47 protein-coding genes and 1 pseudogene are annotated in these 57,249 nt (G+C 69.9%); 32 read left to right on the forward strand and 16 right to left on the reverse strand.

All coding sequences use genetic code 11. From position 1 onward, the window contains the following. Positions 1–410: pseudogene (locus D7X30_RS35605) on the reverse strand (S9 family peptidase); the annotation flags it as partial. Positions 411–592: 182 nt separating this feature from the next. Continuing rightward, positions 593–2,773: a S9 family peptidase gene (locus tag D7X30_RS35610; RefSeq protein ID WP_120567421.1), complete on the reverse strand. Its 2,181-nt coding sequence runs from the start codon at positions 2,771–2,773 to the stop codon at positions 593–595. Positions 2,774–2,861: 88 nt separating this feature from the next. Here D7X30_RS35610 and D7X30_RS35615 point away from each other — a divergent pair, with 88 nt between their 5' ends. After that, complete coding sequence (locus D7X30_RS35615; protein ID WP_120567422.1) at positions 2,862–3,641, forward strand: UPF0489 family protein; 780 nt, start codon at positions 2,862–2,864, stop codon at positions 3,639–3,641. 16 nt (positions 3,642–3,657) lie between these two features. Here D7X30_RS35615 and D7X30_RS35620 read toward each other — a convergent pair whose 3' ends face one another. Next, the gene (locus D7X30_RS35620) at positions 3,658–5,592 is read right to left on the reverse strand and encodes a BamA/TamA family outer membrane protein (protein ID WP_120567423.1); all 1,935 of its coding nucleotides are present in this window, start codon (positions 5,590–5,592) and stop codon (positions 3,658–3,660) included. Positions 5,593–5,634: 42 nt separating this feature from the next. Continuing rightward, positions 5,635–6,504: a cobalamin-binding protein gene (locus D7X30_RS35625; protein WP_120567424.1), complete on the reverse strand. Its 870-nt coding sequence runs from the start codon at positions 6,502–6,504 to the stop codon at positions 5,635–5,637. Between the two features lie 288 nt (positions 6,505–6,792). Between D7X30_RS35625 and D7X30_RS35630 the strand changes: the two genes are divergently transcribed. The 4 genes from D7X30_RS35630 (at position 6,793) to D7X30_RS35645 (ending at position 12,781) form a co-directional block, all read left to right on the forward strand. After that, positions 6,793–8,409 (forward strand): serine/threonine-protein kinase, encoded by a 1,617-nt coding sequence (locus tag D7X30_RS35630; protein WP_120567425.1) that lies wholly within the window; start codon positions 6,793–6,795, stop codon positions 8,407–8,409. Beyond that, positions 8,406–10,958 carry a TonB-dependent receptor domain-containing protein gene (locus D7X30_RS35635; protein WP_199724639.1) on the forward strand — a complete coding sequence of 851 codons (2,553 nt, stop codon included), beginning with the start codon at positions 8,406–8,408 and terminating at the stop codon, positions 10,956–10,958. Before D7X30_RS35630 ends, D7X30_RS35635 begins: the two co-directional genes overlap by 4 nt. Then, positions 10,955–12,178 (forward strand): hypothetical protein, encoded by a 1,224-nt coding sequence (locus D7X30_RS35640; protein ID WP_120567426.1) that lies wholly within the window; start codon positions 10,955–10,957, stop codon positions 12,176–12,178. Before D7X30_RS35635 ends, D7X30_RS35640 begins: the two co-directional genes overlap by 4 nt. Before the next feature lie 120 nt (positions 12,179–12,298). Continuing rightward, a complete protein-coding gene (locus D7X30_RS35645; RefSeq protein ID WP_120567427.1) occupies positions 12,299–12,781 on the forward strand; it encodes a response regulator in 483 nt (160 codons plus the stop codon). Between the two features lie 13 nt (positions 12,782–12,794). Here the strand turns inward: D7X30_RS35645 and D7X30_RS35650 are convergent, their stop codons facing one another. From D7X30_RS35650 to D7X30_RS35665, 4 genes are read right to left on the reverse strand one after another with little or no spacing between them, the layout of a single operon-like run. Continuing rightward, positions 12,795–13,412: a sulfite oxidase heme-binding subunit YedZ gene (locus D7X30_RS35650; RefSeq protein ID WP_120567428.1), complete on the reverse strand. Its 618-nt coding sequence runs from the start codon at positions 13,410–13,412 to the stop codon at positions 12,795–12,797. Positions 13,413–13,415: 3 nt separating this feature from the next. After that, positions 13,416–14,405 (reverse strand): protein-methionine-sulfoxide reductase catalytic subunit MsrP, encoded by a 990-nt coding sequence (gene msrP / locus D7X30_RS35655; protein WP_120567429.1) that lies wholly within the window; start codon positions 14,403–14,405, stop codon positions 13,416–13,418. Positions 14,406–14,439: 34 nt separating this feature from the next. After that, entirely contained in the window at positions 14,440–15,183 is a 744-nt protein-coding gene (locus D7X30_RS35660; protein WP_233592001.1) for a fatty acid desaturase, read from the reverse strand. Between the two features lie 57 nt (positions 15,184–15,240). Next, positions 15,241–16,959: a hypothetical protein gene (locus tag D7X30_RS35665; RefSeq protein WP_120567431.1), complete on the reverse strand. Its 1,719-nt coding sequence runs from the start codon at positions 16,957–16,959 to the stop codon at positions 15,241–15,243. Between the two features lie 132 nt (positions 16,960–17,091). Between D7X30_RS35665 and htpG the strand changes: the two genes are divergently transcribed. Beyond that, entirely contained in the window at positions 17,092–19,035 is a 1,944-nt protein-coding gene (htpG, locus tag D7X30_RS35670) for a molecular chaperone HtpG (RefSeq protein WP_120567475.1), read from the forward strand. 72 nt (positions 19,036–19,107) lie between these two features. Here the strand turns inward: htpG and D7X30_RS35675 are convergent, their stop codons facing one another. The 4 genes from D7X30_RS35675 to D7X30_RS35690 all read right to left on the reverse strand — a co-directional run bounded on the left by D7X30_RS35675 (position 19,108) and on the right by D7X30_RS35690 (position 24,808). Further along, on the reverse strand, positions 19,108–20,142 hold the full coding sequence (locus D7X30_RS35675; RefSeq protein WP_120567432.1) for a 2-dehydropantoate 2-reductase: 1,035 nt from the start codon (positions 20,140–20,142) through the stop codon (positions 19,108–19,110). Positions 20,143–20,166: 24 nt separating this feature from the next. Then, the gene (locus tag D7X30_RS35680; RefSeq protein WP_233592002.1) at positions 20,167–20,820 is read right to left on the reverse strand and encodes a CPBP family intramembrane glutamic endopeptidase; all 654 of its coding nucleotides are present in this window, start codon (positions 20,818–20,820) and stop codon (positions 20,167–20,169) included. Positions 20,821–20,897: 77 nt separating this feature from the next. Then, complete coding sequence (locus D7X30_RS35685) at positions 20,898–23,267, reverse strand: S8 family peptidase (protein WP_158619445.1); 2,370 nt, start codon at positions 23,265–23,267, stop codon at positions 20,898–20,900. 290 nt (positions 23,268–23,557) lie between these two features. Then, on the reverse strand, positions 23,558–24,808 hold the full coding sequence (locus D7X30_RS35690; RefSeq protein ID WP_120567435.1) for an NAD(P)/FAD-dependent oxidoreductase: 1,251 nt from the start codon (positions 24,806–24,808) through the stop codon (positions 23,558–23,560). A 185-nt stretch (positions 24,809–24,993) separates the two neighbouring features. Between D7X30_RS35690 and aroF the strand changes: the two genes are divergently transcribed. The 8 genes from aroF to D7X30_RS35730 are packed head-to-tail and all read left to right on the forward strand — an operon-like array spanning position 24,994 to position 31,733. Beyond that, positions 24,994–26,019, forward strand: a complete 1,026-nt coding sequence (gene aroF, locus D7X30_RS35695; RefSeq protein ID WP_120567436.1) for a 3-deoxy-7-phosphoheptulonate synthase — start codon at positions 24,994–24,996, stop codon at positions 26,017–26,019. A gap of 3 nt (positions 26,020–26,022) precedes the next feature. Next, positions 26,023–27,039, forward strand: a complete 1,017-nt coding sequence (gene trpD / locus D7X30_RS35700) for an anthranilate phosphoribosyltransferase (RefSeq protein WP_120567437.1) — start codon at positions 26,023–26,025, stop codon at positions 27,037–27,039. Further along, a complete protein-coding gene (locus D7X30_RS35705) occupies positions 27,036–27,854 on the forward strand; it encodes an indole-3-glycerol phosphate synthase TrpC (protein ID WP_120567438.1) in 819 nt (272 codons plus the stop codon). The genes trpD and D7X30_RS35705 overlap by 4 nt, the downstream gene beginning before the upstream one ends. After that, positions 27,851–28,483 (forward strand): phosphoribosylanthranilate isomerase, encoded by a 633-nt coding sequence (locus D7X30_RS35710; protein WP_120567439.1) that lies wholly within the window; start codon positions 27,851–27,853, stop codon positions 28,481–28,483. Before D7X30_RS35705 ends, D7X30_RS35710 begins: the two co-directional genes overlap by 4 nt. A gap of 11 nt (positions 28,484–28,494) precedes the next feature. Then, positions 28,495–29,700 (forward strand): tryptophan synthase subunit beta, encoded by a 1,206-nt coding sequence (trpB, locus tag D7X30_RS35715; protein ID WP_120567440.1) that lies wholly within the window; start codon positions 28,495–28,497, stop codon positions 29,698–29,700. Then, a complete protein-coding gene (gene trpA / locus D7X30_RS35720) occupies positions 29,697–30,488 on the forward strand; it encodes a tryptophan synthase subunit alpha (RefSeq protein ID WP_120567441.1) in 792 nt (263 codons plus the stop codon). Before trpB ends, trpA begins: the two co-directional genes overlap by 4 nt. Before the next feature lie 45 nt (positions 30,489–30,533). Next, a complete protein-coding gene (locus D7X30_RS35725) occupies positions 30,534–31,085 on the forward strand; it encodes a GNAT family N-acetyltransferase (protein ID WP_120567442.1) in 552 nt (183 codons plus the stop codon). A 51-nt stretch (positions 31,086–31,136) separates the two neighbouring features. Further along, a complete protein-coding gene (locus D7X30_RS35730) occupies positions 31,137–31,733 on the forward strand; it encodes a histidine phosphatase family protein (RefSeq protein WP_120567443.1) in 597 nt (198 codons plus the stop codon). 6 nt (positions 31,734–31,739) lie between these two features. Here the strand turns inward: D7X30_RS35730 and D7X30_RS35735 are convergent, their stop codons facing one another. From D7X30_RS35735 to D7X30_RS35745, 3 genes are all read right to left on the reverse strand, one after another. Continuing rightward, complete coding sequence (locus D7X30_RS35735) at positions 31,740–32,303, reverse strand: aminodeoxychorismate/anthranilate synthase component II (RefSeq protein WP_120567444.1); 564 nt, start codon at positions 32,301–32,303, stop codon at positions 31,740–31,742. Beyond that, on the reverse strand, positions 32,300–33,796 hold the full coding sequence (locus tag D7X30_RS35740) for an anthranilate synthase component I family protein (protein WP_120567445.1): 1,497 nt from the start codon (positions 33,794–33,796) through the stop codon (positions 32,300–32,302). The genes D7X30_RS35735 and D7X30_RS35740 overlap by 4 nt, the downstream gene beginning before the upstream one ends. Before the next feature lie 72 nt (positions 33,797–33,868). Next, positions 33,869–34,783 carry an SH3 domain-containing protein gene (locus D7X30_RS35745; protein ID WP_233592003.1) on the reverse strand — a complete coding sequence of 305 codons (915 nt, stop codon included), beginning with the start codon at positions 34,781–34,783 and terminating at the stop codon, positions 33,869–33,871. A 201-nt stretch (positions 34,784–34,984) separates the two neighbouring features. Between D7X30_RS35745 and D7X30_RS35750 the strand changes: the two genes are divergently transcribed. The 16 genes from D7X30_RS35750 (at position 34,985) to D7X30_RS35825 (ending at position 54,155) form a co-directional block, all read left to right on the forward strand. Continuing rightward, positions 34,985–36,007: a ligase-associated DNA damage response exonuclease gene (locus tag D7X30_RS35750; protein WP_120567446.1), complete on the forward strand. Its 1,023-nt coding sequence runs from the start codon at positions 34,985–34,987 to the stop codon at positions 36,005–36,007. Positions 36,008–36,010: 3 nt separating this feature from the next. Further along, positions 36,011–37,609, forward strand: a complete 1,599-nt coding sequence (locus D7X30_RS35755; RefSeq protein WP_120567447.1) for an ATP-dependent DNA ligase — start codon at positions 36,011–36,013, stop codon at positions 37,607–37,609. Then, a complete protein-coding gene (locus D7X30_RS35760) occupies positions 37,596–40,157 on the forward strand; it encodes a ligase-associated DNA damage response DEXH box helicase (protein ID WP_120567448.1) in 2,562 nt (853 codons plus the stop codon). Before D7X30_RS35755 ends, D7X30_RS35760 begins: the two co-directional genes overlap by 14 nt. After that, positions 40,127–40,780 carry a ligase-associated DNA damage response endonuclease PdeM gene (pdeM, locus tag D7X30_RS35765; RefSeq protein ID WP_120567449.1) on the forward strand — a complete coding sequence of 218 codons (654 nt, stop codon included), beginning with the start codon at positions 40,127–40,129 and terminating at the stop codon, positions 40,778–40,780. Before D7X30_RS35760 ends, pdeM begins: the two co-directional genes overlap by 31 nt. A 548-nt stretch (positions 40,781–41,328) precedes the next feature. Next, entirely contained in the window at positions 41,329–41,991 is a 663-nt protein-coding gene (locus D7X30_RS35770; RefSeq protein ID WP_120567450.1) for a cytochrome c3 family protein, read from the forward strand. Next, complete coding sequence (locus tag D7X30_RS35775) at positions 41,988–45,206, forward strand: TAT-variant-translocated molybdopterin oxidoreductase (RefSeq protein WP_120567477.1); 3,219 nt, start codon at positions 41,988–41,990, stop codon at positions 45,204–45,206. Before D7X30_RS35770 ends, D7X30_RS35775 begins: the two co-directional genes overlap by 4 nt. Positions 45,207–45,211: 5 nt before the next feature. Continuing rightward, positions 45,212–46,651: an NrfD/PsrC family molybdoenzyme membrane anchor subunit gene (gene nrfD / locus D7X30_RS35780; RefSeq protein WP_120567451.1), complete on the forward strand. Its 1,440-nt coding sequence runs from the start codon at positions 45,212–45,214 to the stop codon at positions 46,649–46,651. Between the two features lie 4 nt (positions 46,652–46,655). Beyond that, positions 46,656–47,201, forward strand: a complete 546-nt coding sequence (locus tag D7X30_RS35785; protein WP_120567452.1) for a DUF3341 domain-containing protein — start codon at positions 46,656–46,658, stop codon at positions 47,199–47,201. Next, positions 47,198–47,758 (forward strand): cytochrome c, encoded by a 561-nt coding sequence (locus D7X30_RS35790; RefSeq protein ID WP_120567453.1) that lies wholly within the window; start codon positions 47,198–47,200, stop codon positions 47,756–47,758. The genes D7X30_RS35785 and D7X30_RS35790 overlap by 4 nt, the downstream gene beginning before the upstream one ends. After that, positions 47,755–48,954: a hypothetical protein gene (locus D7X30_RS35795; RefSeq protein WP_120567454.1), complete on the forward strand. Its 1,200-nt coding sequence runs from the start codon at positions 47,755–47,757 to the stop codon at positions 48,952–48,954. Before D7X30_RS35790 ends, D7X30_RS35795 begins: the two co-directional genes overlap by 4 nt. Further along, on the forward strand, positions 48,951–49,430 hold the full coding sequence (locus D7X30_RS35800) for a hypothetical protein (protein ID WP_120567455.1): 480 nt from the start codon (positions 48,951–48,953) through the stop codon (positions 49,428–49,430). Before D7X30_RS35795 ends, D7X30_RS35800 begins: the two co-directional genes overlap by 4 nt. Before the next feature lie 40 nt (positions 49,431–49,470). Next, positions 49,471–50,346: an SCO family protein gene (locus tag D7X30_RS35805; RefSeq protein ID WP_120567456.1), complete on the forward strand. Its 876-nt coding sequence runs from the start codon at positions 49,471–49,473 to the stop codon at positions 50,344–50,346. Beyond that, complete coding sequence (gene coxB, locus D7X30_RS35810; RefSeq protein WP_120567457.1) at positions 50,343–51,389, forward strand: cytochrome c oxidase subunit II; 1,047 nt, start codon at positions 50,343–50,345, stop codon at positions 51,387–51,389. The genes D7X30_RS35805 and coxB overlap by 4 nt, the downstream gene beginning before the upstream one ends. After that, entirely contained in the window at positions 51,373–53,049 is a 1,677-nt protein-coding gene (locus D7X30_RS35815; RefSeq protein WP_120567458.1) for a cytochrome c oxidase subunit I, read from the forward strand. Before coxB ends, D7X30_RS35815 begins: the two co-directional genes overlap by 17 nt. Beyond that, positions 53,042–53,704 carry a cytochrome c oxidase subunit 3 family protein gene (locus D7X30_RS35820; RefSeq protein ID WP_120567459.1) on the forward strand — a complete coding sequence of 221 codons (663 nt, stop codon included), beginning with the start codon at positions 53,042–53,044 and terminating at the stop codon, positions 53,702–53,704. Before D7X30_RS35815 ends, D7X30_RS35820 begins: the two co-directional genes overlap by 8 nt. A gap of 10 nt (positions 53,705–53,714) precedes the next feature. After that, a complete protein-coding gene (locus D7X30_RS35825) occupies positions 53,715–54,155 on the forward strand; it encodes a cytochrome C oxidase subunit IV family protein (RefSeq protein ID WP_120567460.1) in 441 nt (146 codons plus the stop codon). Positions 54,156–54,260: 105 nt separating this feature from the next. On the opposite strand, the gene D7X30_RS35830 is transcribed toward D7X30_RS35825, so the two are convergent. Further along, complete coding sequence (locus D7X30_RS35830; protein WP_120567461.1) at positions 54,261–55,322, reverse strand: DUF481 domain-containing protein; 1,062 nt, start codon at positions 55,320–55,322, stop codon at positions 54,261–54,263. Positions 55,323–55,491: 169 nt separating this feature from the next. On the opposite strand from D7X30_RS35830, the gene D7X30_RS35835 reads away from it, so the two are divergent. Continuing rightward, positions 55,492–56,163, forward strand: coding sequence for a hypothetical protein (locus tag D7X30_RS35835; RefSeq protein WP_120567462.1), 672 nt, complete (start codon positions 55,492–55,494; stop codon positions 56,161–56,163). 43 nt (positions 56,164–56,206) lie between these two features. Next, positions 56,207–57,163, forward strand: a complete 957-nt coding sequence (locus D7X30_RS35840; RefSeq protein WP_120567478.1) for a GNAT family N-acetyltransferase — start codon at positions 56,207–56,209, stop codon at positions 57,161–57,163. Positions 57,164–57,249: the final 86 nt, after the last annotated feature.

Below are 57,249 nucleotides of genomic sequence, written 5' to 3' on the forward strand. Positions count from 1 at the left end.
CGGTCCACCACGTAGAGCCGGCCGGAGAGGGGCACCAGCAGCTGGGTGCCGTCCTCGGAGAGGCTGTAGGAGGTGAAGCCCCGGGCGCTCACGCGCATGCGCTCGCGGCGGGCCTTCTCCTCGGGGGACAGCGTCTCCTCGCTGCCCTTGAGCAGGGCTTCGGGCGTGAGCAGCTCACGCGCCTGGCCGCCGGCCACGTCGAACGCGTAGAGCATCTGCACGTTGGACGTGGGGGACGTGCGCAGGAAGAGGACGGACTTCTCGTCCGGGGTGATGCGCGTGCCCACCGGGCGGCCGCTCTGGAAGCGGCGCGTTTCGGCGTACTGACGCAGGAAGGTGTCCGGCTGCTTTTGCGAAGGGGCCATGGCGGAGGGTTTGCGCTCCTGGGCGATGGAGGGAGCGCTGCTCATGAGGAGAAGCGCGGCGGCGGTAAGGACCTGACGCATGCGTAGCTGAATCCCCGCGCGGGGCGGGGCTCCTTTCGCGGGAAGGTGCGGGCAAGCCTACACTCCGGCCGCCGCGCGGCCCTCCCAACGTCCGGCCCCTGCGAGGATTCCCACCGGAAGCGGACGATACCGGGCGGGACCTCCCGCTACTTCAGGTTCTGCTGGAAGTGGGTGATGACGCGCTCGTACTGACGCTCCGTGACGAGCGGGTCCGCCACCATGTGAGTGAGGCCGGACAGGGGCAGCAGCTGGTGCGGCTTGCCCGCGCGGAACAGCGCATCCGACAGCTTCAGCGCGTGGAAGAAGTAGACGTTGTCGTCCGCGGTGCCGTGAATCACCAGCAGCGCGCCGATGGGCCCTTCCTTCTTCGCGTACGTGAGCAGGCTGCTGACCTCATAGGCCTGGGGGCTTTCTTCCGGCAGGCCCAGGTAGCGTTCGGTCGCGTGCGTGTCGTAGTCGCGCCAGTCCGTCACCGGTGCGCCCGCGACGCCGGCCTTGAAGAAGTCCGGTCGCTTCATCACGGCAAGGGCGGACATGTAGCCGCCGAAGCTCCAGCCAAAGATGCCCACGCGGCTCAGGTCCATCTCCGGCACCTCCTTCGCCAGGGCCTGCACCGCCTCAATCTGATCATCCAGGGTGACGGTGGCGAAGTCGTGCTTCACGGCGCGATTCCACTCGGAGGTGCGCAGCGGCGTGCCGCGTCCGTCCACCTTCACCACCAGGAAGCCCTGATCCGCCATCCACTGGTCCAGCAGGTGCAGGGACATGGACTGGTGCACCGTGGTGACGATGGCGCCGCCGTAGATGTCCACGATGACGGGCAGCTTCTGGCCGGGCTTGAAGTCACGGGGCTTCACCAGCGAGGTCCAGAACTTCCTCGCGCCCACCTGACGCACCTCGAAGTCCGGCGTGAAGGGGGGCTCCTGGGCGATGGAGGGCAGTTCGCCCAGCATCATGCCGTCGCCCTTGAGCACCAACGTGCGCGGCATGCCCTTGGGGCTCTGCCTGTTGAGGACGATGAGGCCCCCGTTCTTGGAGACGAGCCCGTACTCCAGGGCGGGACCGCGCGTGCCCGTGGCCACTCGCATCGGCGCCTCACCGAGCTTCACGCGCCACAGGTGGTTCTCGGTGGGGTTCGGGTCGCCGTTGAAGAAGAGCGTCCGGTCCGCCTGCACGTAGTGGGTGAGGCTCCGGAAGCCGACGCCCGGCTTCACCACGGAGCGGTCCAGCTCCCCGTTGGCCTTGCGCAGCTCCACCTCCGAAGCGCCGTTGCGGTCGGTGTACCAGAGGAAGCCGGAGCCATCCTCCAGCCACAACGGGAACTCCTGGTGCAGGTCGATCCACGCCGCGTCCCGTTCCGTGAGGAGGACGCGCGTCTTGCCCGTGGCGGGGTCCACCGCCAGCACCTGCTCCTCCGTCTGGAGGCGGTTCTGCACGACGAGGGTGAGCGGCCCGCCCTTGTCCCACTTCACCGTGGCCAGGTACGGGTACTTCCGCGCGTCCCACTGCGCCCACACGGTCTTGCCACCCGTCACGGGCGTGATGCCCAGGCGCACCTTCGCGTTCGCCTTGCCCGCGCGTGGATAGGGGAAGGAGGCACCGGGCTGCTCCGGGTGCATCACGTCCACGACGGTGAGCTTCTCCACGTCGGACGTGTCGGACTCCGCGTAGGCAATGAACTTCGAGTCCGGGCTCCACCAGTAGCCGGAGAAGCGGCTCATCTCCTCCTGCGCCACGAACTCCGCCAGACCGTGTGTCTTCTCCGCCGTGCCACCCTGCGTGACGCGCTTCTCCTGATTGGCGGCCAGGTCCACCCGGTACACGTCGTGCTCGCGCACGTACGCCACCTGCTTGCCGTCCGGCGACAGGCGAGGGTCGATGACGCCGGGCCCCGTCTTCAGCTCCGTGGACTTCCCCGTCGCCCGGTCCACCACGTAGAGCCGGCCGGAGAGGGGCACCAGCAGCTGGGTGCCGTCCTCGGAGAGGCTGTAGGAGGTGAAGCCCCGGGCGCTCACGCGCATGCGCTCGCGGCGGGCCTTCTCCTCGGGGGACAGCGTCTCCTCCGCGCCCTTGAGCAGGGCTTCGGGGGTGAGCAATTCCCGCGTCTGCCCGCTGGCCACGTCGAACGCGTAGAGCATCCGCACGTTGGATGTAGGGGACGTGCGCAGGAAGAGGACGGACTTCTCGTCCGGGGTGATGCGCGCGTTCACGGGCCTCCCGTTCATGAACCGGCCCGTCTCCGCGTACTGGCGCAAGAAGGACGAAGGCTCCTGGGCCAGGACGGGCATCGCCAGGAGGAGCAACACGACGGTGACGAATGGACGCATGCGTGATTGAACCCCGCGGGACGGGGCTCCTTTCGCGGCAGGATGGACATCCCCTGAACGCCGGAGCCTGGAGGGGATTTCGTCCCGCATGAATTCGAAAAATGACGACGCCCTGCGCCACCTGCGCCTCGCGGGCGTGGTGCGGCTGGGCCTGGGCGGAGGCCGGGGCCCGACGGATGCCTATGTGTTCGACCCACATCGACTCGCGCTGCCCTCGTGGGCGTGTGCCCTGGGCGATGCCGGTCCCCCTGCCCTGCTCGTCACGCTGGACCGGCACCTGGACATCGTGGTGCCGGAGCGCCCCGCCGACATGCCGGACCGCTCCGCCGGCCTGCGCGCGCTGGACGAACACGCGCGGTGGAAGCTGGACGTGCGCAACTACGACCACATCCTCGCGGCGATGGAGGCGAACCTCGTGGGCGACGCGTTGATCATCGCGCGCACCCGGCCCCGGGGCTCCTTCGCCGGGGACACCTACGTGGACACGCGCGGCCGCTCGCACCGCATCGTGACGGTGACGACCGTGGACCGCGCGGCGGAGGCGTACCTGCGCCCTGGCCCCACGGACGCGGTGCGCGACGTGCTGGAGGCCGCGTCCGCCGTGCTGCTGGACGTGGACCTGGATTGCTTCACCAGCTTGAGCGACGCGGACCCCACCACCGTGCTGCCGTGGCCGAAGGCCATCATCCGTGAGTTCCTCCTGCCGCTCGACTCGGAGCCCTTCTGGGACGCGGTGCTGGGCAAGGCGGTGGCGCTGACGCTCGCGCGCGAACCCCACCACTGCGGCGGGCTGCTCGCGTCCGGCGAGTTGTTCCGCGACGTGGCGGAGGTCCTCTTCCGCGAGCTGCTGCGCGTCGAGCCTCCCTGAAGCGTCCGGAGCCGGCTCAGGGCGAGTCGAGGAAGTTGGGCCGGTAGTCCGTCACCTGCCCGCTGCTGAGCGACAGGCGGCTGCCCACGGGGGGACGGTCGCCGTTGAGCACGTAGCCGAAGTCGATGCGGAACGGGAACACGTTGAACTGGGGGAACAGCACCCGCAGGCCCACGCCCACGGTGGTCACCATCTCCGGCCGCTCGTTGAACGCGCTGCCCGAGTCGAGGAAGAACACGCCGCCCACGTGCACCGTGCGCACGACGAGCGGCGCGGTGCGGTACTCCAGGTTCACCAGCAGCAGCCGCCTGCCGGAGTACGCATCCACGGCCGCGCCGCGCAGGCCGTTGCTGCCGCCCAGCAGGCTCACGCGCTCGGACAGGTCGTCGATGTTCACGTCCAGCAGGCCTCGCGCCACGAAGCGGCCCCCGAGCACGCGCGGCGACACCTGCACCAGCTCCGCGGCCCAGCGGCGGTTCGTCCAGCCCTCCTTCACGCCCGGCTGATTGGCACTGAACTGCTGGCGGAGGGACGCGGCCGCGGACGCGGTGGTGAGCGCGTCGCCCCAGTGCACGCGGTAGCGCAGGGACAGGCCCCCTTCCGCGAAGTGCGCGGCGGACGGGAACACCGGCGGCGCGTAGCGCAGCGTGGCCAGCACCGAGTGCCCCAGCTGGAAGTCCTCCGACAACGCGTACGAGTCCACGTTGCGAAGCACGTCGTAGCGGGCCTCGAAGGCGCTGAGGGAGAAGTTCGCGTACCCCGCGTCCTCCGCGCGCGGCAGGTAGTTGCGGCGGAACCAGTCCGTCTGCGCGTCGGTGAGCTGCGACGCCACCGGCGCGGCGTAGGCGTAGTGATAGGCCCCCGCGCCCATGCCCACGTTCCACTTGTAGCGCTGGCCGTAGGAGCGCGTGTACGTGGCGCCCGCGGCCACCTCGCGCGCGTTGTAGATGTACGGCACGGGTTCGCCGTCCGGGAACGGGAGCTGCCAGATGTCCGCGCCCCGGAACTGCCGCGCGGTCTCCATGTTCCACGCCACGGACGTGCTCAGGCTCCATGGCGTGGCCAGCGAATACAGCGGCCGGCTGACAACGAGGCTTCCGCGCGAGCCCTCAGCCCTGCCCGTGTCGCGGTTGATGAGCACCGCGGCGGACTCCGTCAGCGACCAGCGGCTGCCGAGCACGCGCCGGTCCGTGTAGCTCTGGCCGAAGCTGAACGTGTCCAGGCGCATGATGAAGTCCAGCGCCACCTTCTTGCCGCGCCCCAGGAAGTTCTGCTCCGTGCCCTGCAGGCGCAGGTACAGCAACAGCGAGCCCACGGCGGAGAACTCGTTGTTGAGCCGCAGCGACCACAGGTCCTTGGTCACCAGCAGCAGCGCGACTTTGTCCGGAGCACTGCCCTTCACCGGCACCGCGCGCACGACGGAGAACAGGCCCAGCTTGCGCAGGTTGCGCACCGACTCCGCGACGAGCGCCTCCGAGTACGGCTGCCCCGGTGAAATCAGCACCTCCTGCCTGACGACTTCATCGCGGGTGCGGACGTGGAAGATGTTGAGCAGCGATGGATACGGATCCATCGGCGCGACCACCTCCTCCGCGGTGACGAGCACCTCCTCCAGCACCTTGCCCTGGGGCGCGGGCTCTATCTGGCGCTCGACCTCGCCCAGACCCCAGGCGATGAGCGCCTCCTCGTAGTTCTTCGTGCGCTCCGCGTCCGTGGTGACCACGGGCGGCTGCGGGCCCTCCGGCCCCACCGGGACCTCTTCCGAGCGGGGCGGCGCCGCGACCTCCGTGTTCGACACGCCCGACGGATCGACGTCCGGCGAGCGCACCGGCGCGTCCGGCGGCACGACGTCCTGGGGCTTGCCGGAGACCGGCTCGGGTGGCTCCTGTCCCGACGGCGTGCCCATCGCGGCGAGCACGGTGACCAGCAGGACGGGCAGTGAGAGCGGCACGCGCGCATCCTGTCATGCGCCGCGCCTGCCGCCAGCCTCCGCTCACGTCAGCGCGGTGCGCAGGTCTCCCGGCCGGGCCATGGGCAGCTTCTCCCCCTTCGCGATGGCCGCCACGATGCGGGCCAGCTGATCCACTCCGTCCGACAGCGCCGCCGGCCCCGGCTGGAGGATGTAGGAACTCCTCACTTCGTAGAGCTGGTCGTCCACCACCGCCCGCACGCTGGCCCAACCCGGCCGGGAGGAAATCTTCTCCCGCTTCGCCTTGCGCCCGCACCAGCTGGCGATGACGCCCTCCGGGTCGCGCTTCGCTACCTCCTCCGGGTCGAAGATGCGGCCCTTCGCCCCCTGCGACGCGCGCGACTCCTGGCACACGTCCACCCCACCCACCACCTCCACCAGCTCCGAACACCAGCGGATGCCGGAGATGAGCGGCTCGTGCCACTCCTCGAAGAAGATGCGCGGCCGCTTCGGCAGGGACTGCGCCGCGTCCGAGTGACGCTCCAGGTTCTTCTCCAGCTCCACCGCCAGCGCCTCCGCGGGCTCCGCCCGGCCCACCAACGCCCCGGTGAGCCGCACCGCCTGCAATATCTCCGCGAGCGAGCGCTGGTTGAACAGGTACACGGGCACCCCGCGCTTGCACAGCTCCCGGCCGATGTCCGCCTGCAGGTCGCTGAAGCCCAGCACCAGGTCCGGCTTCAGCTCCAATATCCGCTCGAAGTTCGCGTCCAGGAACGAGCTGACCTTCGGCTTCTTGCGCGCCTCCGGAGGCCGCACCGTGAACCCCGACACACCGACGACCAGGTCCCCCGCGCCAATGCGGTAGAGCACCTCCGTCGTCTCCTCCGTCAGGCACACCACCCGCCGCGGATGACGCGGCGCTGACGACAACAGCGCGGACAGACCAGCATTCATGCGGGAAACCCTAACCCGCCCGAGCCCCTGTCACCGGGGATGACGCGACGCACCAGTTGCCACGAACTGTGCGGCAACGGACGCTGATTTCCTCGTTTTCCACCCCCCACCGGGGACGTGGCAGCACGGGAAGTGCGGGAGTGCGAGCGCGCCGCGCGGGCCGGAAACTCGGTGCTGGGGCGCGGCGATGATAGCGGCACGTCTCTTGGGCGGTTTTCAAAGGCGGTGCTAGCATCCGCTGGGTCTGAAACGACGTATGCGGTCCTTCTCTTCGCTTTGGGGGAACACATGATCGAAAGCGACGCCCGCCGCCAGGGCGCGCCCGCCGACGTGCCGGATCCCCTGCTCGGGCGGATCCTCAACGAGCGCTTCCGCATTCTGGAGACGCTTGGCGCCGGAGGCATGGGCCGCGTCTACAAGGCCATGCAGGCCCCGTTGGACCGGCTGGTGGCGCTCAAGGTCCTCAACCCGCAGTACAGCGGCGAGGGCAAGGACCCGGGCTTCCAGAAGCGCTTCTTCCTGGAGGCCAGCGTCACCGCGAAGCTGCGCCATCCGAACACCGTCACCGTCATCGACTACGGCAAGACGGAAGACGGCATCTACTACATCGCCATGGAGTACCTGGAGGGGCTGACGCTGTCGCAGCTGCTCACCCAGGAAGGGCCGCTGCCGTGGGAGCGCGCGCTTGCCATCGGGCAGCAGGTGGCCCGCTCGCTGCGCGAGGCGCACAAGGTCGGCCTCATCCACCGCGACCTCAAGCCCGCCAACGTGATGATCCTCAACCAGGAGGCTGATCACGACGTGGTGAAGGTCCTGGACTTCGGACTGGTGAAGTCCTTCTCGGGCGACGCCTCCATGAAGGAGGACACCACCCTCACGCAGGCGGGCGTCATCCTGGGCTCGCCGCAGTACATGGCGCCGGAGCAGGCGCGCAACATCGCGGATCCGCGCAGCGACGTGTACAGCCTGGGCGTGGTGCTCTACCAGGTGCTGATGGGCCGGCCGCCCTTCCAGGCGGCGCAGAGCATCGACGTCATCGTCAAGCACATCAACGACCCGCCGCCCCCCTTCCACACCGTGTGGCCGGACCACAACGTGCCCGCGGAGGTGGAGGCGCTGGTGATGAAGTGCCTGGCCAAGCGCCCCGTGGACCGCTACGCGTCCATGGACGCCGTGATCCAGGGCATGCGCACCGCCGCGTCCGCGTCCGGCGTCAGCGGCGTCTTCGCCACGCGCACCGGCCTCAACGCGGTGGGCTCCGGCCCCCACAGCGGTCCGCACAGCGGCATCCACACCGGCCCCCACCAGGCGCTGGGCTCCGGCCCCACGCCCGCGCCCAACACCATGGCGCTGGACATCTCCGTGGACGAGGCCGGCAGCCTCACGGAGAAGAAGTCCCGCAAGGGCCTGGGCATCGCGCTGTTTGGCGCGTCCCTGTTCGTGGGGCTGGGCGTGGCGGGCATCTTCGTGCTGCGCGGGGGCCAGAAGCCCCCGGTGGAGCCGGCCGTGTCCGCCCCCGTGGCGCGCACCCCCGTCGCTCCGCCGCCGCCCGCTCGCGAAACCGCCGCCGTCGCGGAAGCCCCGGTGGCGGCGAACCCGGCGCCCCCCCGCGCCGTGCGCTTCGACGTGGAGAGCGATCCCCCGGGCGCGGAGGTGAAGCTCAACGGCAGGGTGCGCGGCAATACCCCGCTGGTCATCAACCACACTCCGGACGCACCGGGCCTCGCTGACGTGGAGGTGTCGTTCGCGATGGACGGCTACCAGACCGTGAGCAAGACCTATTCGGGCGAGCCGGGCACCACCGTCAACGTCTCCATCAAGCTTCCGCGCATCAAGAAGCAGCCGGGACCGAAGCCTTCCCCCAAGGCTCCCAGCTCCTCGTACAAGGACGATCCGTACCAGTGAATCCCCCGACAGCCTTCCGACGTGGGGCGCTCCTCGCGCTGTGTCTTTGCGCGACCGAGGCCCTGGCGGACGCGCGACTTGAAGCGCGCCGCCACTTCCGCAACGGCATGAACCTCATCGAGCAGAAGCAGTTCGATGAAGGCATCGCCGAGCTGGAAGCGGCCTACACCATCAAGCCGCACCCCAGCGTCCTCTACAACATCGCCCGGGCGTACCAGGACGCGGGCCGGCTGGACGAAGCGCTGGACGCCTACAAGCGCTACCTCGCCTCCAATCCGCCGGACGCCACCAACGTGCAGGCCCAGGTGACGCGCCTGGAGGCCACGCGCCAGGCCGCGCAGGCGGAGGCGCCCGAGCCCGGCACCCAACCCGGCACGTCAGGCTCCACCACCGGCCTGCCCATGCCGCCGCCGCCCCCCACGAGCATCCAGGCCCAGCAGCAGCTGGCCACGCTCATGGAGCGGCTGGAGAAGGCCGTCAACCGCGCGGAGTCGCTCACCGCCCAGCCCCAGGGCCCGCAGCAGCCCGCCGCCACGCCCGGCCCCACCGCCAGCGGCGGCGCCGAGTCCGGCGACACCTCCGGCGACCAGGGCCTGGTGCCGTATGAAGAGCGCGTGGTGACGGCCAGCCGCCGCGCCCAGTCCTCGCTGGAAGCGCCCAACGCCACCACCGTCATCACCGCGGAGGACATCCGCCTGTCGGGCGCCACCACGCTGCCGGAGCTCTTGCGCCGCGTGCCCGGCGCGGACGTGATGGCCATGGGCGTGGGCAGCGCCAACGTCAGCCTGCGCGGCTTCAACCAGCGCCTGGCCAACAAGGTGCTGGTGCTGGTGGACGGCCGCACGGAGTACCAGGACTTCCTCGGCCTCACCGTGTGGGCGGGGTTGCCCATCGGCCTGGAGGAGATCGACCGCATCGAGGTCATCCGCGGTCCGGGCAGCGCGCTGTACGGCGCCAACGCGATGCTGGGCGTCATCAACATCATCACCCAGGCCCCCGGCACCGGCCGGCGCGCGCGCTTCAGCGCCATGGCGGGCGGCGGCAACACCGTGCAGGGCTCCTTCGTCAGCCACGGGCAGAACGGGAGCCTGCGCTACCGCGCGTCCGCCGCCTACCAACAGCAGGACAAGTGGAGCCGCGATTACGAGTCCGGCCGTCCGGACTTCGCGCTTCAGGGGCCCGCGGATCCGGACCTGGGGCAGCGCGGGGCTCGCGCCAACCTGTCCACCGTCTACACGTTCGAGGAGGGCCGCGCGATTGGCGTCTCCGGCGGCGTGCACCGCTACCTGACGGAGATCTATCCGCTGGGCCTCTTGCGCAACTACTACATCGACGGTCTGGGCGCGTACGCCAAGGCCGACGTGGAGCTGGGCGCCGTGAAGCTCAAGGCGTTCTGGAACCACCTGTCCGGCGACGCGGGTCCGCAGTACGAGGCCATTGGCCAGCGCTCGCTGGGCACCAGCGTCGCGTCCAACGTCTTCAACGGTGAAGCGCTGTACGCGCGCGGCTTCGAGCTGGCCGGTGAGCACCAGGTGAACATCGGCGTGGAGGGCCGCTTGAAGCGCGTGGCCTTCCAGTACCTGGACGACCTGCGCGAGGAGTTCCACGCGGCGGCCTTCGTCCAGGACGAGTGGCGCATCGTGCAGCCGTTGCGCCTCATCGTCAGCTACCGCGTGGACCGCCACCCGCTGCTCGACAAGGGCAACCCGGGCATCGCGCAGTCGCCGCGCCTGTCGGCGGTGTTCCAGCCCATTGAAGGGCACGCCTTCCGCGCGTCCGTGGCCACCGCCTTCCGCGAGCCCACGTTCCTGGAGAGCTACACCCGGCTGCCCGTGCCCGTGCCGGGCGTCAACGGCGTGAGCCTGCTGACCACCGGCAACCGGACGCTGCGCCCCGAGCGCCTCAACGCGCTGGAATTGGGCTGGCGCGGTGAGTCCCCGCGCCTGGGTCTGGACTGGGACGTGGCCCTCTACCAGAACACGGTGAAGGACCTCATTGCCCTCTCGCCCGTGCAGCCCCTGCCCGCCGGCGAATCCTTCGACAGCGGCACCGGCAACTACCTGCTGGGCCGCTCCATGTTCACCAACGAGGCCGCCATCTACACCGCGCGCGGCGTCGAGGCGGGCATCAACGTGTCCCCCATCGACGGCCTGGGCGTGAAGGCGAGCGCCGCGTACCAGCACGTCAGCTCCGACCTTCCGGACGAGGGCCAGTGCGGCACGTGCAGCCAGACGCCGGCCTTCCGGCTCTTCGGCGGCGTCACCTACCGCACGCGCACGGACCTGGAATTCGGCATCGAAGCGGCGTTCACGACCTCCACCACCTGGGTGGAGCGCGAGCCCTCCGCGTCCGACCCGACGCGCGTGGACCTCATCGCCAACAACCTCCCCGCGTACACCGTCGTCAACGCCCGCGTGGGCTACATCGTGGTGAAGGACTTCGTCTCCGTGGCGCTGCAGGGCAGCCAGCTCGGTGGCGGCCACGCGGAGCACCCCTTCGGCAACCGCATCGAGCGGCGCGTGTTCGCCAACCTCACGGTGACCCCATGAAGCGCGCCCTTCCCTTCCTCGCGTTCACGCTCGCGTCGCTCCTGTCCGGCGGCTGTGATGCCCCGGACGTGGTGCCCACGGCGGACGGCCGCCAGCACACGCGCACGGCCCGCATCGAGGGCAGCCTGGTGGTGCAGTCGCGCGCCCGCGGCAACGCCATCGTGTTCATCTACGACGCGGCCAACCCGCCGCCGCCCGCGGGCTCCGGCCGGCCGCTGGCCTTCACCGTCGTCACCGCCGCGGAGCTGTTCGGCGCGTCCCTGGGGGACAGCTCCACGGGCCCCTTCACCGCGCCGTTCTCGCTGAGCCTGGTGGAGCCGGGCCGCTATCTGCTGCGCGGCTTCATCGACGCGGACACCTGCCGGACCCTCCCGCAGCCCTGCCACGTGTCCGACTTCAACCCCTGGTACGGCGTCACCTCCGAGCCCAACGCGGGCGACGTGGGCGGCGGCGCGGTGGACCCCGCCAACGGCGCCACGCGCGTCCTGGAAGTGACGACGGACGCGGACGGCTGGCCCCAGCCGCTCACCGGCGTCTCCGTGTCCTTCGCGGACTCGGCCACCGTGCCCTTCGACCGGCCCGCCTTCCAGACCGCGGACGCGCGCGAGTTCAACACCGCGACCACGCCCCTGAAGACGCTGACGCTCACGCCCCAGGTCCTCACCGGCGCGGTGGACCAGCGGCCTCCGGGCTTCTGGGTGCAGCTGATCGACGCCAACAAGGACGGCATCCCGGACGACGCCAACGGCGACGGCGTGCCGGACTTCTGGCCGCGCGTCATCGTCCGCAAGCTGGCGGACGGCGTGACGGGCTACGTGGACGAGAACGACCTCAACCGCGACGGCATGGTGGATGAGGAGGGTGTGGACTACGCGCGCGCCAATGGCGGCAAGGACGGCAAGCCGGACGTGACCGTGCTGGCGGCAGGCCTGGCGCCCGACGCCCTGCTCGCCGCGCTGCTCGACGAACAGGGGAAGCCCCGCACGCAGCCCGTCTTCGTCCCGCAGCTGGTGGTGGCCATCCGCGCACTGGCGCTGGACGCGCGCGACCCCGCCGCGCCCGCGCCGCTCGCGGCCGTCCCCCCGGGTCGCTACAGCGTCACCCTGCTGCAGTCCACGGGTCAGACGTGGCGGCTGCCCAATGAGCTGGACCCGGCGCTCGCGGAGGCCGTGGGGCTGCCGGGCGTGCAATCCCAGGCCTTCGTGCTGGAGGTCCGCTGAGGTCGTTTTCGCCCTCCCGAAATCGCGGCGCGGTGCCCTGGTTGCTTTGACTTCGCAGGGCCCTTCCGCGACCATGGGCGAAGCCGCTGGAGGCGTTTCCTCCCCGAGGTTTTGATTCCGATGAAGGCCGGTCCTCTCTCCGCCCCCGAAAACGCGCCCTCCCGTCCCACGGGGAGCACGCCCACGGTCCGTCCGACCGGGGGGACCGGCCCGCAGCGCGTGTTGCTGGTGGACGACAGCCGCTCCATCCGGACGCTGCTGAAGATCTACCTCATGGCCCGCAGCTTCGAGTTCCTGGAGGCGGAGTCCGCCGAGGAAGGCCTCAAGGTCGCCGAAGCGGAGCATGTGGATCTCATCCTCACCGACTTCCACATGGACGGGATGAACGGCGCGGACTTCGCCGGGCAGATCCGCGCCAGCACCAACGCCAGGCTGTCCAAGGTCCCCATCCTGATGATGACGGGCGACCCGAACGTGGCGGAGGTGCGCGCGCTGGGCCAGAAGGCCGGCATCAGCGCCTTCGTGCGCAAGCCGGTCAGCTGCGCGCAGCTGATGACGCTGGTGGACACCATCCTCCCGCTGCCCCGCGCCACCGCGAAGTAGCTGAGCTTTGCGCTCAGGCCGGGCGCTCCCGCGCGAGCGCCCGCCGCTTGCGCAGCGCCTCACCCACGCGCACGGCGAAGAGCAGCGCCAGGACGGCCCCGTAGAGCACCGGCTCCGTGACGTCCTTCTTCACCCGCCACACGAAGTGCACCACGCCCAGCACCGCGGCCACGTAGGCCAGCCGGTGCAGCCGCTGCCACGCGGGGAAGCCCAGCCTCCGCACCCACGTGTTGGTGGAGGTGACGGCCAGCGGCACCAGCAGCAGCAGCGCGGTGAAGCCCACGGTGATGAAGGGCCGCGTGAAGACGTCCTCCGCCATGGCGCGCACGTCCAGGCCCTGATCCAACACGGCGTAGGTGAGGAAGTGCGCCGCCGCGTAGGTGAAGGCCAACAGCCCCAGCGTGCGGCGGATGCGCGCGGGCCACGTCCAGCCCGTCACCAGCCGCACCGGCGTGCACGCCAGCGACCCCAGCAGCACCGCCAGCGCGAAGAGGCCCGTCTGGTTGAGGGCGAACTCGATGCCGTTGGCCCCCAGCTGTCCCTGCGCCCCCTGCACCGCGAGGAGCAGCAGCGGAGAGAGCCCTCCGACGGCGATGGCGGGGTTGAGCCAGGGGAGCTTGGAGGAGGCCATCGTTCAGAAGTCCCGCTTCAGGTCCATGTCGCGGTAGAGGCCGGCCACGGCGTCCGCGTAGCCGTTGAAGGGCAGCGTGGGCCGGCGTGAGGTCTCACCGATGCGGCGCTCCGTGGCCTGGCTCCAGCGCGGGTGATCCACCGCCGGGTTGACGTTGGCGTAGAAGCCGTATTCGCGCTTGTTGGTGATGTTCCACGTCGTGGGCGGCTGCTCGCGCGTGAGCGTGATGCGGACAATGGACTTGATGCCCTTGAAGCCGTACTTCCACGGCACCACCAGCCGCAGCGGGGCGCCGTTCTGCGCGGGCAGCTGCTTGCCGTACAGGCCCGTGGCCAAGAGCGTCAGCGGGTGCTGCGCCTCATCCAGGCGCAGGCCTTCCACGTAGGGCCAGTTCAGCACCGGGCTCTTCTGGCCGGGCAGCTGCTCCGGGTCCTCCAGCGTGGTGAAGGCCACGTACTTCGCGAAGGACGTGGGCTGCACGCGGTCCAGCAGCTTGCCCAGGGGCAGGCCCAGCCACGGAATCACCATGGACCAGGCCTCCACGCACCGCATCCGGTAGACGCGCTCCTCCAGAGGGAAGGCGGAGATGAGCTGATCCACGTCCACGGTCCACGGCTTGTGGACCTCCCCGTCGATGACGACCGTCCACGGCCGCGTCTTCAACAGGTGCGCGCGGCGGGCCGGGTCGTTCTTGTCCAGGCCAAGCTCGTAGAAGTTGTTGTAGGTGGTGATGTCCTCGTAGGGCGTGCGCGGCTCGTCCGTGCTGAAGAGGCCCTGGGCGGGCACCACCGGCTGGTCCACCGCGCCCGCGTCCGGCACGAAGCCGTCCATGGGCCGGGTGCGCTTCATGCCCAACAGGTACAGCCCGCCGCCCACCACCGCGGCCGTGCCCGCGAACAGGCCCGCGTTCTTGATGAACTCGCGGCGGCGCACGTAGAGCTTCTCGGGCGTCACTTCGGAGCCGGGGGGCTCGGGAGGGAGCTTGTCGCGCATGACTCCCTCTATAACGCCCCAGCGCCTTTTCCGGTTACCGCCGGGCGTCCTTCACCCGCCACAGCCGCCACCAGGGCGTGCCGGGGGACTGATGGTGCTCCCAGTGGTAGCCGAAGAAGAAGCACGACAGCAGGGCCCACAGGTGGTTGCGAGGCAGGGAGCGCGCATGGTGCGGCGCCATCCCCTCCGTCTCCGGGCGCCGGTGCGGCAGGTACGTGCCGAAATAGAACAGCTGCACGGTGGCCAGCACCGACGGCAGCACCCAGAAGGCCAGGATGCGCGCCTGGGGCACGCCCAGCCACAGCAGCACGTTGAACTTCAGCGCCATGACCGCGATTTGAAGCCACGTCGTGTAGCGGACCATGAAGGCCGCGAACCACGGCCAGAAGGCCCGCCCCCGGGCCGCGAAGTCCGGGTCGTGCTCGCCGGTGGGGTCCACGTGGTGCGCGCGGTGGTTCACCACCAGCCGGCGGTAGGACAGCCCCGCGAAGAGGAAGCAGGCCAGCATCCCCACCGCCGCGTTCACCCGGCGATGCAGGGACACGGTCCCGTGCATGGCGTCATGCCCGGTGATGAAGAGTCCGGTGGACAGCCACATCTGCAGGAGGACGTGCAGCCAGGGGAGCGGTGAGGCCCACGGCAGCGCGGGCCCCGCCAGCAGCCACGCCAGGTGCCCGCCCCACGCGCCCACCACCGCGAGCGCGAGCACGACACCCCACGGGTCGGGAGGGGCGGGACGGGTGGAGGGCTCGGGCGCCATGGCTCCCTTACTGGCCATGCCCCGCCCCCCGCGCATGGGAAAAGCGCGCGGGTGGGACGGAGCGAGGCCGGGACACTACTTCGCCGCGGGCGTGGACGCGGGGGCGCCGAAGTCCTTCACCAGCGAGTCGGCGGTGACGTAGCGCGGCTCGATGTCCACCGGCACGTTCTTCAGCCGCTCCAGCACCTTCTGCACGGAGGGGCGCACCACGCCCTGCTTCGCGAGCAGCGCCTCCGCGGCGGCGCGGTCGCCCTGGGCCTGGAGCGTCATGAGCTGGTTCGACAGCGACGTGATGGACGCCTGCATCTTGTCCGGCACGACTTCGAAGGTGCCGTCCGCGTTCACCTTCACCGCGCCGGTGTCCAGGAAGTGGTTGAGCTGCAGCGCGATGCCCTTGCCGTGCGCCTCGTCGATGCCGAAGCGGATGGAGCGGAACGCGGACGCGAGGAACGTCGTGTACATGGTCCGCTGCAGGTCCTTGTCCAGCGTGCCCTTGTCCACCAGCCGCTGGAGCGCCCACAGGCCGGAGATGTCCGCCTTGGCCTCCTCGATGGCGCTGGAGGACGCCTGCAGCGCCTGACGCACCGTCGTCTGCTTCCCGGCCACGGTGACGTTGTGGGGCCCCAGGCCGTGCATCAGCTCGTGCATGAGGATGTGCGTGAAGAAGGCGTCGAAGGACACGTCCTTGCGGTCCTTCGCGGGCAGCGCCACCTTCGCGATGGGCACCAGCACGCGCTGGAACTTGGCCTCCTGGATGTTCTTCAGCATCACGCGCTTGGTGCCCTTCTCCGCCGCCACGCGCTCGTCGTTGGGCAGGTTGAAGGCCGCCGTCTGCACGCCCCGGTTGCCGTCACCGGAGGAGTAGATGCTGTTGATGACGCGGATGGGGGCCAATGCGCCCAGCTTCGGGTTGCGCAGGCCCGGCTCAATCGGGAGGTTGTTCTCCAGCTCCTGGAGCTCCGCGCTGAACTTCGCCAGCTTCTGCGTCTCCACGTCGTCGCGCACGCCGATGAAGGCCTCGAACGCGGCCTTGTAGTTGAACCAGCCGTCCTCGTAGACCTCGTAGGGCCCGATGGTGGGATCCACGCTCGCGTCCAGCTCCATCCACGCGACCTCGCTCGCGTAGTAGTCGTTGGACAGGAACGCCGCCGCGCGCGTCTCCAGGAAGCGCTTCAGCGTGGGCTGCTGGGTGAGCGCCGCCGCCTCACGCAAGAGCTGCGCGGCCATGCCCAGCTCACCCTGGTACTCCACGCTGTAGGGCACGCTCACGAACTTGCCATCCGGCCCCTTGCGCAGCGTGGTGAAGAAGCCCGTGGCCTCGTGCTGCTTCGCCTCCGGCAGGCTCTTCACCCACGCCTCCACCTCCGCCTTGGTGGCGCCGGCGGGATAGAAGTTCCCTTCGTCCGGCTTGGCCGGCACGCCGGGGATGAACGGCTTCGCCTCGTCCAGGCGCGACCAGGGGCCCTTGTTGAGCAGGAACGCGTGCAGCCGCTCCTTGCCCAGGGGCGTGGCGTCCTTCACCAGGTCCAGCAGCAGCGTCTGGTTGCCCGCCCACGCCTGGCTCAGGAAGAGGGGGTCCATGATGCGGGCGGCCTGGAGGACCTTGGCCAGGGCGCGCTTCTCCGCGTCCGGCAGCTTGGACACGTCCACCTTGACGTCCACCGGGGCGAAGCGCGCGGTCATCCGCTTCAGCGTCGGGGCGTCCGGCAGGCGGGCGGGGGCTTCCTGGGCGGGGGCGGCGCTCGACAGGAGCATCGCACCGAGCAGGGGCAGCAGGGTTCTGGACTTGGGCATGCCCCCTTCCCTACCCCAACCCGCACCCGCCTCCCAGTGACGGGTGTGGGCGGATTCCCTCTTCTCGACAAGCCGGCGGGCATGGTTATGGGGAAGGGCATTGGCGCGTTCCGTCAGCGCCCGGAGGCCTTCATGTCCGCAGAGACCCACCCCCAGCGGGAAACCCATTCATTCCAGGCGGAGATCCAGCAGTTGCTGAGCCTGGTCATCAACTCGCTCTACAGCCACCAGGAGATCTTCCTGCGGGAGCTGGTGTCCAACGCGTCCGACGCGCTGGACAAGCTGCGCTTCCGCTCCATCACGGAGCCGGAGCTTCTCAAGGACGAGCCCGCGCTGGAGCTGAGAATCGTCCCCAACGCCGACCAGGGCACCCTCACCATCGAGGACACCGGCATCGGCATGACGCATGACGAGCTGGTGAAGAACCTGGGCACCATCGCGCACTCGGGTTCGCGCGAGTTCCTCCAGGCACTGGCGCAGAAGGGCCAGAAGGACATGCAGCTCATCGGCCAGTTCGGCGTGGGCTTCTACAGCGCGTATCTCGTCGCGGACCGCGTGGAGGTGGTGAGCCGCGCCGCCGGTGAGACGTCCGCGTGGAAGTGGGCGTCGGAGGCGCACGGCACGTTCACGGTGGAGCCGGCGGAGAAGGCCACGCGCGGCACCGCCATCACGCTGCACCTGAAGGCGGACCAGAAGGAGTTCCTGGACGAGTGGAAGCTGAAGCAGCTCATCACCCAGTACTCGGACTACGTGGGCCACCCCATCAAGCTCCAGGTGACGAAGCACGTGGGCAGCGGGGACACCCAGGCCACGGAGACCGCGCTGGAGGTGGTGAACAAGGCCAGCGCCCTCTGGCAGCGTCCGAAGAGCGAAATCACGGACGAGCAGTACCAGGAGTTCTACAAGCACCTGACGCACGACTTCGACAAGCCGCTGGCGTGGACGCACTTCAAGGCGGACGGCACGCAGCAGTTCACGGGCCTGCTCTTCGTGCCCAAGCACCCGCCGTTCGACCTGAATTCGCAGCAGCAGCGCGGCGTGCGGCTGTTCGTGAAGCGCGTGTTCATCATGGACCGCTGCGAGGACCTGGTGCCGCAGTGGCTGCGCTTCGTGCGCGGCGTCATCGACTCGGACGACCTGCCGCTCAACGTGTCGCGTGAGATGTTGCAGGACTCGGCGGTGGTGCGCGCCATCCGCAAGCACGTGGTGAAGAAGTCGCTGGACCTCCTGGAGAAGCTGGCCAAGGACAAGCCGGACGACTACCGCACGTTCTGGGAGTCCTTCGGCACGGTGGTGAAGGAGGGCCTGACGCTGGAGACGGAGTACCGCGAGAAGCTGGGCGCGCTGGTGCGCTACGAGTCCTCGCGTGAAGAGGGCATCACGTCGCTGGCGGACTACGTGGGCCGCATGAAGGAGGGCCAGGAGGCCATCTATTACGTCTACGGCGAGAGCCGGAAGGCGGTGGCGGACAGCCCGCACCTGGAGGCGCTGAAGCAGCGCGGCTACGAGGTGCTCTTCATGACGGACCCGGTGGACGAGTGGGCCGCGCAGGGCCTGCGTGAGTTCCAGGGCAAGCCGCTGGTCTCCGCGCTCAACGCGGACCTCAAGCTCCAGTCCACGGACGAGGAGAAGAAGGCGAAGGAGCAGCAGTCGGAAGGGCTCAAGGGCCTGACGGACAAGATGAAGGACGTGCTGAAGGAGGACGTGCGCGAGGTGCGCGTGTCGGACCGCCTCACGGACTCGCCGGTGTGCCTGGTGGTGTCGGAGGGTGGCACGCCGGCCTACCTGGAGCGCCTGCTCAAGGAGCGCGGCAAGGGGATGCCGCGCATCAAGCGCATCCTGGAGGTCAATCCCAAGCACCCGGTCATCGAGCACCTGCGCGGGCTCCTCGCGAACGACCCGGCCGCGCCGCAGGTGGGTGAGTGGATTGAGCTGCTCCACGACCAGGCGCTGCTCACGGAAGGCAGCCCGCTGAGCGACCCGAACCGCTTCGCCCGGCGCATGACGGCGCTGCTCACGCAGGTGGCCTCGAACGCGGGGGCCACCCCGGCGGCCACGCAGACGCAGTCCACCTGAGCCAAGGCGCCCGGAGTTGAAGTTCCCGTGCGTGTGCGGGTCGCAAGGCCCGCCACGCACAGGTCCTGTGTCTCAGCCCCAGTTCTCGAGCTCCGCCTGCTTCAGGTCCGCGAGCAGCGCCTCCCCGGTCCACGCGCGACGGTTGCCCCCTTCCGCCTCGCGGATGAGCTCCACGAGCCGTGCGTTCACCGGCGCGGAGAGGCCGTGTTGGTGGGCCAGCCGGACCACCTCTCCGTTGAGGTAGTCCACCTCCGTCTTGCGGCCCGCGTGCAGGTCGTCCCACATGGACGAGCGCGCCTTCGGGTCGATGGCCAGCATCTTCTTCGCCAGCACGCCGAACACCGCGTCCGGTGAGCCCAGCAGCACGGGAATCCACCCCGGCGGCAGCGGCGTCAGCTTCGCGGGCTTCACCCCGGCCCGTTCCAGCACCGCCAGCGCCTCGCCCTGCGCGAGCGACAGGCACCGCCGCCACGCGCGCTGGGACAGCTCCTCCTTCAACGGCAGGTTCGCCAGCGCATTGAGCGCGTTGTTGAGGTTGAACAGCAGCTTCGCCCACTGCACCGCGACGATGTCCGCGTGCTGCTTCAGCGCCAGCCCCGCGCGAACGAAGGCGTCCACGAACGGCGCGAGCACCGCGTGCCGCTCCACCTCCAGCGTGCCTTCCGACCCCGCGTGGAAGTGGCCCTGCCCCTGCGCCGCGACGTTGAAGGGCACCATCCCCGTGAGCACCGTGTGTCCGGGCAGCAACCCGCGCAGCACCGCCGCGTTGTGCAGTCCGTTCTGGAAGCTGATGACGATGGCCCCGGGCTTGAGCCGCGGCGCGAGCGTCTGGCCCGCCTCCTCCGTCGCCGCGGACTTCACCGTGACGAGCACCAGGTCCGCCGTGGACAGCGCCTCCGGCCCCGTGTCGATGCGCACGTCCGCCGCGGGCACCTTCAGGTCCGCGCCCTGCCAGTCCGTCAGGTGCAGGCCGTGCGCACGCACCTCCGACACCACCCGCTCGCGGCCGATGAAGCGCACCGTCGCGCCCGTCGCGGCGAGCCGCCCACCCACGTAACAGCCGATGCTGCCCGCGCCGAAGACGACCACCTCAGGAGTCGAAGCCATGGGCGCGCATTCTGGCACGCGCGCTCACGTCGCGGGCCACACCACGACGATGAGCACGTCCCACAGGGCATGGCTCACCCAGGCCGCGGCGGGCGTCCTGCGCCACTCGGCCAGCGCGCCCCAGGCGAGCGACGTGGGCAGCGCGGCCAGGGCCAGCAACGGCTCACCGAAGCCCAGCAGCACGACGCTCGACAACACCGCCGACCCGGCGACCGCGCCCCACCGGCCCAGCCGTGGACGCAGCGCGCCCTGCACCCACCCGCGCCAGAACAGCTCCTCCGCCGGAACGAGCAGCAACACCAGGGCCAGCGCCGTCCCCAGCGACCCCGTGCCGAACGTCGAGTAGACGGATTTCAGCGGCTCGCAGAGCGCGTCGGTGAAGCCGCCGCAGAACGCCCACAGGAAGGCCCTCGCGCCCGCGTACAGCACCACCGCCTGGGCAGAGCCCCACGCGGCATCAGCAAGCGACAAGGAGGGAGGCGGCCTCCGCCAGGGGCCCATCACCCGCCACGTCACGGCGAGCCAGACGGCGCAGAAGACGGAAGCGACGGCGAAGAAGCGCGGCGGATGCACGTGCACCAGCGCCGTCCAGGCCAGCACGCCGCCAGCGGCCGCGGCCCGCCAGAAGGGCAGGGCCGCATCACCGGCTGACGGCGGTCCAACGGGAGAAGCAGTCATCGCGCGCGGCAGCGTACCCCGGCACGATGCTCACCGGCGGGCACGTTCACGCGTGCACCGCCGGTGAAGGCGTCACGTCACGGCTTGAGGCACACGCCGTTGCCCGAACCATCGTCGCCGCACACGTAACCGGAACTGGTGCGGCACTCTCCCGCCACCCCCGGCGTGCACGACGCGAAACAGAAGGCGCTGCTGCCAGTCGAGTTGCTGTAGCAGGCGGAACCCGCCGGGCAGCTCGACGAGAGGCAGTCCAGGGTGCAGTAGCCCCCCGGCCAGAACTCGCCCGTGGCGCACAGACCATTGGTGCCGCACTCGCTGTTGCTGGTGCAGGACTCGCCAATCTTCGAGTCGGACCCGTCGCCCTCATCCGGCGACTGGTAGGGCACCAGGGTGAAGCTGATGCCGCTGGTCGTCTTGCCCTTGGTGACCGGCACCGTCTCCACCTGGGTGGTGTCGCGCCAGAAGCCCACGCGGTCACCGTCGTCGAAGAACTCCCCTTCGCCGGTGTCGTCGATGGACGCCAGCACCAGGTAGTCGTGCGGGTCCAGCTTCACGTTGTAGTTGTATCCACCGGCCGCGGACACCAGGGCGACACCGTCGTCGTCGACCTGCACCTCGCCCGCGGCGTCCAGGTACGCGAACCCGATGAGCGCATCCTTCGTCTCCGTGGCGCCCACGCGGAACTTCACCAGCACCTGCGCGGAGCCCGTGCCCGACGCGCCGTCCAGGTCCACCTGCGCCACGTAGCTGCCCGGCGACAGCGAGCCCGGATTGACGCTCACGTTCAGCGACGCGGACTTGTACGCGGGGATGGACAGCGAGGCGCTGGAGACGGACACCGAGGAGGCGTTGGTGCCGGAGACGCCCACGCTCACCTGCAGCGTGCCACCGCCGTTGTTGCGCACCGTCAGCGCCTGCGAGGACGCGCCGGTGAAGGACAGCTGCGTGGTGCTGATGGCCAGCTTCGGCGGCTGGCTCGTGTCCACGATGCCCTTGGCGCGCCGCACGGCGGCGAGCGCGTCCACCAGGCCCGCGCCGCAGCCCTCGGAGCACTGGCTGGACGTGTCCGCGGTGTCCTTCAGGATGGCCTCCACGTCCGCCGCCGTGAGCTTGGGATCCTGCGCCAGCATCAGCGCCACGATGCCCGCCACGTGCGGGGTGGCCATGCTGGTGCCCTGGTACCAGTCATAGGAAGGCTGGTTGCTGCTGTTGGGCAGCGTGGACAGCACTCCGTCCGGGAAGCCGTCGCCGTTGCGGTCCTCGCTCGTCTGGCCACCGGAGGCCATCACGTCCACCTGCGTGCCGAAGTTGGAGTAGCTGGCGCGCTTGCCGTTGAAGCGCGCCGCGCCCACGCAGATGACGTTCTGCTGGTTGCAGGGGTAGCTGTTGGAGGTGTTCTCGTTCTCGTTGCCCGCGGCCACCACCAGGATGGCCCCGCGCTCGACGGCCGCGTTGATGGCGCTCTGCAGCTGCGAAGACGGCGCACCGCTGCCGCCCAGGCTCATGTTGATGACCCGCGCGGGCGTGGTGTTCGCCCGCACGCCAGTGACGGTGCCGCCGCTGGCCCAGGTGATGCCCGCGATGATGTCCGCCGTCGAGCCGCCCTGCGTGCCCAGCACGCGCACCGGCAGGATGTTCCGCCCGGACCAGGTGACGCCCGCCACGCCCGTGCCGTTGTTGGACGACGCGCCAATGGTCCCCGCCACGTGCGTGCCGTGGTACGACGAGCCGCCGTTGGGCAGGTCCTTGCCGTTGTCCGTCGGGTCGGTGTCCACGCCATCGCCGTCACCCGCGTTGGCGGTGCTGGAGATGAAGTCCATGCCCGTCAGCACGCGAGTGTCCAGGTCCGGGTGCTTCGTGATGCCGGTGTCCACCACCGCGACGACAATGGACTCGCTGCCCGTGCCCAGGTCCCAGGCCGCCGGCAGGTTCATGTTCTTGTAGTGCCACTGCCGCGAGTAGAGCGGATCATTCGGCACGGCCAGTGGCCGCACGCGCAGGTTGCTCTCCGCGTTCTGCACGCCCTGCACGGCCTGGACCTGCTGGAGCACGCGCACGTGCTCGGCCTCGGTGAGCGCGCGCACGGTGGGCGTGCCGCCGGACATCGCCTGCGGCTGGCTCACCTCGTAGCGGAGCAGGTGCTGCGTCTCGCTCAGGAAGGCCTGGTGCACGACGTGGTAGCCCGCGACGCGCGCCTGCGCGACGGCCTCCTCCGCGGACAGGCCCGGCGTGCCGAAGCGGAGGATGATCTCTCCCGGCAGCAGCGACGCCTGGTGCGTCAGTGGCTTGGACGGGATGCCCGTGCGCCACACGCCGCGCGCCGCGAGAATCTGGGAGACCTTCTGGGACAGGTTCTTCGCGCCCGGCAGGGAGAAGAACGCATCCAGCGACGACCCGGCGTTCGTGGCGGAGGAGCCGGCCTGGAACGGCTGCAGGGTGCCCGTCACGGTCCCCTTCCGCGAAGTGGTGTCGTCATCATCGTCTTTGGTGTCGCCGGGACAGGCCGCGAGACCGAGCAATCCCAGGAGGGCAAGGCGGCGGAGCATGAACGGATTCCTTGGAAGAACGTGTGAGAGCGTCCGACCCTAGGTCCGCTGCGGGCAACGCGTCCAGCTGTCCAGGGCCCGGCTGGCCGGTCCCTTCCCTTCGCGATTCAATCCTCACCCGGGGTGCGCCGCGCCCCCTGTCCGCATGTTGTCTGGAAGGCAACGCGCTGCTTCGCAGGCAACAGGGCGGACTACCTCCCCAGGTCCTGCAACACCGCCTCCGCCGCGCGGCGCCCCGACGCGAACGCTCCGTCGATGGATGCGTTCTCGCGGTGGTCTCCGCACACGTAGAGCCCCGCGGCCAGCCGCACGGGCCGGTGCGGCTCCACCAGCGAGGACGGAGGCTGCGCGGGCAGGGCGTCCGGAATGACATACGTGCGCAGATGCCGCCACGCGGACACCGCCGCGCCGAACCACTCCGTGAGCTGCGCACGCACGCGCGCCTCCAGTGAGTCCGCGCCGCCCGCGTCGTCCACCACCGACACGGACACCAGCGCCTGTCCCTTCGGCGCATACGCGGTGGACACCTCGCTCATCACCGCCACGTTGTTCACCGGTCCGCGCCCCTCGCCGTCGAGCACGAGCCACGGCCCCTCTACCGGAGGCTCCGGCGCCGAGAAGTACAGACACGTCACGCGGTTCATGCGGGGCGCCGGCATGCCCACGAGCAGCGACGCCGCGCTGCCTGGATCCGTCGCCACCACGACGGCGTCCGCGTGCATCATCTCCTCGCCCGGCAGGCGCACGCGGTGCCCCCATACCTCCTCCACCTGCACGCGCATCCGCAGCGCGCCCGAGGGCAGCTTCGCCGCCAGCTGTTCGGGGATGGCGCCCATCCCCTGCGCGGGCACGGCCGCGTGCCCCGTCGCGAACATCCGGAACACGAACTCCAGCATCCGGCTGGACGTCGTCAGCCCCCGCTCCAGGAAGATGCCGCCGAGGAAGGGCGTGAAGAACGCTTCGAGCATCTCCTCGGAGAAGCCCAGGTCGAGCAGGAAGCGCCGCGACTCCTGCTGGGGCCGCTGCCACAGGTCCCCCAGCTCTCCGGACGTGGCGTGCTGCCGCAGCTCCAACACGCGCAGCTTGTCCGACAGGCCCCCCGGGGCATCGAACAGATGCGACACCGCCGCGACGGGATGCCGCAGCGGGTCCGCCAGCGTGTGCAGCCGCCCACCCCGCCACACCTTCGCGCCGGGGATGAAGCGCTGGAGCGAGAGGGCCTTCAGGTCCAGCACCCGCCGGCCTTCCGGGTAGGCGGTGAGGTACACCTGGAAGCCCCGGTCCAGCAGGAACCCCTCGTGAGAGTCGGTGCGCACTCTTCCGCCCGGTGCGTCCCCTGCTTCCAGCACGTGCGCGTCCACGCGCGCCTCGAGCAGCGCCGTCGCGCACGCCAGACCCGCGAGCCCCCCACCCACCACGATGACCCCGGGCCGCTTCGCCATGGTCCGCCTCCCGTCCGAGCGTGCGGACCCTGGCTTGATAACGCCAAGACGTGCAAGCAAGACTCTGGTTCGGTTGCGGGCATCCGACAGTTACGGCAAAGGTTGCCGTGTGCACGGTGCTCCAGGCACACCCACGCAGGCATCCGCCTGCGTGCCCTTTGGAGAGAAAGAGCAGGCGTTCCCCCATGCTGATCGTGATGCGCCCAGACGCGACGGACCAGGACATCGAGCGAGTGAACGATGAGATCCGCCGCCGCGGCTGGCATCCGCACGCGATTGCAGGGGGCTCCCGCACCGCCATCGGCATCACCGGCAACCCGGGCGCGGTGGAGCCGGAGCCCTTCCGCGTGCTGCCCGGCGTCGCGGACGCGGTCGCCATCTCCCAGCCGTTCAAGCTGGTCAGCCGCGAGGTGAAGCCGGAGGACAGCCTGGTGCGCGTGGGCGACCTCACGCTCGGCGGCGCCGCCATCCACGTCATCGCCGGCCCCTGCTCCGTGGAGTCGCGCGAGCAGATCATCTCCACCGCGCAGGCGGTGAAGCAGGCGGGCGCCACCATGCTGCGCGGCGGCGCGTTCAAGCCGCGCACCAGCCCCTATGAGTTCCAGGGCCTCAAGGGTGACGGCCTGGCGCTGCTCGCGGAGGCGCGCAAGGAGACGGGCCTGCTGGTGACGACGGAGGTGAAGGACACGGCGACGCTGGACTCCGTCGCGCAGCACACCGACATCCTCCAGGTGGGCGCGCGCAACATGCAGAACTTCAGCCTGCTGGAGGCGGTGGGCGAGACGCGCAAGCCCGTCCTGCTCAAGCGCGGCATCAGCGCCACCATCAAGGAGCTGTTGATGGCGGCCGAGTACATCGTCGCGCGCGGCAACACCCAGGTCATCCTCTGCGAGCGGGGCATCCGCACGTTCGAGAACATGACGCGCAACACGTTGGATTTGAACGCGGTGCCCATGCTCAAGGCGCTCACGCACCTGCCGGTGTTCGTGGACCCGTCGCACGGCATCGGCGTGCGCAAGGCCGTCCCCGCGATGATGCGGGCCGCGATCGCCGCGGGCGCGGACGGCCTCATCGTGGAGGTGCATCCGGATCCGCCGCGCGCGAGGTCGGACGGCTTCCAGTCGCTGGACTTCTCCGAGTTCGAGAAGGCCATGGGTGAAGTGCGGGCCATCGCCCAGGCGATGGGACGCGAAACGGTCAGGCTGGGATAGGCCATGACCCTCAAGGAAGCGCTCGGCAGGGTGGTGAGCCGGCGCGACCTCTCCCGCGAGGAGATGGCCTCTGTCATGGGCCAGATGCTCGCGGGCGAGGCCTCCGCCGCGCAGGTCGGTGCGCTGGCGGCCGCGCTGCGCATGAAGGGAGAGACCGAGGATGAAATCCTCGGCGCGGCGGAGGCCATGCGGGCCTGCGCGGCGAAGATTGCTCCCCTGGCGGAGGTGGTGCTCGACACCTGCGGTACGGGGGGTGATGGAGCGCACACCTTCAACATCTCCACCGCGGTGGCCTTCGTGGCCGCCGGGGCGGGGGTGACGGTGGCCAAGCACGGCAACCGCGCGGTCTCCAGCCGCTGCGGCAGCGCGGACGTGCTGGCGGCGCTGGGCGTGTCCATGGAGCGGGCGCACGCGCAGGTGGCGCGCGACATCGACGAGCACGGGGTGGGCTTCCTCTTCGCGCCCTCGCACCACAGTGCCCTGAGGCACGTGGCGCAGGCGCGCAGGGACCTGGGCTTCCACAGCGTGTTCAACCTGCTGGGGCCGCTGACGAACCCCGCGGGCGCGCGCTACCAGCTCTTGGGCACGTTCGACCGGCAGCGCGTGGAGCAGACCGCGCGCGTGCTGGGGCGGCTGGGCAGCCGGCGCGCCTGGGTGGTGCACGGGCACGACGGGCTGGATGAGATTTCGCCGTGCGCGCCCACGGAGGTCGCGGAGCTGTGCGCGGACGGCACCGTGCGCCGCTTCACGGTGACGCCGGAGGACGCGGGCCTGACGACGGTGCCTCGTGAGTCCATCGCGGGAGGCGACGCGGAGGAGAACGCGAAGCGCCTGCGCGGGCTGCTCGCGGGAGAGCGCGACGGCGTGCGCACGGCGGTGCTGCTCAACACGGCCGCCGCGCTGCTCATCGTGGGACTGGTGGACACCCTGAAGGAGGGCGTGAAGCGGGCAGAGCACGCCATCGACTCCGGGGCCGCCGAACGCAAGCTCGCGGCGCTCATCCAGAGGGTCGCGGCATGACGGCCTCCTCTTCGGCCGCGAAGCCCGCGGAAGCGCCGGGCACGCTGGACGTCATCATGGCGCGCAAGCGCCGGGAGCTGGGCACCCGTCCTCCTCCCACGCACGGCGCGCATCCCCCGACGCGGGACTTCGCGCAGGCGCTGGTGCGGCGCGTGCTCGGCCATCCGGTCAACGTCATCGCGGAGGTGAAGCGCAAGAGCCCCTCGGGCGGCGCCTTCCCGCATGCGGACGTGGTCGCGGTGGCCCGCTCCTACGAAGCCGCCGGCGCCTGCGCCATCAGCGTGCTCACGGACGGGCCGGACTTCGGCGGCAGCCTGGAGGACCTGGTCGCGGTCCGCGCCGCTGTCTCCATCCCCGTGCTGCGCAAGGACTTCCTCGTCGCCGCCAGCGAGGTGGAGGAGAGCGCGGCCTGGGGCGCGGACGCGGTGCTGCTCATCGCGGACGCGCTCGGGGACTCGGAGCTCCGGGAGATGATCGCCGCCGCGAAGCAGGTGCGCGTGGCCGCGCTCGTGGAGGCCCACACGGAGGCGCACGCCGAACGCGCGCTCGCCGCGGGCGCGAGCATCATCGGCCTCAACAACCGCAACCTCGCCACGCTGAAGACGGACACCGGCACGGCGCTCCGGGTGATGCCCGCGCTGCGCTCCCGGTCCACCGCCCTGGTGGCGGAGAGCGGCCTCAAGCACCTGACGGACCTCACCGCCGCGCGCGACGCGGGCGCCAACGCCGTGCTCGTGGGCGAGTCCCTCCTGCGCGACGCGGACCCCGGCCTCGCCCTGCGCCGGCTGCTGGGCCTGGAAGGCGGCGGGACATGAACGTCCTCGTGAAGGTCTGCGGCGTGACGCGCGTCGCGGATGCGAAGGGCGTGTGGGCGGCGGGCGCGGACGCGATGGGGCTCAACTTCCATCCCGGCTCCCCCCGCTTCGTGGACCTGTCCACGGCGGCGCAGCTCGCACGCACGCGCCCCCCGCTGGCCGCGATGGTGGGCGTGTTCGTCAACGCGAAGCCGGAGGACATCCGGGTCCGCGTGCGCGAATGCGGCCTCACCGCCGTGCAGCTCCACGGCGACGAGCCACCCGAGGCCTGCTCCGGCTACGGTGTGCCCGTCATCAAGGCGCTGCGCGTGCGCGGGCCGGACGACGTGGCGAAGGCCCGGAGCTACGTGGGCGTGGGCGACGTGGCGGGGCTGCTCCTGGACGGCGCGGCCCCGGGTTACGGCGGCGGCGGCGTCACCTTCGACTGGTCGCTGGTGAAGCAGCTCGCGGACTGTGGCCTGCCGGTACTGGTGGCGGGCGGCCTCAAGCCCTCCAACGTGGCCGAGGCCGTGAGGGCCACCCAGCCCTACGGTGTGGACGTGGCCAGTGGAGTGGAGTCCTCCCCTGGCATCAAGGACCTGGATGCGGTGCGCGCCTTCGTGCGCACGGTCCGGTCCCTCAACCCCTGAGGAGTCGTGCCATGACGACGGACACTGCCGTGGGCCGCTTCGGCCGTTACGGCGGACGCTATGTGCCGGAGACCCTGGTCCCGGCGCTGCTGGAGCTGGAAGAGGCCTACGCGAAGGCGCAGCAGGACGCGTCCTTCGGCGAGGAGGTCACCCGCGTGCTGCGCGAATACGTGGGCCGTCCCACCACGCTGACGCCCGCGCACCGCCTCACGGAGTCGTGGGGTGGCGCGCAGGTGTGGCTCAAGCGCGAGGACCTGGCGCACACGGGCGCGCACAAGATCAACAACACCGTGGGCCAGGTGCTGCTCGCCCGGCGCATGGGCAAGAAGCGCATCATCGCGGAGACGGGCGCGGGCCAGCACGGCGTGGCCACCGCCACCGCGTGCGCGCTCTTCGGCCTGCCCTGCGAGGTGTTCATGGGCGCGCTGGACGTGGAGCGGCAGGCGCTCAACGTCTTCCGCATGCGCGCGCTGGGCGCGGTGGTGCGGCCGGTGGAGTCGGGCTCGCGCACGCTCAAGGACGCGATGAACGAAGCCATGCGCGTCTGGGTGTCGCAGGTGCAGGACACCTACTACGTCATCGGCAGCGCGGCGGGCCCGCACCCCTACCCCACCATCGTGCGCGACTTCCAATCCGTCATCGGCCGGGAGATTCGCGCCCAGACGCTGGCCACGATGGGACGGCTGCCGGACGCCATCATCGCGTGCGTGGGCGGAGGCTCGAACGCCATCGGCGCGCTGCACCCCTTCATCCCGGACACGTCGGTGCGGCTCGTCGGCGTGGAGGCGGGAGGCCACGGCCTGGACTCCGGCCAGCACGGCGCGTCGCTGACGCTGGGCACGGAGGGCGTGCTGCACGGCTCGCGCTCGCTGGTGCTCCAGGACGAGCACGGCCAGATTCAAGAGGCGCACAGCATCTCCGCCGGCCTGGACTACCCGGGCGTGGGGCCGGAGCTGGCGCACCTGGCGAAGACGGGGCGCATGGAGGTGCGCACCGCGACGGACGATGAGGCGCTCACCGCCTTCTACGAGGTCGCGCGCACGGAGGGCATCCTCCCCGCGTTGGAGACGTCGCACGCGTTCGCGGCGGCGCGCTCGCTGGCCCGCGATATGGGCAAGGGCAAGCACCTGGTCATCAACTGCTCGGGCCGGGGTGACAAGGACGTGGCGACCATCTCCGCGCGCGGAGTGCCGCCGGCGACGGGGGTGAAGTCATGAGCACGGAGCTGGGCAAGGCGTTCGCCCGGGCGAAGGCCCGGGGAGAAGGCGCGCTGGTGGCGTACGCGATGGCGGGCGACCCGGACCTGCCGAAGTCCGTGGACGTCTTCGCCGCCATGGTGGAGGGCGGCGCGGACGTGCTGGAGATCGGCGTGGCGTTCAGCGACCCCATCGCGGACGGCCCTGTCATCCAGGCCGCGTCGGAGCGGGCGCTGAAGGCCGGAGCCACCCTGCGCCGCGTGCTGGACGAAGTGGTGCCGGAGGTGCGCCGCCGCTGCCCGGAGACGCCGCTGGTCATCATGACCTACGTCAACGTGGTGATGGCCATGGGCGAGGAGCGCTACGCGAAGCTCGCGCGAGAGCGGGGCATCTCGGGCACCATCCTCCCGGACCTGCCGCCCGAGGAGAGCGCGGGCATCCGCGCCGCGTTCGACAAGGAGGGCGTGGACCTGGTGCCCCTGTGCGCGCCCACGACGCCGCCCGCGCGCGCGCAGGCCATCGCGAAGGACGCGCGAGGCTTCGTCTATTGCGTGTCCGTGGCGGGCGTCACCGGCATGCGCTCGGAGCTGCCGCCGGACCTGTCGCAGCGGCTGGACCTGGTGAAGCGCGCCGCGTCCGTGCCGGTGGTGGCGGGCTTCGGCATCTCCAACGCGGACACGGCCCGGCCGCTGGTGGCCCACGCGGACGGTGTCGTGGTGGGCAGCGCGCTGGTGAAGGCCGCCCACTCGGATGGTCCGGCCGCGGCGAAGCAACTCTGCGCGGACATCAAGCGCGGCCTGAAGCGCTAAGGTCCGCTCCAGGCGCCAGCCAACCCCGGCGCCTGGAGAACGGACATGCACACTCCGCCCATCCTGGGGCCCACCCTCGAAACGCCTCGCCTCATCCTGCGTCCTCCCACGCTCCAGGACCTGGAGGGCTTCGTGGCGATGATGGCGGACGAGGAGACCGCGCGGTACATCGGCGGCCTCCAGCCCCGCTCCAACGTGTGGCGCGCCGTCTGCGCCATGGCCGGCTCCTGGGTGCTCCAGGGCTTCGCCATGTTCTCCGTGTTCGAGAAGTCCACCGGCAAGTGGGTGGGCCGGCTCGGGCCCTGGCAGCCCGCGGAGTGGCCGGGCCCGGAGATCGGCTGGGGCCTGTCTCGCGACGCGTGGGGCAAGGGCTACGCGACAGAAGGCGCGGCGGCCACCATCGACTGGGCCTTCGACCACCTCGGCTGGACGGAGGTCATCCACTCCATCTCCCCGCCGAACGAGCCGTCGAAGCAGGTGGCCCGCCGGCTGGGTTCGCGCCTCCTGCGCATGGGCATGCTGCCGGCGCCCTACAACGACCACGAGGTGGAGATATGGGGCCAGAGCCGTGAGGATTGGCGGACACGCAAGCGGTAGCGCGTGCACTTTTCCCTCCCGTCCCGCCATGGGCTGACACAGATTGGCGCCATGAACACACGCGCCCCCCAGGTGGTCCTCGTCCGTCACGGTGAGACGGAGTGGAGCCGCAGCAGCCAGCACACCGGCCGCACGGACCTGCCGCTGTTGGAAGAGGGCCGCCAGATGGCGGAGCGGCTCCGCGCGCCGCTGGGCAAGTGGCGCTTCGCCGCCGTGTGGACCAGCCCGCTGACGCGCGCGCAGGAGACGTGCGTGCTCGCGGGCTACGGCGACGTGGCCCAGAAGAAGAACGACCTGATGGAGTTCAACTACGGCGACTACGAGGGCCGCACCGGCGCGGACATCCGCACCACGCGCCCGGACTGGACGCTGTGGACGGACGGCGTGCCCAACGGAGAGACGCTGGAAGAGGTGGGCACCCGAGCAGACCGCATCATCGCGGAGGCGCGCGCCCTCCAGGACGACGTGCTCCTCTTCTCGCACGGGCACATGCTGCGCATCCTCGCCTCGCGATGGCTGGGCCTGCCCCCGGACGGAGGCAGGCTCTTCCACCTGGGCACCGCGTCCATCAGCGTGCTGGGCTCCGAGGCCGGCGGCAAACAGCCGGTCCTCGTGAGCTGGAACGACACCACGCACCTGAAGGAGTGAAGGCCGCTACAGCTTCCCCTCCAGGAAGTTGCGCACCAGCGACGGGCCCTCCGGCGTCAGCACGCTCTCCGGATGGAACTGCAGGCCCACCACCGGCCGCGTGCGGTGACGCAGCGCCATCACCAGGCCGTCCTGGCTCCACGCCGTGGCCTCCAGCTCCGCGGGCATGGACTCCGCCGCCACCACCAGCGAGTGGTAGCGCGCCGCCTGGAAGCCCTGCCGCATGCCGGTGAAGACGCCGGTGCCGCCGTGCCGGATGTGCGCCGCCTTGCCATGCACGGGCTCCGGCGCGCGCACCACCTGCCCGCCAAACGCAGCGCCAATGGACTGGTGTCCCAGGCACACGCCCAGCACCGGCACGCGAGACTGGGAGATGGCCGCCACGCTCACCCCGGCCTCGTGCGGCGTGCACGGCCCCGGGGACACCACCAGGTGGGACGCGCCTGACGCCGCGATGCCCGCGACATCCAGCGCGTCGTTGCGAACCACCTTCACCTCCGCGCCCAGCGTGTAGAGCAGCTGCACCAGGTTGAAGGTGAACGAGTCGTAGTTGTCGATGACGAGGATCACCGCCCACCTCCTTCGCGAGCCAGGCGCAGCGCGGCGGCCATGGCGCCCGCCTTCGCCTCCGTCTCGTCCGCTTCCTTCATGGGGTCCGAGTCCGCCACCAGCCCCGCGCCGGCGGTCCACATGGTGCGGTCGCCATCCACGAAGAAGGTGCGCAGCGCGATGGCCACATCCAGCGTGCCGCAGAAGGACAGGTAGCCCACCGCGCCGGCATAGGGCCCGCGCCGCATGGGCTCCAGTTCGTCGATGATCTGCATCGCGCGGATCTTCGGTGCGCCCGACACGGTGCCCGCGGGGAAGGTGCTCGCCAGCGCGTCCAGCGCGTCGAAGCGCGTGGTGTCCAACTTGCCGCGCACCTGGGACACGATGTGCATCACGTGGCTGTAGCGCTCGATGATCATCAGGTCCTCGATGCGCACCGTGCCCGGCGCGGCCACCCGGCCCACGTCGTTGCGCCCCAGGTCCACCAGCATGATGTGCTCGGCGCGCTCCTTCTCGTCCGCGAGCAACTCCTTCTCCAGCGACTGGTCCTCGGCCTCGGAGCCACCCCGGCGGCGCGTGCCCGCGATGGGCCGCACCACCACGTCCCCGTCGCGCACCTGCACCAGCAGCTCCGGCGACGCGCCCACCAGCGCGCGCGCCTCGCCCAGGTCCACCAGGAACAGGTACGGAGAGGGATTCACGCGCCGGAGCGCGCGGTAGAGCGACAGCGGAGGGATGGCGCCCTTCGCCTCGAACCTGCGCGCGAGCACCGCCTGGAAGCAGTCGCCCGCGCGCACGTACTCCTGCACCTTCTCCACCGCCCGGGCGTAGCCCTCGCGGTCCCAGCACGCGACAGGGGCCGGCGCGTTCTTCTGCGCGGGGACGGCGGCGTAGGCCTCCTGCGGCAGCGGCCGGCGCAGCTTCTCCGCCATTGCCTCCGCGCGTCCTTCCGCGTCCTTCAGCGCCGCGGCGACGCTGCCGTGCAGCGCGGGCCGCGCGATGGCGATGGCCTTGAGCGTCTGGGTGCGCGTGTCGTGGGTGACGAAGTCCTCCGCGATGAGCCACTCGGAGTCCGGGAAGCCCGTGTCGCGCGGGTGGCGGTCCGGCACGCTCGGCTCGAACCACGACGTGGCGTTGTAGCCCAGGTAGCCCACGAGCCCGCCCAGGAAGGGCGCCTCGCCCGGCAGCGTCGCCACGGACAGCTCGCGCCACAGCGTGCGCAGCACGTCCAGCGGCCGGCCCTCGCGGCGCTCCTCATGCGAGCCACGCCACAACGTGAGCCCGTCCCGGTCCAGCCGCACGCGGCCCGCCGGGTTCACGCCCACGTGGCTGTAGCGCCCGAAGCGCTCGCCGCCGTAGCACGACTCGAGGATGAAGCCGCGGCTTCCACCGCCCAGCTTCAGGTATGCCGACAGCGGTGTATCCAGGTCCGCCGGCAACTCCACCGACACCGGCACCGCCTGACCTGCTTCCGCGCGCTGCCGGTAGGCTGCCTTCCGCTCCTGCGCATCCATGGTCGATTGCCCTGACCCCCTCTTCCTTCACCCGGAGGGGCTCCCGGGTGCCCGGCCTTCCGGGCCCTGCGACTACGGTTTCGCGACGGGCTTCGCCTGAGCGAACACGCCGTCCTTCCACTGATAGACCTCGCGCTCCGTAACCTTCCGCGGCTTGCCTTCTTCCTCTTCCTCGACGCTCGTGCGGACCACCAGCGCCCGCTTCGCGGCTGCCTGGAAGGAGACCGTGAACGTGCTCTCGCTCGGGGGATCCATCAGCCCGCCCAGTTCCAGCGCCAGCTTCGCCTTGCCCAGCACACCCGGCTTCCCATTCGACCCGGTGTAGCTCACATAGGACGTGACGAAGTCGCCACACCGCTCCGGCGCGGAGTCCAGTTGCAGCAGCGTCACGCCGGCCTCCTTCGCGGGGACCAGCGTCACCGTCACCGGGCCGCCCCGCCCTCCGCCGTAGTCCGTGGACGCGACCGCCACGTCCACGCTGCTCACCCGGCGAGGCGGCTTCACGTTCGGCTCCAGCACGCGCACGCGCGCCTTGAACTCGTTGCTCATCACCACCGTGGCCACTTCCATCTCGCCGTCCCCGTCCAGGTCGGCCTCGAAGCGGAACGGCGTGAGCGTGTTGCCGAAGACCCAACCCGTGACGGGAGCCGCGCCTGGAGCCGCCTTCGCGTCCACGACGGCCACCTGGTACCAGGTGTTGATGTACTCGCCGACCGTCGCGCGAGCCCCCGCCTTCAGCACACGCACGGGCGTGCCCAGCATCAGCGTCCGCACCACGCCCGCGTCCGCCGCCGCGCTCGCGCGCAGGTTCGCCTCGTCCACGCCCAGGTAGAGCGTCTGGCCCGCCGTGAAGGCAGTGAAGGAGAAGCCCTCTGGATCCGGCGCGCTCTCCTCCGTCAGCGGTGAGCTGTATTCGAGCACCGCGTCCGAAGCCGGGGGGGACTGGGCCAGGGTGAGGAACAGGAGGAGCGCGGGCGTCGTCAGCATCACGAAAGGGTCCGGAAGTGGGGGTTCCCGGGTTTATCCCCCGTCCACGCCCACCATCCAAGGGGCCCTCCGGTCCCTGGCTTCGTCGTTTGGAGCGCAAGCAGAGCCTGCACGGACGCTCGCCCCCTTGTCAGCGGAGCGCGCTGGAGGGTCCGGCCGTGGGTGGCCCCTGCTCCAAGGCCTCGTTACCTCTAGAGGACCGTGGCCACCGCGACCCACCAGGAACGAACGCCGCTGGTTTCCGTGACGCCGCAGGGGCTGTATTGCCAGGCGGGGAACTTCCACATCGACCCATGGCGTCCGGTGGAGCGGGCGCTCGTCACGCACGCGCACGGCGACCACGCCCGGAGCGGCAGCCAACGCTACCTGGGAGCAGCTCCCGGACGAGGCCTGTTGCAACGCCGCCTGGGAGCGGACGCGGTCATCGACACGCTGGAGTACGACGAGAAGCTGACCGTGGGCGACACCACCGTGAGCTTCCACCCCGCGGGCCACGTGCTGGGCAGCGCTCAAATCCGCGTGGAGCACCGGGGTGAGGTGTGGATCATCTCCGGCGACTACAAGCGCACGCCGGACCCCACGTGCGCGCCCTTCGAAGTGGTGCGCTGCCACACCTTCATCACCGAGGCGACGTTCGGACTGCCCATCTTCCGCTGGGATGATCCGCGCCTCGTGGCCCAGGACATCCTGCGCTGGTGGGACGCGAACCGCGAGGCGGGCCGCTCCGCGGTGCTGTTCTGCTACGCGCTGGGCAAGGCGCAGCGCCTGTTGGCGGAGCTGGGCAAACTCACGGACCGGCCGGCCTACGTGCACGGCGCGGTGAACGGGCTCGTCACCGCGTACCGCGAAGCGGGCATCGCGATGCTGCCCACGCAGTTGGTGTCGGAGACGGAGAAGGGCACGTCCTTCGCGGGCGCGCTGGTGCTGGCGCCGCCGAGCGCGGCCGGCTCCACGTGGATGCGCCGCTTCGGTGAAGCGGAGACGGGCTTCGCGTCGGGGTGGATGCGCGTGCGCGGCAACCGGCGCCGTCGAGGTTACGACCGGGGCTTCGTGCTCTCCGACCACGCGGACTGGCCGGACCTGCTGCGCACGGTGGCGGACACGCAGGCGGAGAAGGTGCTCGTCACGCACGGCTACACCGACCCCTTGTCGCACTACCTGCGGGAGCGGGGCGTGGACGCCTCGCCACTCGCCACGCCCTTCGAGGGCGAAGCTGAGGACTGACGCGTGCGAGCCCTGGCCGACCTCTACGACACGCTCGACCAGACGACCTCCACCAACGCGAAGGTGGAGGCGATGGCGCGCTACTTCCGGCAGACGCCGCCGGAGGACGCCGCCTGGGGCCTGTTCTTCCTCACGGGTCAGAAGCTCAAGCGGCTGCTCACGTCGAAGCTGCTGGTGGGCTGGACGCAGGAGCTCACGGGCATTCCTGACTGGCTCTTTGATGAGGTCTACGCGTCGGTGGGAGACCTGGCGGAGGTGATTGCGCTGCTGCTCGACGGAGCGAACCTCCCGCCCGAGCACGCCGAGGAACTTCCCCTCTCACGGTGGCTGGAAGAGCGCCTGTTGCCTTTACGCGGCCTGGACGCGGCGGAGCAGCGCGAGCGGGTGGTGGGCTGGTGGAAGTCCATGCCCCGCCGCGAGCTGTTCCTCCTCAACAAGATGCTCACAGGCGAGCTGCGCGTGGGCGTGTCCAACACGCTGGTGGTGCGAGCCATCGCGCAGGTCACCGGCCTGCCGCCGCCCAGCGTGGCGCACCGGCTGATGGGCACGTGGACGCCGACGAAGGCGTTCTTCGAACAGCTCGTGGCGCCAGACGTATCGGACGGCCACGTGTCGCGCCCGTATCCCTACTATCTCGCGTCGCCGCTGGAGCAGCCGGCGGAGTCGCTGGGAGAACCGAGCGACTGGCTCGTCGAGTGGAAGTGGGACGGCATCCGGGGCCAGCTCATCCGCCGCCAGGGCGACGTGTTCCTCTGGAGCCGGGGCGAGGAGCTGATCACCGAACGCTTCCCCGAAATCACCGAGGCCGCACGGGCCCTGCCCGAAGGCACGGTGCTCGACGGAGAGGTGATGGCCTACGAGGACGGAGTCCCCCTGCCCTTCGCCCGGCTCCAGCGCCGCATTGGCAGACAGAAGCTCACGCCCAAGGTGCTGGCGGAGGCCCCCGCCGCGTTCGTCGTCTACGACCTGCTGGAGCAGGACGGAAAGGACGTGCGCGAGCTGCCCCTGCGCGAGCGCCGAGCGAGGCTGGAGGCCCTGCTCAAGGACCACCCGCGCTTCCCCATCTCTCCCACGGTGACGGCCTCGTCGTGGGAGGAACTGGCGGAGCTGCGCAAGGAGTCCCGCGCGCGCAACGTCGAGGGCTTGATGATCAAGCGCCTGGACTCGGTGTACCAGACGGGGCGCAAGCGCGGCGATTGGTGGAAGTGGAAGATCGACCCGTACACGGTGGACGCGGTGCTGCTCTACGCGCATCCAGGCCACGGCCGGCGCTCGTCGCTCTACACGGACTACACCTTCGCGGTGTGGAACGGCGAGGACCTGCTGCCGGTGACGAAGGCCTACTCGGGCCTCACCGATGAGGAGATTGGCAGGCTGGACCGGTGGATTCGCGCGCACACGCGGGAGAAGTTCGGCCCGGTGCGCTCGGTGGATCCGGAGCAGGTGTTCGAGCTGCACTTCGAAGCCATCGCCCCGTCCCCACGCCACAAGTCAGGCATCGCCCTGCGCTTCCCACGCATCGCCCGCTGGCGCGCGGACAAGACGGCGAGGGACGCGGACACGCTCGACTCGTTGAAGGGGCTGCTGCATGCAGCCCACTAGGCCCCGCCGCAATCGCATGCGCGGCAAGCACGCGCCGGAGAAGCAGGCCGAATCACCGAAGCCCACAAAGACCCGCGCGAAGCGTCCCACGCCCCGGAGCCCATCCCCATACAAAGGCGCGCCGCTGGATCAACTCCGCCAGTGGTTCGCCTCGAAGGGCTGGACGCCCTACGCCTTTCAAGAAGAAGCATGGGCCGCCTACGCGCGAGGAGACAGCGGCCTCATCCACGTGCCCACCGGCGCGGGAAAGACCTACGCGGCGTACATCGGCCCGCTGGCGGACGTGGCGGAGCACAACCAGAAGGGCCTTCAAATCCTCTACCTCACGCCACTGCGAGCCGTGTCGCGCGACGTGGAGCAGGCCCTGCGTGAACCGCTGATGGCGTTGGACGCGGACCTGGAGGTGGAGAGCCGCACGGGCGACACGTCCTCCTCCGTGCGCCAGCGTCAGCGCGAACGCCTGCCCCAGGTGCTCATCACCACGCCGGAATCCCTGTCACTCCTCCTGACGCAGGAGCAGGCAGCGGAGAACTTCGCCTCACTGCGCGCCGTCATCGTGGACGAGTGGCACGAACTGCTCGCCTCCAAGCGAGGCACCCAGGTGGAGCTGGCCCTGGCCCGCCTGCGCCACTTCGCTCCGGGCCTGCGCATCTGGGCGCTCTCCGCCACGCTCGCCAATCTGGGCGAGGCCGCGCGAACCATCGTGGGCACGGACCGCAAGCCCACGCTGGTGAGCGCGGATTTGCAGCGCCCGGTGGACGTGGAGACGCTGCTGCCAGAGGAGGTGGACACCTTCCCATGGGCCGGGCACCTGGGCTTCTCCATGTTGCCGCGCGTGGCGGACTGGCTGGACCCCACGCAGTCCACGCTCCTCTTCACCAACACCCGCTCACAGGCGGAGCGCTGGTTCGAGGGCCTGCGCTTCCTGCGCCCCGAATGGGAACACCTGCTCGCGCTGCACCACGGCTCCATCGACCGCGAGGAGCGCGAGCGCGTGGAGGGAGGCCTCAAGGACGGAAGCCTGCGCCTCGTCGTGTGCACGTCCTCGCTGGACCTGGGCGTGGACTTCGGCCCGGTGGAGCGCGTCATCCAGATAGGAAGTCCCAAGGGCATCGGCCGCACGCTCCAACGCGCGGGCCGCAGCGCGCACCGTCCTGGAGCCACGTGCCGCATCCTCTTCGTCCCCACGCACGCGCTCGAACTGGTGGAGATGGCCGCCGCCCGAGACGCCATCGCGCGCCGCGAGGTGGAGCCGCGCACGCCCCTGTCCAAGCCGCTCGACGTGCTGGCCCAGCACCTGGTGACGTGCGCGCTGGGAGGAGGCTTCACCCGCGAGGCCCTGCGCGACGAGGTCCGCACCGCGACAAGCTACGCGTCCCTCACCGACGAGGAGTTCGACCAGGCCCTCACCCTGGTGCGCGAAGGCGGCCCCACGCTGCGCGCCTACCCGGAGTTCCGCCGCGTGGTGGAGGTGGACGGCCGCTTCCGCGTGCCCGACGTGCGCCTCGCCCGGCTGCACCGCCTCAACATCGGAACCATCACGTCGGACGCGTCCGTGCAGCTGCGCTACTGGAGCGGCGGCACCCTGGGCACGGTGGAGGAGTCCTATGTCAGCCGCCTGAAGCCCGGGGACACCTTCCTCTTCGCGGGCCGCCGGCTGGAGTTCAGCCGCTTCAAGGACATGACGGCGTACGTGAAGCCCGCGAAGGCCAAGGCCACCCAGACGCCGCGCTGGGGCGGCAGCCGCCTGCCCCTGTCCACCTCGCTCGCGTCCGCGATGCGCCGCACGCTGGAGGCCGCGCGCCAGGGCGACGTCACCCGGGACGAGGTCGCCGCCGCCTGGCCCATCCTCGACGCGCAGGCCCGCCTGTCCCGCATCCCCGGCGACCGCCGCTGTCTGGCGGAGACCTGCCGCACGCGGGACGGCTACCACCTCTTCCTCTATCCCTTTGAAGGAAGGCTCGTGCACGAAGGCATGGCGGCGCTCCTCGCCCTGCGCCTCACGCGTCTGCAGAAGGCCACCTTCAGCCTGTCCGTGAACGACTACGGCCTGGAGTTGCTCACCTCCACGCCCTTCCCCTTCGATGAAGCCCTGCGCCCGGCCCTCTTCACCCGTGAGCACCTGGTGGAGGACATCCTGGAGAGCGTGAACCTGAGCGAGCTCGCGCGCCGGCAGTTCCGCGACATCGCCCGCGTGGCCGGCTTGGTGATGCCGGGCCTGCCCGGAGCGCGCAAGTCCACCCGACAGGTCCAGGCCAGCGCCGCGCTCCTCTATGACGTCTTCGTGAAGTACGACCCGGACAACCTCCTCCTGCGTCAGGCGCGCCGCGAGGTCCTGGAGCATCAGTTCGAACAGGGCCGGCTCGCGCGAACCCTGGAGCGCCTGGAGGCGCACCCCGTCGAAGTCGTCCACGTCCACCGGCCCTCGCCGCTGGGCTTCCCGCTCGTCGTCGAGCGCATCAGCGCCAGCGTGTCCAACGAATCCCTGCTGGACCGCGTGCAGCGCCTCAAGGAGCGATGGTCCCAGGCCGATGCCAGACCCGCGTAGCGGACGCGGACGTGGAGCTGCTCCCGGAACGGGCGTTGCATTGGCCCCAGGCCGGCGTGCTCGCAGTGGCCGACCTGCACTGGGGCAAGACGGAGTCCTTCCAGCAGCACGGCATCCCCCTGCCCCTGGGGGCCCTGGATGACGACCTCGCCCGCCTCTCCTCCGCCCTCACCGCCACCGGCGCCCGGCGTCTCCTCCTGGTGGGCGACCTCGTCCACTCGCGCCAGGGGCTCACCGCGGGCGTCATCAGCCGCGTGAATACCTGGCGCGAAGCTCATGCCTCACTAGAAGTCGTGCTGATACGCGGCAACCACGACCGCCACGTTCGGACCCTTCCGCCTTCCTGGAGGATGGAGGACCGCGCGGAGGTATTAGACGAAGGCCCGTTCCGCTTCGCGCACCACCCGGAGCCGGCCACCGGGCGCTACGTCTGGGCCGGGCACCTGCACCCCATGGTGCGGCTGTCGGGCGGGGCGGACCGGCTGCGGCTGCCCTGCTTCCACCTGGGCCCCGGCGTGGGCGTCCTGCCCGCGTTCAGCGCCTTCACGGGTGGTGTGGACATGCGGCGGGGCAAGAAGGACCGCGTCTACGCCGTCGCCGGCACCGCGGTGGTGGAGGTCTAGCGCCATGAGCCAGGCCAGGCGCCACCGCGTCCTTCGGATCATCGCCACCGGCGCCACCCGCGACCGCTGGCGCGAGCCCGACGACACGGACTCCCAGTAGCCCCGCTTCATGCGTGGCGCGGACCGTCGTACCCTGTAGCGCACGCCCTGAGAGGGATTGATCCCAGAGGGGAAAGCGCCCTCGCGCAAAGCTCCCTTCCGATCGCCAGAAGCGGGATTCATCACCGCACGCGTGCAACTTGTCGCAACCGCCCCAGAAGGTGCTAAGCGCTCCTTATTCCCACTCCCCACAGAATGGTTGACACTGCCGTGCTCATGGTCGATGGTCCCGCGCCGCATTGGGTCGGGAAATGCATGAGGGACCCGCGCCCACGGCACCATCCTAGAGGTTCGTTGGACGTGACTGCCTTGCCGTCTGAGCGCCAGGAGCCACCCCCCGCCCGGTCCACCGGGACCGGGACGGCCCCCCTGACTTCCGCGCCGAACGGTTTCCCCGCGTCCACCCCTGCTCTCATGTCGCCTTCAGTCCCCTTGCCCCTGGTCCTGGTATGAGCGGCCCTCTCTTCCCACGCTGGACGAATACGGTGTCGCGCCTGTCGGCCGCGATGCTCCTCGCCGTGCCCGCCATCGCCATCGGCGGCCTGTTGGCCTACGTGCGTTCCCCGCTCGTGACCAATCAGGCGCGCCCGGTGGAACAGCCCATCGAGTTCGACCACCGGCACCACGCCGGTGACGAGCAGATCGACTGTCGCTACTGCCACTGGACGGTGGAGAAGTCCCCGTCGGCGGGCATCCCCTCCACCACCGTGTGCATGTCCTGCCACGCGCAGGTGTGGAACAAGAGCCCGTACCTCACCGAGGTCCGCAAGGCGTTCTTCGCCGACCAGCCCATCCCCTGGGTCCGCGTCCACAACCTGCCGGACTACGTCTACTTCAACCACTCCATCCACGTGGGCAAGGGCGTTGGCTGCGCCACCTGCCACGGCCGCGTGGACCAGATGGGCGCCATCGAGCAGACCGCCCCGCTGACGATGAGCTGGTGCCTGGACTGCCACCGCAATCCCGGCCCCAACCTCCGGCCCCCGGAGTTCATCACCAGCATGACCTGGGCGCCTCCCACGGAGAAGGCGGAAGCCTCGGCCCTCGCTGAGACGCTCATCAAGGAATACGACGTTCACTCGCGCACGAGCTGCTCCACATGCCACCGATGAACACCAAGCCTGACAGCGCGCCCGCGCAGGAAACCCCCTCGTCCTTCGCGCTCCCGGTCGTCTCGGGCCGCAACGAGGCCGCCCCCCACGCGCACGCCCACGACGATGTCGTGGGTGAAGCGCTCGAGCACGCCTCCACCCGCGCCGTCCCGGCGGAAGGCGCGTACGGCAAGACGTACTGGCTCGGCCTGGAGGAGAAGCTCGCCACGCCGGAGTTCCTGGAGGAGACCCGCCCAGAGTTCCCCGTCGGCGCGGACCTTCCCCCCACCGGCTTCGCCCGCCGCGAGTTCATGCAGCTGATGGGCGCGTCGCTCGCCCTGGCCGGCGCCACCGCGTGCAGCACCCGTCCGCAGGATGAGCGGATGGTGGCGTACACGAAGACGCCGCCGGAAGTGACTCCGGGCAACCCGCTGCACTACGCGTCCGGCATGACGCTCGGGGGCCACACCTCCGGCCTGCTGATCACCGCGCGCGAAGGCCGCCCGGTGAAGATCGAAGGCAACCCCCAGCACCCCATCAACCAGGGCGCTGCCGGCGTCTTCGAGCAGGCGTTCCTGCTCTCGCTCTATGACCCGCAGCGCGCCCGCGTGCTGCGCCAGGGCAACAACCCCCGCTCGCTGCGCGTGCTGGCCGAGGACATCTCCACCCTCGTGAGCCAGCGGGCTGCGGCCGACGGTGGCAGCCGCCTGCGCTTCCTCACGGAGCCCATCAGCTCGCCGACGCTGCGCGACGTGACGGGCCGCATCCAGAAGAAGCTGCCCAACGCGCGCTTCCACACGTTCTCGTCCATCACGGACTCCGCCGCCGCGCAGGCGAACCGCGCCCTGTTCGGCCAGCCGGTCCAGGCCGTCTACGACCTGAGCCGCGCGGACGTCATCGTCTCCCTGGACGCGGACTTCCTGGAGAGCCGCCCGGAGAACCTGGCCCTCAACCGCCAGTTCGCGGACCGCCGCGACCCGAAGAACGGCGAGCTCAACCGCCTGTACGTGGCTGAGTCCCGCATGTCCATCACGGGCGGCATGGCGGACCACCGCAAGCGCGTGAAGTCCGCCGAGGTCTTCGGCATCGCCGCCGCGCTGGCGCAGGCCGTGGGTGGCCCCGCGGCCAGCCTGGGCGCCGCCGCGTCCGGCAAGGCCGGCTCGCTGAGCCCGGAGACCCAGTCGTGGGTGCAGGCCGTGGCCCAGGACCTCAGGTCCAAGACCGGCCGCTCCGTGGTGCTCGCCGGTGAGCGCCAGCCCGCCGCCGTGCACGCGCTGGCGCAGGCCATCAACGCCGCGCTGGGCAACGTGGGCACCACCGTGAAGCTCGTCCCGGCCGCCGCCCCGGAGTCCTCGGGCCTGTCGGAGATCAGCGCGCTGGTCGCGGACATCAAGGCCGGCAAGGTGGACACGCTGGTCATCACCGCCACCAACCCCGTCTACGCCCTGCCGGTGGACGCGGGCCTGGCGGAGGTGCTGGACCCCAAGCAGAACGCCAACCGCAAGGCGCTGTCCGTCCTGTACGCGGGCCACTACGAGGACGAGACCTCCAAGTTCGCCGACTGGTTCGTGCCCCTGGCGCACCAGCTGGAGACCTGGAGCGACGGCCGCGCGGTGGACGGCACCGTCAGCATCACGCAGCCCCTCATCCAGCCGCTCTTCAACGGCGTGCCGGAAGCGGAGCTGTACGCGCTGTTCCTCGACGAGCCCTTCCGCCCCGCCTACCAGCTGGTACGCGACTACTGGGCCGCGCAGGGTGGCGAGGCCGGCCGCGCCGACTTCGAGACCCGCTGGGAGACCTGGGTCTCCGAGGGCATCGTCCCCGGCAGCGTCGCCGCCGCGCTGACGGCCTCCCCGGACACGGGAGCCGCCTCGCAGCTGGTCGCCGCCTACCAGCCGCCTGCGGCCGGTGAGATGGAGATCAACTTCGTCCACGACTACCGCGTCCTGGACGGCCGGTTCGCCAACAACGCGTGGCTCCAGGAGACGCCGGATCCCATCACGAAGATCGTCTGGGAGAACGCCGCCATCCTCAGCCCGGCCACCGCCAAGCGGCTCGGCCTGGAGAACAACCACGTCGCGGAGCTGGAGTACGGCGGGCGCAAGCTGCAGGTCCCGGTCACCATCCTCCCCGGCAACGCGGACGACACCGTCACCGTGGCGCTGGGCTACGGCCGCACCGGCCTCCATGAGGTCGTGGCCAAGGACATCGGCTTCAACGCCAACCTGCTGCGCAGCGTGAACGCCCCCTGGTTCGACGGCGGCGCGAAGCTGACCAAGGTCCGCGGCAGCCACAAGTTCGCCCGCACCCAGTACCACTGGCGCATGGAGGGCCGCCCGCTGGCGCTCGACATGTCCGTCAGCGAGCTGGCGCACCCGTCCAAGGAGACGGAGCACACGCTGGAGCGCGTCCAGGCCAAGCACGAGCTGGGCAAGCAGAACAACCTGCCGGACTTCGAGTACGCCACCTCGCCGGACAAGGGCTACAAGTGGGGCATGTCCATCGACCTGTCGCGCTGCACGGGCTGCAACGCGTGCGTCGTGGCGTGCCAGGCGGAGAACAACATCCCCGTCGTCGGCAAGGAGCAGGTGGGCCGCGGCCGTGAGATGAACTGGCTGCGCATCGACCGCTACTTCCAGGGCGATGAGAACGACCCCGCCATGGTCATGCAGCCCGTCGCGTGCGTGCACTGCGAGAAGGCCCCCTGCGAGTACGTCTGCCCGGTGAACGCCACCGTGCACTCGGACGAGGGCCTCAACGACATGGTGTACAACCGCTGCATCGGCACGCGGTACTGCTCCAACAACTGCCCGTACAAGGTCCGCCGCTTCAACTACCTGCACTACACGCAGGGCAAGACGCCGACCGAGAAGATGCTGATGAACCCGGACGTCACGGTGCGCAACCGCGGCGTCATGGAGAAGTGCACCTACTGCGTGCAGCGCATCGAGCGGGTCCGCATCAACGCCCGCGTCGAGAAGCGCCTCATCCAGGAGAAGGAGCTCCAGACGGCGTGCCAGCAGACCTGCCCCACGCAGGCCATCGCCTTCGGCTCCCTGGCGGACCCCGCCCAGCGCGTCACCCAGCTCCACGAGGACGAGCGTGCCTACCGGCTGTTGCACGAGCTGGGCACCCGCCCCCGCACCGCCCACCTCATCCGCCTGCGCAACCCCAACCCTGCCCTCGTGCCCGCCGCCCCTGCTGAAGCCGCGCCGGCGCATGAAGGAGGTCACTGACCGTCATGGCCGAGACCGCACACGCACTCCCGCTCGACCCCCTCGAGCCCCGGGACCTCGTCGCGCCGCACCACGACGACAAGTCCCTCAATGAGACGCTGCTGGACCATGTCTGGCGCAAGCCCGGCAAGGGCTGGTTCATGCTGCTGGGCATCACGTCCGCGGCGCTGGGCCTCCTGGTCGTCGGTGTCACGTACACCCTCGCGCGCGGCATCGGCGTGTGGGGCAACAACCAGCCCGTCGGCTGGGCGTTCGACATCATCAACTTCGTCTGGTGGGTCGGTATCGGCCACGCCGGTACGCTCATCTCCGCCATCCTCCTGCTCTTCCAGCAGAAGTGGCGCACGAGCATCAACCGCTTCGCGGAAGCCATGACGCTGTTCGCGGTCATGTGCGCCGGCCTGTTCCCGCTGCTCCACACGGGCCGTCCCTGGTTCGCCTTCTGGCTGTTCCCCTACCCCAGCACCTTGGGCGCATGGGCGCAGTTCCGCTCGCCGCTCGTGTGGGACGTGTTCGCCATCTCCACGTACCTCACGGTGTCCGCGCTCTTCTGGTACGTGGGCCTCATCCCGGACCTGGCCGCCCTGCGTGACTCGTCCAAGGGGAAGCTGCAGCGCACCATCTACGGCCTGTTCGCCCTGGGTTGGCGCGGCTCCGGCCGTCACTGGCACAACTACAAGATTGGCTACCTGCTGCTCGCCGGCCTCTCGACGCCGCTCGTGGTGTCCGTGCACACCATCGTGTCGTTCGACTTCGCCGTGTCCCAGATTCCGGGCTGGCACGCGACCATCTTCCCGCCCTACTTCGTGGCCGGCGCCGTGTTCAGCGGCTTCGCGATGGTCATCACGCTCATCGTGCCCGCCCGTAAGTACCTGGGTCTCCGGGACGTGATTACGGACCGCCACCTGGAGAACATGAACAAGGTCATCCTGGCGACGGGCCTCATCGTGTCCTACGGGTACATGATGGAGCACTTCATCGCCTGGTACTCCATGAACCAGTACGAGTTCTGGACCTTCTACGTGAACCGCGCCACGGGCCCCTACGCCGGCGTGTACTGGCTGATGATCGCCTGCAACGTCATCACCCCGAACATCTTCTGGTTCCGGAAGTGCCGCACCAGCATCCCCATCATGTGGGTGGCGTCCATCGCGGTGAACATCGGCATGTGGTGCGAGCGCTTCATCATCATCGTGACGTCGCTGTCGCAGGACTTCCTGCCCTCCTCGTGGGACATCTACACGCCCACCTGGGTGGACTGGTGCATCTACATCGGCACGCTGGGCCTGTTCGGCACCCTGTTCCTCCTGTTCCTCAAGTTCGTTCCCGCCGTCGCGGTGAGCGAGGTGAAGGAGCTCCAGTTGGAGCTCAAGCACGCCGCCCACGCCGCCCATGGCAACGGACACCACGGCTCGGACGCCGCGGCCACCCACGGAGCGCACTAGCATCATGGAAGCCAAGGTCCTTGATTCCTGGGTGATGGCCGAGTTCGCCACCCCGGAAGCCCTCGTCTCCGCCACGCAGCAGATGCGCGAGAAGGGCTTCCAGGGGATGGACACCTACTCCCCGTACCCGCTGCACGGCGGGTCGGAGGCCCTCGGTCTGCCGCCCTCCCGCATGCCCTTCATCGCCCTGGGCGGCGGCCTCACCGGCATGGTGACCGCCCTCACGATGCAGACGTGGATGAACACCGTCGACTACCCGCTCAACGTCGGCGGCCGTCCGCTCCTGAGCCTCCCGGCCTGGGTGCCCATCACGTTCGAATTGAGCGTGCTGTTCGCCGCGTTTGGCATCTTCTTTGGCCTGCTCGGCCTGAGCAAGCTGCCGCAGCCCTACCACCCGGCCTTCGAGTCGGAAGAGTTCCGCAGCGCGTCCACGCACGGCTTCTGGCTGAGCATCCCGCACCCCACGGGAACGGACGCCGCGGACGTCAAGAACCAGCTGACGGCCCTGGGCGCGACCCACGTGACCGTCGTGTCGGGAGAGAACGAATGAGGTGGCTCATCCCCGCCGCCGGGCTCGCCGCGCTCACGGGCTGCAACGTCAGCTCTGAGTTCCTCCAGCGCATGGAGCACCAGGCCAAGTACGAGTACTACGAGACGTCCGAGTTCTGGCCGGACGGCCGCGCCATGCGCGTGCCCCCCGCCGGCACCGTCCCGCGCGAGCGGCCGGTGGGCAACCCGGGCATCTCCACGGGCCGCGCCAACGGCGTGGCCGTGAACGCCATCCCGCTGCCGGTGGACAAGCACCTGCTGGAGCTTGGCCAGAAGAAGTACAACATCGTCTGCTCGCAGTGCCACGGCGTGCTCGGCGACGGCAACAGCGTCGTCGCGGAGAACATGGCGCTGCGCCTGCCGCCGTCCCTGCTGGAGCTCGCGGACAAGCCGGCCGGCCACTTCTACACCGCCATCAACGAGGGCTACGGCATCATGCCGTCCTTCTCGGGTGAGCTCGACACGCGTGAGCGCTGGGCCGTCGTCGCCTATGTGCGCGCGCTGCAGGCCGCCCGCAGCACCGCCGGGACGCAGCCCGTCCCGCAGGAGAACCGATGACTGCCATGGAGCGCTACACCGGCACGCCCAAGCTGATGGTGCCCGCGTTCGGCCTGGGCGTGGTGGGCCTCGTGCTCACCGCCGTGGGCTTCTTCATGAACCCGGAGGCGACCAGCTTCAGCTACCTCTTGGGCTTCACCTACTGGGTCGGCATCAGTGTGTCCGCACTCATCATGCTGGCCATCTTCCACACGGCGAAGGCGAAGTGGCCCATCGTCCTGCGCCGCGCCATGGAGACGATGTCCATCGCGGTGCCCGTCTTCGCGGTGCTCATCCTCGCCTTCATCCCCATGATGAAGCACCTGTACCCCTGGGTGGATGGCTCGCCGCTGGCCGCCCACATCCACGGCATCGAGGTGGAGCACCTGGCGCATAAGAAGGCCCACTACCTGAACGGGACCTTCTTCATCGTCCGCCAGGTCATCTACTTCGCGGTGTGGATCTTCGTCTCCCACCGGCTGTACGGCTGGAGCACCCAGCAGGACGAGTCGGGCGGGCTGGAGCTCACCGTCAAGCAGCGCCGCTTCTCCCCGGGCGCCCTGCCCTTCCTGGCGCTGACCATCACCTTCGCCTCCTTCGACTGGCTGATGAGCCTCACCCCGCTGTGGCAGTCCACCATCTTCGGCGTCTACTACTTCGCCGGCAGCTTCCTGGCCGCCTTCTGCGTCCTCACGCTGGCCACGATCAGGGCCCAGGGCAAGGACCTGTACGGCAGCCTGGTGAAGACGCCGCACTACCACAACCTGGGCAAGCTCATCTTCGCCTTCACGGCGTTCTGGGCCTACATCGGCTTCTCCCAGTTCCTGCTGGTGTGGATCGCCAACATCCCGGAAGAGGCCCCCTGGTACGGCCTGCGCATGTACGGCCCGTGGCGCGACGTCTCTCTCGTCATCTTCTTCGGCCACTTCGTGCTGCCGTTCTTCACGCTGCTGTCACGCAAGCTGAAGGAGAAGACCGGGACCCTGGCCGTGGCCGCCCTCTACATGCTTCTCATGCACGCCGTGGACCTGTATTGGCTCATCTGGCCGGCGTTCTCCGGCGAGGCCGGGCCGACCTTCCACTGGACGATTCTCACGGCCTTCGTGGGCGTGGGCGGGGTCTCGGTGGGCTATGCCCTCTTCCGGGCGCGCAACAAGTACACGTTCCCGGTGAAGGACCCCTACATCGCGGAGTCCCTGAGGTACGTGCAGCCATGAAGAAGACCCAGTCCGAAGTCGAATCGCGGGTCATCGTCGGCGCGCATGGCGTCGCCGCCGAGGAAGACCACCTTGTCATGGGGAAGGTCGTCGGCGTCGGTGTGGGCGCCATGGTCCTCTTCCTCGTGGGCGCGGTGTGGGCCTGGCGCATCCAGGTCGTGACCATGCAGGAGGCCCAGCCGGACGGTCCTCCTCCGCGCCCCGCCGCGGTGGGCCAGTACGAAGTGGGCATCGTGAACCAGCGCCTGTTCGAACAGGACTGGCGCGCGGCGGAGAAGATTGGCGGCCAGCACCAGGCGCTGAAGAACGGCTGGGGTGACCAGCCGGGCGTCGCCGCCCACAAGTCGCTGGACAAGGCCATGGACCAGGTCATCACGACCGAGGCCCAGAAGGCCCGCGAGCCGGCCCCGGCTCCCACGCCGGCCCCGGAGTCCGCGCCGCACACGGCGCCCCCGGCTCCGGCCCCGAAGAAGTAGGCTCCCACCCGCTCCTCCTGCCCCCGAGCCGTCCCCCGCCATGCCGTCCCTTCCTCCGCCCTCCTCCGCCCGCGCCGCCGGGCTCCTCGCGGCGCTCGCGCTGGTGCTCACCAGCGCCACGCCCGCGTTCGCCCTGCCGGGTGGAGGCAAGACGCCCCGCGCCATCGTGGAGGCGGACTCCGACCTGCCCCCGCCGGTGACGGGGGTGGACGTGGAGGAGCACCTGGGGGATCCGCTCCCCCTGGAGACGCGCTTCCTGGACTCGACTGGGGAGGAGGTCCGGCTGGGCACGCTGCTGTCGAAGACGCGCCCCACCCTGCTCACGCTCGTCTATTACGAGTGCCCCATGCTCTGTAACCTCGTCATCAACGAGCAGGTCCGCGTGATGCGCGAGCTGGGCCTGGAGCTGGGCAAGGACTACGAGGCCGTCACCGTCAGCATCGACCCCAAGGACACCCCGGCGCAGAGCGCGGAGCGGCGGCGCAAGTACCTCCAGTCCATGGGCAAGCCGGAGACGGCTCCGTGGCACTTCCTCACCGGCACCGACGAGAACATCCACAAGCTCGCCGATGCCGTGGGCTTCAAGTACACGTATGAACCGAGCACGAAGCAGTACGCCCACCCCGCGGTGGTCACCGTGCTCACCCCGGAGGGGAGCATCTCCCGCTACCTCTACGGCACGTCGTTCGACCGCAAGGACGTGAAGCTTTCGCTGCTGGAAGCAGCGGGCGGTCGGGTCGGGACGAGCGTCGATCGCATCGTCATGTCCTGTTTCAAGTATGACACCGCCACTCGGCGGTACGGTTTCTACATCTTCGGGTTCATCCGCCTGGGCTCCCTGGCTGTCTTCGGCGCCCTGGCCACGATGCTGATCTATTTCTGGAGGCGCGAGCTGAAGAAAGGCGCGACTACATGAGCGACCTGGCCAACCAATTCCTGTTCCTCCCGGAGCGCGCGTCCACGTTCGCGGAACGGGTCGACTTCCTGCACTACTTCGTCGTCGGCACGACGATGGTGATGTCCGCGGGCGTCGGCCTCGCGGCGCTCTTCATGTTCTTCCGCTACCGTCGGCGGGAGGCCCACCAGCACACGGAATACGTGGTGCCGGACCTGAAGACGGAGTTCCTCTTCGTCTCCGTCCCGCTGGTGTTCTTCCTGGCGTGGTTCGCCATCGGGTTCCGGGACTTCACCTGGTTCACCACTCCGCCCAAGGACTCGATGGATGTCTACGTCATGGGCAAGCAGTGGATGTGGAAGTTCTCCTACCCGGAGGGCCCCAACGGCGTGAACGTGCTGCACGTGCCGGCTCACCGCCCGGTGCGCCTGCTCATCACGTCCCGCGACGTCATCCACTCCTTCTACGTCCCGTCCTTCCGCATCAAGATGGACGCGCTGCCGGGCCGCTACACGCAGGCCTGGTTCGAGGCGACGAAGCCCGGCACTTACCAGGTGCTCTGCACCGAGTACTGCGGCTTGTCGCACTCGAAGATGCTGGCGGAGGTCGTCGTGCTCGCGCCGGAGGACTACGAGAACTGGCTGAAGGAGCAGCAGCGCGGCCGCCTGCAGGACCGGCAGGACGCGCTGGCGGACACGTCGCTCGTGCCGCCTGTCGCCCGCATGGCCGAGCAGGGCCAGAAGCTGGTGGGCACGCAGGGCTGCCTCAAGTGCCACTCGGTGGACGGCTCGAAGCACATCGGCCCCACGTTCCTGGGCATGTACGAGCGCGAGGAGAAGCTCGACGATGGCCAGAGCATCCGCGTGGACGAAGCCTACATCACCCAGTCGATGATGGACCCGGGCGCGCACATCGTCGCCGGCTACCAGAACGTGATGCCGACCTACCAGGGCAAGCTGCAGGGCCCCGAGTCGGCCGCCATCGTCGAGTACATCAAGACGCTGCGCACCGCGAACGTGCGCGAGACCGCTTCCGAGGGCCCCGCCTATGACCCCATCCAGTAGCATCGCCGCGCCGGGGGCCGTCCCCGGCCATGAGGCGCACGACGACCACGGCCACCACCCGAGCTACCTGACGGACGGCACCACGGTGAAGTCGTGGCTGCTGACGGTGGACCACAAGCGCATCGGCATCATGTACATGGCCTGGGTGCTGCTGTTCTTCCTGGTGGGCGGCATCTTCGCGCTGCTCATCCGGATCGAACTGCTCACGCCCGGTCCGACCATCATGGACGCGATGACGTACAACCGCGTCTTCACGCTGCATGGCATCGTCATGATCTTCTTGTTCATGATCCCTGCCATCCCGGCCATCTTCGGCAACTTCCTGCTGCCGCTGATGCTGGGCGCCAAGGACGTGGCGTTCCCCCGCCTGAACCTGCTGTCGCTCTACGTGTACCTGGCCGGCGCGGGCTTCGCGCTCTGGGGCATGCTCAACGGCGGCCTGGACACCGGTTGGACGTTCTACACGCCGTACAGCGCGCACACGACGACCACGGTGGCGCCGGTGCTCTTCGGCGCGTTCATCATCGGGTTCAGCTCCATCCTCACGGGCATGAACTTCATCGTCACCACGCACACCATGCGTGCGCCGGGCATCACCTGGTTCAAGATGCCGCTGATGGTGTGGGCGCTCTACGCCACCAGCTGCATCCAGGTGCTGGCGACGCCCGTGATTGGCCTGCTGCTCCTGCTGGTGACGGCGGAGAACCTGTTCAGCCTGGGCATGTTCGACGTGGCCCGCGGCGGTGACCCGGTGCTCTTCCAGCACCTGTTCTGGTTCTACAGCCACCCGGCCGTGTACATCATGGTGCTGCCGGCGTTCGGAGTGATGAGCGAGATCGTCTCCACGTTCAGCCGCAAGAACATCTTCGGCTACCGCGCGGTGGCGTACTCCAGCGTGGGCATCGCGTTCGTGGGCTTCTTCGCCTGGGGCCACCACATGTTCGTGTCCGGCCAGTCCACCTTCAACGCCGGCGTGTTCGGCGTGCTGTCGATGCTGGTGGGCGTGTTCACGGCCATCAAGGTCTTCAACTGGGTGGGCACCGTCTACAAGGGCGCGGTGGAGTTCAGCACCCCGTTCGCCTACTTCTGCGGCTTCCTGTTCTTCACCGTGTTCGGCGGCATGACGGGCATCGCGGTGGCGACGGTGTCGCTGGACGTGGCGTGGCACGACACCTACTTCGTCGTGGCGCACTTCCACTTCATCATGGTGGGCGCGACGATCATGGCCTTCCTGGCCGCGCTCCACTACTGGTTCCCGAAGATGTTCGGGAAGATGTACCACGAGGGGTGGGGCCTGGTTTCCGCGGCGCTCATCATCCTGGGCTTCAACGCGACGTTCATCCCCCAGTTCCTCGTGGGCAACGCGGGCATGCCGCGCCGCTACTACGAGTACCCGGAGCGCTTCCAGGCGCTGAACGTGGCGTCCACGGCCGGTGCGTCCCTGCTCGCGTTCGGCTTCATCATCATCGCGGTGTACCTGACCTACGCGCTCATCTACGGCGAGCGCGTGGACAACCCGTGGAACAGCAAGGGCTACGAGTGGCTGACCCAGTCCCCTCCGCCCACGCACAACTTCATCGGGCCCCAGCCTACGTATCCCGAAGAGCCGCACTTCTACGTGGATCCGAAGAAGGCCGAGGGCGAGGTGTCGGATGTCTAGCGCGCACGTGACGCCGGGCTCGGCGCCCGGTCCCAAGCTGGCCGCCCACTTCGCGTCGCTGGAGGTCCAGAAGCACGCGGCGCGGTTGGGCATGTGGCTGTTCCTCGCCACGGAAATCCTGCTCTTCGCGGGTCTGTTCGCGTGCTACGCGGCCTACCGCTTCCTGTTCCCGGAAGCGTGGGCGGCCTCCAGCCGCAGCCTGGACCTGACGATGGGCACCATCAACACGGTGGTGCTCATCACCTCCTCGTTCACCGCCGCCATGGCGGTGCACTACGCCAAGGAGGGGAAGAACAAGATGGTGGGGCACATGAACGTGCTCACCCTCCTGATGGCGGTGGGATTCCTCGTCATCAAGTTCTTCGAGTACAAGCACAAGTTCCACATCGGGACGCTGCCGGGCCGCTACTACTTCTACGAAGGCATCCAGCTGCCGGGCGCGCCGATGTACTTCTCCGTGTACTTCGCCTCCACGGCGCTGCACGCACTGCACGTCATCATCGGCATGACGGTGCTGGGCTTCGCCACGGTGCGCGCGTACCGCGTCGGGGACTTCAACGCGAACAACTACACGCAGGTCGAGCTGGGCTCCATGTACTGGCACCTCGTCGACCTGGTGTGGATCTTCCTCTTCCCGATGCTGTACCTGGTCTGAGGGTTACGACATGGCCATCGCCAACGAATCGCATCAGGAAGAGCACAACATGCAGGAGCACCACGGCGCCGGGCGCTACGTGGTCATCTGGATTGCCCTGCTGGTGCTCACGCTCGTCACGGTCTTCACCGGCCGCATGCACCTGCCTGACTTCGGTCTGGTGCTCGCGCTCATCATCGCCAGCGTGAAGGGTACGCTGGTGACGCTGTACTTCATGCACCTGTCGGAGCACCAGGGCGCCAACCGCCTGGTGTTCGCGGTCTCCATCGTGTTCGTGGTGCTGCTCATCGGCTTCTCGCTGATGGACATTGGCACCCGCTTCCGTCTGGCCAACCCGCCGGGGTCGCAGTACAGCGACCTGCAGGCGGTGGACATCGGAGCGAACCCGACGGAAGGCCGCACGGGTGGCCACCAGCAGATCCAGAAGCAGACCCACGAGAAGCACGAGTAGTCCCCGCCTCTCTCAGTCCCCTGAAGCACGAACGCGGCGCCCGGGATTCTTCCCTGGCGCCGCGTCGCTTTTGGTGGGCCTGGGTGGCCCGGCCCGCCCGGGGGACTACAGGGCGACGGTCAGGTTGAAGGAGAGCGCCGTGTCGGTGGACACCTTGCCCGGGGGCGGGGCGCTGTCGGACTTCACGAGGAAGCCCACGCCCAGGGCCAGCGCGTCCGTGAGGTTCGCCATCACCTGCGTCTGGCTGCTGAAGAGGATGCGCGAGTCGGCGATGACGCTGACCAGGATCTCCGCGTCCTCCTGGAAGGTGATGTCCTTGGAGAGGCCGTAGCGGAACATGGCGCCGAAGCGGGGGCCGCCCAGGTCCACGTCGCCCAGGTCCATGCGTGTCGGGTAGTACTGGAAGCGCAGTTCGCGCGCGTAGCGGAAGGCGAAGTCGGTGCGCAGGATGGTCTCGCGCGTGCCGGACTTCTCGTCCTTCTTGGTGTCGAACCAGAGGATGCCGGCACCGGCTTCACCATAGGGCCGCGCCTCGATGCTCTTGATGTGGTCCGTGTCCGCGCCGGCCAGCAGATAGCCGCTGATCTCCTGCGTGAAGCGGCGGTCCCCACGCAGTTCGATGCCGGCGTTGAGGGCCACCACCTGGGACAGGGACTCCACCACCCCTTCCACCTGGGGCGGGCGGCTGCGGCCGTACGCGCCGTAGGCCTTCACGGAGTAGATCCAGTGCTCCGTCTTGCGCAGCGCGCTGGCCAGGCCGCTCACCGTCAGCGTGGACGCGTTGCCGGTGAGGGAGATGAGGCTCAGGCCCACGCTGACGTCCCAGACGCTGGGCTTCGCGGGGGCCGCGGCGGCGACCTCCGGGGCGGGCGCGGGGGGCGGAGGGGCGATGGGCCCGCGCGCGGTGACTTCAGCCAGACGCTCAATGGCCTCCGCGAGCCGGGCACTGGCCTCGGCGGCGCGCTCCGCGGCGAGGGCGGCGCGCTCCGCGGCGACGGCGGCGCGCTCGGCCGCGGGAGCGTCCGCGGGCATGGCGGGCGGCGGGGGCGCGGGCGGCGCCGGAGCGCGGGCGGCGGCCGGAGACGGCGGGGCGGCGGGACGCGGGGCAGGCGCCGGCGGCGTCTGGGATTGCAGCGACGAGGCGAGCAGCAGCGCAACGGGGAGCATCTGGGTTCCTTGGGATGAGGCAGGTGCGGCAGCGGACCTGCAAGGGAGCGTGAATGGGCCGGCTCCCTTTCCGGCGCGAACTTCTTAGCGCATGCGGGACACGGAGCGTCTTCACCTTCTAGGCTCGAAATGCGGGCCCTTCCCGGCCCCGGTACGTGAGGACCCGCCCTTGAGGCACACCCTGCTCCCGCTGCTGTTCGTGTTGTTGTCCTGGCCCGCCGTCGCTCCGGCGGCGCAGAAGGTCACCGTGCCGGTGGACGTGGGCGTGGGGCCGGCGGTGTTCGTGTTCTCCGGCCCCATCGCGGACGACCAGCTCCTGCACACGGGGCTGAAGCTGTCCGTGGACGCGGTGCTGGACAAGGAGTGGCTGCGCAAGAACCAGCGCGCCATCCCTGCGCGCTACCGGAAGCAGGCGAAGCAGATGGATGAGATCCGCATCTCGCCGTCCATCTTCATTCCGGACTCGTTCATCATCTCGCCCAAGTACCGCGACACGGGGATGTACGGCGTGACGTTCAAGCCGCTGGGGCTGGGGGTGCCGCTGTCGTCCAGTCCGGTGCGCTTCAAGCTGGGCGTGGGGCTGGTGTTGACGTACGCGTACATCTTCTCCGACACGCTGCCGGACACGCACTTCCTGCGGCCCGGGGCGAGCCTGGGCGCGGACCTGGAGTTCCAGCTGGCGAAGAGCTTCCTCGTCAGCGTGGGCTGGGAGTCCACGTTCTACGTGCCGCAGGAGCTGGGCGGGCTGGGGCTGCCGGACTCGCTGGGGGACGGCATCTTCCACGTGGGGCAGGCGTACCTGCAGCTGCACTTCCGGTTCCCGTACACCACGACGCTGTAGTGCTCGCGCGCGGGTGGGGCACCTGCCTAGCGTGCCCGGCACCATGTCCCTCGTCCTCGCCACCGACGCGCAGAAGGCGCAGCGCGACGCCGTCACCCATGCCGCGTGGGGCTCCCCCCTGAGCGTGCCGCAGTACCAGGAGCGCGAAGCGCGGCTGCGCGCGCACCCGTGGAGCCGCGAGGGCATGAACACGTGGCTGTGGCTGGCGGACGACGGCCGGGTGCTGGCGTCGTGCGAGACGTTCCACACGGACAGCTTCCTGCGGGGCGCGGACGGACAGCCGACGCAGGGGGACAGCTACGCCATCGCCAGCGTGTACACGGAGGAGCACCTGCGCGGGCGGGGACACGCCACCCGGTTGATGGACGCCGTCGCCGCGGAATTGGAGCGGGTGGCGCCGCGTCCGCACTCGGTGGTCCTGTTCTCCGACGTCGGGGCGCCGCTGTATCGCCGGTCGGGCTACGTGGAGGTGCCCGCGTGGGACTGGCACCTGGACGCGGCCGATGCGCCGGGGGGACGGCCCGTGGACGGGGGGCTCCAGGAGACGGACGTGGCGGGGGCGCTCGCGCGGATGCGCCAGCCGGACGTGCCCTTCTTCCTGTGGCCTGGCGCCGCGCAGGTGGACTGGCACCTGGAGCGGGAGCGCATCTACGCGGACCTGCTGTCGCGGCCCCGGCCCCGGACGTGCGGCGCGGTGGTGGGCGAATCCACCGCGCTGTGGACGATGAACGCGCGCTACGGCGAGCTGGTGGTGCTGATGCTGGATGCGCGGGACGCCTCCGCGGCGGAGGCGCTGCTCACGGAGGCGCGCCGCGTGGCGCATCAGGCGGGGCTCAAGCGCGTGGTGTGGTGGGAGGAGCCCACGACGGCGTCACTGCTCGGCGGGGTCCCCGGCGCGGTGCGCGTGCAGCGGGACGGGTCGCTGCCCATGCTGCGGCCGCTGCGCCCGGGGCTGCCTCCCGCGCCGGAGGTCCCCTTCCCTCGCGCCCTCTGGGTGTGAGCTCCGCGGACAGGGCGGCGGTCAGGCGCCCCACCTCCGGCCCGGTGGGAACAGGGCCGGCGCCCCCAACCCGACTGTGTCAGGCG

This window comes from Corallococcus sp. AB011P, from assembly GCF_003611605.1.
GTDB lineage: Bacteria > Myxococcota > Myxococcia > Myxococcales > Myxococcaceae > Corallococcus > Corallococcus coralloides.

Excerpts from the sequence above, each read along its gene's own strand:
- D7X30_RS35610 (WP_120567421.1), bottom strand. The coding sequence starts at position 2,773 with ATGCGTCCATTCGTCACCGTCGTGTTGCTCCTCCTGGCGATGCCCGTC.
- D7X30_RS35615 (WP_120567422.1), top strand. The coding sequence starts at position 2,862 with ATGAATTCGAAAAATGACGACGCCCTGCGCCACCTGCGCCTCGCGGGC.
- D7X30_RS35625 (WP_120567424.1), bottom strand. The coding sequence starts at position 6,504 with ATGAATGCTGGTCTGTCCGCGCTGTTGTCGTCAGCGCCGCGTCATCCG.
- D7X30_RS35630 (WP_120567425.1), top strand. The coding sequence starts at position 6,793 with ATGATCGAAAGCGACGCCCGCCGCCAGGGCGCGCCCGCCGACGTGCCG.
- D7X30_RS35640 (WP_120567426.1), top strand. The coding sequence starts at position 10,955 with ATGAAGCGCGCCCTTCCCTTCCTCGCGTTCACGCTCGCGTCGCTCCTG.
- D7X30_RS35645 (WP_120567427.1), top strand. The coding sequence starts at position 12,299 with ATGAAGGCCGGTCCTCTCTCCGCCCCCGAAAACGCGCCCTCCCGTCCC.
- D7X30_RS35650 (WP_120567428.1), bottom strand. The coding sequence starts at position 13,412 with ATGGCCTCCTCCAAGCTCCCCTGGCTCAACCCCGCCATCGCCGTCGGA.
- msrP (WP_120567429.1), bottom strand. The coding sequence starts at position 14,405 with ATGCGCGACAAGCTCCCTCCCGAGCCCCCCGGCTCCGAAGTGACGCCC.
- D7X30_RS35660 (WP_233592001.1), bottom strand. The coding sequence starts at position 15,183 with ATGGCCAGTAAGGGAGCCATGGCGCCCGAGCCCTCCACCCGTCCCGCC.
- D7X30_RS35665 (WP_120567431.1), bottom strand. The coding sequence starts at position 16,959 with ATGCCCAAGTCCAGAACCCTGCTGCCCCTGCTCGGTGCGATGCTCCTG.
- htpG (WP_120567475.1), top strand. The coding sequence starts at position 17,092 with ATGTCCGCAGAGACCCACCCCCAGCGGGAAACCCATTCATTCCAGGCG.
- D7X30_RS35675 (WP_120567432.1), bottom strand. The coding sequence starts at position 20,142 with ATGGCTTCGACTCCTGAGGTGGTCGTCTTCGGCGCGGGCAGCATCGGC.
- D7X30_RS35680 (WP_233592002.1), bottom strand. The coding sequence starts at position 20,820 with ATGACTGCTTCTCCCGTTGGACCGCCGTCAGCCGGTGATGCGGCCCTG.
- D7X30_RS35690 (WP_120567435.1), bottom strand. The coding sequence starts at position 24,808 with ATGGCGAAGCGGCCCGGGGTCATCGTGGTGGGTGGGGGGCTCGCGGGT.
- aroF (WP_120567436.1), top strand. The coding sequence starts at position 24,994 with ATGCTGATCGTGATGCGCCCAGACGCGACGGACCAGGACATCGAGCGA.
- trpD (WP_120567437.1), top strand. The coding sequence starts at position 26,023 with ATGACCCTCAAGGAAGCGCTCGGCAGGGTGGTGAGCCGGCGCGACCTC.
- D7X30_RS35705 (WP_120567438.1), top strand. The coding sequence starts at position 27,036 with ATGACGGCCTCCTCTTCGGCCGCGAAGCCCGCGGAAGCGCCGGGCACG.
- D7X30_RS35710 (WP_120567439.1), top strand. The coding sequence starts at position 27,851 with ATGAACGTCCTCGTGAAGGTCTGCGGCGTGACGCGCGTCGCGGATGCG.
- trpB (WP_120567440.1), top strand. The coding sequence starts at position 28,495 with ATGACGACGGACACTGCCGTGGGCCGCTTCGGCCGTTACGGCGGACGC.
- trpA (WP_120567441.1), top strand. The coding sequence starts at position 29,697 with ATGAGCACGGAGCTGGGCAAGGCGTTCGCCCGGGCGAAGGCCCGGGGA.
- D7X30_RS35725 (WP_120567442.1), top strand. The coding sequence starts at position 30,534 with ATGCACACTCCGCCCATCCTGGGGCCCACCCTCGAAACGCCTCGCCTC.
- D7X30_RS35730 (WP_120567443.1), top strand. The coding sequence starts at position 31,137 with ATGAACACACGCGCCCCCCAGGTGGTCCTCGTCCGTCACGGTGAGACG.
- D7X30_RS35740 (WP_120567445.1), bottom strand. The coding sequence starts at position 33,796 with ATGGATGCGCAGGAGCGGAAGGCAGCCTACCGGCAGCGCGCGGAAGCA.
- D7X30_RS35745 (WP_233592003.1), bottom strand. The coding sequence starts at position 34,783 with ATGCTGACGACGCCCGCGCTCCTCCTGTTCCTCACCCTGGCCCAGTCC.
- D7X30_RS35760 (WP_120567448.1), top strand. The coding sequence starts at position 37,596 with ATGCAGCCCACTAGGCCCCGCCGCAATCGCATGCGCGGCAAGCACGCG.
- pdeM (WP_120567449.1), top strand. The coding sequence starts at position 40,127 with ATGGTCCCAGGCCGATGCCAGACCCGCGTAGCGGACGCGGACGTGGAG.
- D7X30_RS35770 (WP_120567450.1), top strand. The coding sequence starts at position 41,329 with ATGAGCGGCCCTCTCTTCCCACGCTGGACGAATACGGTGTCGCGCCTG.
- D7X30_RS35775 (WP_120567477.1), top strand. The coding sequence starts at position 41,988 with ATGAACACCAAGCCTGACAGCGCGCCCGCGCAGGAAACCCCCTCGTCC.
- nrfD (WP_120567451.1), top strand. The coding sequence starts at position 45,212 with ATGGCCGAGACCGCACACGCACTCCCGCTCGACCCCCTCGAGCCCCGG.
- D7X30_RS35785 (WP_120567452.1), top strand. The coding sequence starts at position 46,656 with ATGGAAGCCAAGGTCCTTGATTCCTGGGTGATGGCCGAGTTCGCCACC.
- D7X30_RS35790 (WP_120567453.1), top strand. The coding sequence starts at position 47,198 with ATGAGGTGGCTCATCCCCGCCGCCGGGCTCGCCGCGCTCACGGGCTGC.
- D7X30_RS35795 (WP_120567454.1), top strand. The coding sequence starts at position 47,755 with ATGACTGCCATGGAGCGCTACACCGGCACGCCCAAGCTGATGGTGCCC.
- D7X30_RS35800 (WP_120567455.1), top strand. The coding sequence starts at position 48,951 with ATGAAGAAGACCCAGTCCGAAGTCGAATCGCGGGTCATCGTCGGCGCG.
- D7X30_RS35805 (WP_120567456.1), top strand. The coding sequence starts at position 49,471 with ATGCCGTCCCTTCCTCCGCCCTCCTCCGCCCGCGCCGCCGGGCTCCTC.
- coxB (WP_120567457.1), top strand. The coding sequence starts at position 50,343 with ATGAGCGACCTGGCCAACCAATTCCTGTTCCTCCCGGAGCGCGCGTCC.
- D7X30_RS35815 (WP_120567458.1), top strand. The coding sequence starts at position 51,373 with ATGACCCCATCCAGTAGCATCGCCGCGCCGGGGGCCGTCCCCGGCCAT.
- D7X30_RS35820 (WP_120567459.1), top strand. The coding sequence starts at position 53,042 with ATGTCTAGCGCGCACGTGACGCCGGGCTCGGCGCCCGGTCCCAAGCTG.
- D7X30_RS35825 (WP_120567460.1), top strand. The coding sequence starts at position 53,715 with ATGGCCATCGCCAACGAATCGCATCAGGAAGAGCACAACATGCAGGAG.
- D7X30_RS35830 (WP_120567461.1), bottom strand. The coding sequence starts at position 55,322 with ATGCTCCCCGTTGCGCTGCTGCTCGCCTCGTCGCTGCAATCCCAGACG.
- D7X30_RS35840 (WP_120567478.1), top strand. The coding sequence starts at position 56,207 with ATGTCCCTCGTCCTCGCCACCGACGCGCAGAAGGCGCAGCGCGACGCC.